This is a genomic window from Ruegeria sp. AA6, assembly GCF_056542865.1.
On record NZ_JBQGAN010000001.1, the window covers coordinates 341,331 to 397,993 of the forward strand.

A 56,663-nucleotide genomic window follows, 5' to 3' on the forward strand; every position below is an offset into this window, starting at 1 on the left:
GCGGGTATTGCGGCGCGCCGAACGGGCACGCGTAGAAGCAATAGCCACAGCCAATGCACAGGTCCTTGGAGTGCAGGACGACCCCTTCTTCGTTCTGATAGAAGCAGTCAACCGGGCACACCGCCATGCAGGGCGCATCCGAGCAATGCATACAGGCTACCGAAATCGAGCGTTCGCCCGGGTCACCGTCATTGATCGTCACCACCCTGCGGCGGTTCACGCCCCACGGCACCTCGTGTTCGTTCTTACACGCGGTGACGCAGGCATTGCACTCGATGCAGCGTTCGGCGTCGCAGAGAAATTTTGCTCTTGCTGCCATTTTTCTCTTCTCCTCCTTACGCTGACCAGATTTTGCAGAGAGTCGCTTTGGTCTCTTGCATCTGGGTCACTGAATCGTAGCCATAAGTCTGGGCGGTATTGGTACTTTCACCCAGCACATAGGGATCGGCGCCTTTGGGGTACTTTTCCCTCAGGTCCTCGCCCTGGAAATGGCCACCAAAGTGGAACGGCATGAAGGCCACGCCGGCACCGACCCTGTTGGTCAGCATCGCCATCACCTTGACCTTGCCGCCTTCGGGGCCTTCGACCCAGACCTGCGATTCGTCGCGAATACCAAGGTTATTGGCATCGCGCGGATTGATCTCGACGAACATGTCCTGCTGAAGCTCGGCCAGCCACGGGTTCGAACGTGTCTCATCGCCGCCGCCTTCATATTCGACCAGACGACCTGACGTGAGGATTATTGGATAATCCTTTGAAAAGTCGTTCTTTTGGATCGAGGCATAAAGGGTGGGAAGGCGGTAAGCCTGACGGTCCTCGTAGGTTGGATAGTCCTCCACCAGATCGCGCCGATTCGTATAAAGTGGCTCGCGATGCAGTGGGATCGGATCCGGGAAGGTCCAGACGACCGCGCGGGCTTTGGCGTTCCCGAAGGGCGCACAGCCATGCTCGATCGCGACCCGCTGGATACCACCCGAGAGGTCGGTCTTCCAGTTGGTCTCTGGTCCCGCAACGGCGTCGATGGCTGCGCGTTCCTCAGCCGTTAGGTCACCGTCCCAACCAAGGTCCATCAGCATCTGCATCGTGAATTCGGGATAACCATCCTGAATTTCCGAACCAACGCTATAGACCCCTTCGGCCAGCAGGTTGTCGCCATCCCGTTCCACGCCAAAACGTGCGCGGAAGGTCAGGCCACCTTCGGCCACCGGTTTGGACATGTCATAGAGGTTCGGTGTCCCCGTATGACCCATCTCAGCCGTGCCCCAGCAGGGCCATGGCAGGCCGTAATACTCGCCGTCGTTCGGTCCACCAATGGCTTGCAGCGTGGTTCTGTCGAACGTGTGCTGGTTGGCCATATGGCTTTTCAGACGTTCCGGCGACTGACCGGTATAGCCGATGGTCCAGAGGCCCGAGTTGAACTCACGCGTGATGCTTTCAACATTCGGGGTTTCGGGGTCCTCCATCTCGATATTGCGGAACAGACGATCCGCCCAGCCGAACTTGTTGGCGAACTTGGCCATGATGACCTCGTCCGGCAGGCTTTCGAACAGCGGATCAACCACCTTGTCGCGCCACTGAAGCGAGCGGTTCGAGGCCGTGACCGAGCCACGGGTTTCGAACTGCGTACAGGCGGGCAACAAGTAGACGCCATCGGTGCGGTCATGCAGAACGGCGGAAACAGTGGGATACGGGTCGATCACGACCAGCATGTCCAGCTTCTCCATCGCCGTCTTCATTTCCGTCATCCGGGTCTGCGAGTTGGGCGCGTGGCCCCACAGAACCATGGCGCGGACGTTGTTGTCCTGATCCATGTTGGCCGGGTCTTCCAGAACACCGTCGATCCAACGAGAGACCGGGATGCCGCGCTCATTCATCAGCGGCTTGTCCTTGCCTTCCTTGTCCTTGATCGTGGCGAACTGACCTTTCAGCCAATCCAGATCCTCACCCCAGACACGGCTCCAATGGCCCCATGCCCCTGCGGACAGGCCGTAATAGCCGGGCAGGGTGTGGGACAGAACACCAAGGTCCGTCGCGCCCTGCACGTTGTCATGGCCACGGAAGATGTTGGTGCCACCACCCGAGGTGCCCATATTGCCCAGAGCAAGCTGAAGCACGCAGTAGGCGCGGGTGTTGTTGTTGCCGTTGGTGTGCTGCGTCCCACCCATACACCAGATCACGGTGCCGGGGCGGTTGTTGACCATGGTCCGGGCAACACGTTTCAGTTGCGAGCCGGGAACACCGGTTACACGTTCGGTCTCTTCCGGGTTCCAATTGGCAACTTCGGTGCGGATTTGATCCATACCCCAGACACGGGTGCGGATGAACTCTTTGTCCTCCCAACCGTTGTCGAAGATGTGCCACAGGATGCCCCAGATCAGGGCGACGTCTGTGCCGGGACGGAACCGCACATACTCATCCGCATGCGCTGCGGTGCGCGTAAAGCGCGGGTCGCAGACAATCAGCGGGGCGTTGTTCTGCTCTTTCGCGCGCAGGACATGCAACAACGAGACGGGATGCGCCTCGGCCGGGTTGCCGCCGATGATGAAGATGGCGCGAGAGTTGTGGATGTCGTTGTACGAATTGGTCATGGCGCCGTAGCCCCATGTATTCGCAACACCCGCAACTGTGGTCGAGTGGCAGATACGCGCCTGATGGTCAACGTTGTTCGTGCCCCAGTAGGCGGCGAACTTGCGGAACAGATAGGCCTGTTCGTTGTTGTGCTTGGCCGAGCCCAGCCAATAGACGCTGTCCGGCCCGGATTCCTCGCGGATGCTCATCATGCCGTCGCCGATCTCGTTGATCGCCTCTTCCCAGCTGATGCGCTTCCACTCGCCGCCTTCCTTTTTCATTGGATACTTGAGACGGCGTTCGCCATGGGCGTGCTCGCGGACCGAAGCCCCCTTGGCGCAGTGTGCACCCAGATTGAACGGGCTGTCCCAACCGGGTTCCTGCCCGATCCAGACGCCGTTCTGCACTTCGGCAACAACCGTACAGCCGACCGAACAGTGGGTGCATACGGACTTGATGTTCTCAACGGCGGTGTTCGCCGCTGTCTGGGCGCTGGCCGGCGTCACGGTTCCACCCGTGGCGCTGATCGCGGCAAGGCCGCCGATCGTCAGGCCCGAGCCACGCAGGAATGCGCGGCGATCGACGGTTTTCTCGCCGATCTGGGACAGGATACTTGTCCGCTGGGGGCGTCTCGCAACCCCGTTGGTCTTTTTCCTTAACATTGGTTTCCTCCCTTGCTCGCCGTGTAAGCCACGGCTGGCTTGGTACTGCTGATGCCGACATCAGGGCCAATCGCAACCGTCCGTCGGGTGGTGACATCGTCCGGCTGGTGAACCGGGCGCAGTCGTCGTGTTGGAAACGCGCAGTAAAGCTGCTTAGAAGCGCGCGCTGTCCAGATACGCGCGGGTGTGCGCCGTATCCTGCATGCGGGTTTCATCCGTCGGCAGCTCGGCTGCTTCGGCTTTTCCGCTGAGGGTGGCTGCGGCAACAGCAGCAGGTGCTGCGGTTCCGGCCAGCTTGAGGAAGTCGCGGCGCGTGGCGCCTTCTTCCTTGGTCTTGCTCATGGGCTTCTCCTCTCCCATTTGCGATCTAGCGCCAATTCGGGCGCTGGCGAGTTGCGGGTTATACCGCCGTCATTCGGAAGGCTTCGCGTTCGATCTCCATAAACACCCGACCGGCAGTCCCGACCGAGGCATAGAGAACCGACGCTTCGGCGGCTTCCAAATCCGAATAGAAATGTGTGGCCCAGGGGCCGATATGTTTGTTCCAGAACGCCTTTTGGTTTTCCAATGAGGCAGGCGCGCCAAAGCGGCCTACGATCATGCCCGCCATCATCTCCATCAATGAGGCGATGTTGTCTTCGGGTTCGAACACGTTCTGCGCTCGGGTAATACCGCGCGCGGCCATGTCGTTTCGTAACTGGGCCAGAGGTTTCTCGTTCAGGAACCCGGTGAGGTAGAAGCTGGCATAGGGCAGCAGTTCGCCCCGACCCAGCCCGATGAACAGCGCGTTGAATTCGCGTTCGGCAGCGGCAGGTTTTGTAACTTTCGCCACACGCGCCATGGCCTGGATGGCCTGACCCAAATCTGTCTCGTCTCCGGTCAGCCCGGAAACCTGATCCAAAAGCATCTGATCCGGCGGGGCGGCCAGAAGCAGCCCAAGGAAGTTGTAGAAATCCGCGCGCAGGCGATCCTCGGCCGAGACATCCAGATGTTGCGCGTTGCTTGCGGTCATAGGGTTATCCTTCGAACTCAAATTTCATGCGGCGTGGGGCAGGGGGCAGCTCTGCTTGCTCTGGTTCGTCAATTTCGGCGACCAGCACGGGTTCCGGTGTGGGCACTTCCATCACGTCCGGTTCAAACTGCGGTTCTTCCGCGTCCGTCTCACTTTCATCCTCTTCCACTTCAGCGGTCAAAGCTTCGACATGGGCCAACATGCCTTTGCCCACCTGATAGGCGGTCTGGATGTTTTCAATCACGCATGCGGCGTCGGTATAGTCCTCGCCGTAATCGACCAGACCATCCACATTGGCGAGTACCGGGTTCAGCCGCCACAGCCGCCGTAAAGCGCGGCGGCGCAGACGGTCGGGCACAGCCTTGGCCATAAAGCCCGAGACCTCATCCCCGGCTTGTAACTGATCGGGGTCAGGCAGGTTGAACTCGGCCAATAATTCGGCGTCGCTCTTTTCTTCCTGCTCCGCGTGCTGTTCCGCGATGGCCTGTTCCTCGGCCGCGACAACCTCGGCTTCGGCCTCGGCCTGTACGGCGGCTTTGCGGCGGGACCAGAAATCGCGGGCTTGGGTCATTGCACGATCCTCCGCGGGGCGCGGTAGACGTCTGATGCCTGACGGATACGGGCATCGCCTTTGCCGTCCTCGACCAAGTCCGTTCGTTTCTTGTCACGGCGGCGTTTGACGAAGACTTCGTCGCGGTGATGTTTCAGCGCGAAATCCCGCACCCATGCGATCAGCCCTTCGGTCATCGGGATTTTCTCGACGATCTCTTCTCCGGTATCCGCGTAGTCCTGTCCCTCGAACGGGGACGCCGTGACCAGCACCGCATCCATTGGACGCTCACCATCCAGCGCATCGCGCAGAACAAGGTAGATCGAGGGCTGACCGTCGGACAGGTTGACCATGTAGGCCTCGGTCTCGTCCACCCAAAGGGTTAAGGGGAGGGTGGCTGCGTGGTATTCCACAGCTTGACCCTCGCGGCGCAACTCGTGCCAATCGGCAGGTCCGGCACCCGGCAACACGGCAACCGCGCGCCAGTTCCATTTCGCCCAGCGAGTAACACCGGGTGTTTTGCGCACGACGACGCCGATTGGCATTTCAATCTGGCTTGCGGCCTCGGCCACTTAGTCCTCCCCGGAAGGCTCTCCCCTGCCTTCCCCAAGGTCCACTATGGTACACAAACCGGCCTTGTGCCAAGCCTCAATTGTCTGACGATTGCGCGATCATCAATTGTTTGCGCTTTATATCCCGCTCAAACAGCTGGTTATGCCGACAGTTTCATGACCGGGGATTGCCACTTTGCTCAGACACCCTAAGCTGAAACCAATAAGGGGATGACGTCCGGGAGGGGAGGCCATGGGCACAAAAATACTGTTATGCGACTGTGCGGGGACGCAGGACTTGGATGCAGAGAATATAGCGTCCGCTTGCGGGGTCGAATGTTCCAAAGTTCACACGGCGCTGTGCACGACCCAACTGGAGAACGCAGCAGCATTGATGCAAGATGGGGATACGGTGATTGCCTGCGGGCAGGAACAAGAGGTCTTCCAGGCTCTTGCGGAAGAACTGAATATCGACGCCCCCGGGTTTGTGGACCTGCGAGATCGTGCCGGGTGGTCTGAACAAGGTGGTGACGCCACGCCCAAGATGGCCGCCTTGGCCGCCGAGTCGCTGCTGCCGCAACCGATCACGCCCAGTGTGGACGTCATTAGTGAAGGCACCTGTTTCGTGATTGGGCCGGGTGCGGTTGCTTTTGATCTGGCTGAGCGGTTGTCCTCTGTATTGGCGGTGACCGTGTTAGTAACGGATGATGCACGGCCGATGTCGCGGGCGTTTGACGTGATACGCGGACAACTTCGGTCGTTGAACGGTGCATTGGGCAAATTCTCTCTGCAATTGAACGGCCTGCAGCAGCTTGAACCGGGTGGTCGCGGGGCATTCAAATGGTCTCAGGCCCGCGACGGCGCGCGTTCAACCTGTGACATAGTCATCGATCTGACCGGAAGCACCTCGTTCGTCCAGGCGCCCGCCAAGCGCGAAGGGTATTTGCGAGCCGATCCCAAGGATGCCGTCGCCGTGGAACGACTGGCGTTTGAGGCGGTTCAACTGGTGGGTACGTTCGAAAAGCCGCTTTATGTGAGAATGGAAGAAACGCTTTGCGCTCATTCTCGTGCCGAACAGGTCGCCTGCACCAATTGTCTGGATATATGTCCGACCGGCGCGATTACTTCAGCGGGCGAGCACGTTGCCATCGATCCGATGATTTGTGCCGGATGCGGAGAATGCGCAGCGGTCTGTCCGTCGACCGCAATCACTTATGAGGATCCGCCGGTCTCGGCCCTGTTGTCACGGATGCACATTCTTGCACGCACTTACCGGCGTGCAGGGGGCGAAGCGCCCCGGCTATTGGTGCATGACGCTCACGGGACCGAGATGATCCGGTTGGCGGCTCGGTTCGGGCGTGGCCTGCCTGCGAATGTCATTCCGCTGGAGTTGAATGTAATCTCGGGCTTTGGTCATGCCGAGATGTTGGCGGCACTGGCCCACGGATTTGCGCGGGTGGATGTGTTGCTGGCCCCGACGACTGAACGCGATGCGTTGGACCGGGAACAGGAACTGGCCCAAGCAATCGCTGGGTCGGATTCGATGGGGTTGATTGATGATGCCGACCCCGACGTGGTGGCCGATTTGCTTTATGCACAGGACGTTCCGACGCCTTTGACTGATCCGGTGCTGCCGCTGGGCAACCGCAGACAAATCGCGCGGCTATCGGCGCAGGCGCTAAATCCGCAGGCCGAGACCCCTCTGCCACTACCTGAGAATGCGCCCTATGGGGCTGTCGCGGTAAACACGGACGCATGTACGCTGTGCCTTAGCTGTGTGTCGCTGTGCCCGTCCGGTGCTTTGATCGACAATCCCGACAAACCGCAATTGAACTTTCAGCAGGACGCCTGCCTGCAATGTGGGCTTTGCAAGGGCATTTGCCCAGAAGACGCGATTACATTGGTTCCGCAGCTGGATCTGAGCGATGCAGCCTTGTCGCAGCAGGTATTGAACGAGGAGGAACCCTTTGCCTGTGTCGAATGCGGTGCTTTGTTTGGCGTGAAATCCACGGTCGAACGGATCATGGAGAAACTCTCGGGCACGCATCCGATGTTTGCCACCTCGGACAAGGCGCGGATGATCCAGATGTGTGATAATTGCCGTGTAAATGCGCAATTCCAGCAGCAGGACAATCCGTTCCAGTCTAATCCAAAGCCAAGGGTGGTTACGACTGACGATTACTTTTCAAAACGCAAGGATCACTGAAGCTGCAGCGGCGCGCCCAGATCGGCTGCCTTGAGTACCGAGACAAAGGCCAGAATCGCCTCTAGCTCGTCCAGCGTCATCTCAACGGGGTGAATAGGAGAGGGGCGCTCTGGTGCGAAAGGCGGCGTCAGGCCGTCGATTTGGGTGAAAGCGGGATGGGGGTTCAACGCAAAGAACGCTTCGAACCGTTCTGACCAGTCAGGCATCGCGCGCAGCACTGCGAATGAGGGTGTCGAGCCAAGCCCGTTCATCCGGTTCTTGGGGCCGATTACATGGCAACGGCCGCAATGGGTCATCGACAGTTCCTCGCCCCACGCGGCATCGCCGTCGATCACCGCATCTTCATTTGCGATGGTTACTTCGAACGTGGCAGAGAAAGGAACGCCTTGTGTCGGCGTAAAACTCTCAACAGTGTTCTGGCCTATGTCTGACAGCAACCAGTCGCGGAACCTTTCGTGGCGCGTGTCGTTGCCGATCCGCAGGTGATAGACCAAACCGTCGCGGGCAAAGACAGGATCACCCGGCGGCGATGTTTCCAGCACCAAAACACCCGCATCATCTGCAATAACCCGTATCCCGGTCTTGAGAGAGAAGCGTGGAAGAATATGTTGCAACAGACCAGAGTCTTTAACCTCGTCGGGGGCGGCAAGCCCTATGGCCTCTTGTGACCAAGAGGGGGTGGCGGAGAGCGTCAGGCTCAGGCACAAGAGGACAAAGCGCATGGCTCAGCCTAACGGGCACGCCCCAAATGCGTCAAATGAACTGAATGAGACGGAGACACTTGCAATGAAGATCAACCTCATGGTGGGGCAAATCAACGGGGTGAAGGCATGAGTGTCCGTGACGCGGTTCTAGCGAACCTGAAAAAGATCACCGACCCGGTTTCTGGCCAGGATATCGTCAGCGCGGGTGTCGTTCGGGCGCTGAACGTCGAAGGCGATACTGTGCGTTTCGTGTTGGAGATTGACCCCAAGCAGGCCGAGCGGATGGAGCCCGTCCGCGCGGCCGCTGAACAGGCCGCACAGATGGTGGACGGCGTGGCGACTGTATCGGCCATGATGACCGCACACTCGGACAAGGCACCGCCTGATCTGAAGCCCAAGCCGAAGCCCTCGCAAACCGGACCGCAGGCCGTTCCGGGTGTTGACCGGATCATTGCAGTTGCTTCGGGCAAGGGCGGTGTGGGCAAGTCCACCGTGTCTGCGAACCTTGCCTGCGCGTTGGCGGCTGAAGGGCGCCGTGTCGGTCTGTTGGACGCGGATGTTTACGGCCCATCTCAGCCTCGGATGCTGGGTGTCTCGGGCCGCCCGGCCAGCCCTGATGGCAAGACCATCCTGCCGCTGCGCAATCACGGCGTGACTATGATGTCGATGGGATTGATGACCAACGAAGGGCAGGCGGTTGTCTGGCGTGGTCCAATGTTGATGGGCGCGCTACAGCAGATGATGAACCAGGTACAATGGGGTGCGCTAGACGTGCTGATCGTCGACCTGCCGCCCGGCACCGGTGATGTGCAACTGACGCTGAGTCAGAAGTTCAAGGTGGATGGTGCCATTGTTGTTTCGACCCCGCAGGACGTGGCCCTGATCGACGCCCGCAAGGGGATCGACATGTTCAACCAACTCAAGACGCCGATCGTCGGGATGATCGAAAATATGTCGACCCATATCTGTTCGAACTGCGGGCATGAGGAGCACGTGTTCGGCCATGGCGGTGTCGCGTCCGAGGCCGAAGCTTTGGGCGTTCCACTGCTGGGGGAAATCCCGCTGCACCTTGATATTCGCGTTGCGGCGGATGGTGGTGCCCCGATCGTTGTCAGCAAACCCGATAGCCCGCAGGCCGAAGCGTTCCGCTCTATCGCCCGCGACATGATTGCCAAGGGCAAAGCATGAGCCAGCCGGTCTTCCCCCCCTTGCTGGCGGGTCATCCGGTGCAGGGTGGGGAAGACCCGTTCGAGCGTGCTCAGGCCATGGCGGCGCTGGGCTGCGATGCCGGGACCGTTGTTTACAACATTCAGTCCGACCGGCTGCGGGTGGCGATTGTCTTTGCGCCCGAAGTACCTTTGCAGGACGCAATGGCGATGTTGCCGCTGTGCGCAGTAGGGTTCCAGAACGCACTGGGCGCGCTGGCCCCGCCCGAGGTCGCAGTGCATCTGGGGTGGGACGGACTGATCTGCGTAAACGGCGCGAAATGCGGGATGTTCCATGTTGCGGCCTCGACCAGCGAACCCGAAGTAGAGCCGGACTGGCTGGTCGTTGGCTGGGAACTTGCGCTGCTACAAACCGCAGACAACCCCGGAAAAACGCCGGATATAACTGCGCTATATAACGAAGGCTGTGCCGATGTCTCGGCAGAGCGGCTTGTTGAAAGCTGGTCGCGGCATATGCTGACTTGGCTGAACCGCTGGCAAGAGGACGGCAACGCTCCCCTGCACGGCGAATGGATGGGCCTGTTGCGCGGCGTAGGAGAGCCGTGCGAGACAGGGGTATTTCTGGGCACGGATGAGCGGTTCGGTATGCTGATCCGAGATGGCAGCGAAACACGACTGCGCCCGCTGACGGAACTGTTGGAGAAGGTGTGATGAAACTGGCTCGTGCGATACATTTCGACGAAAGCGATATGAACGTGTTTCACTCTCCGGCACGAACGGGGGAGTGGTGTATTTCGGGCGGGTTCGAATTCTCAAACTGGGGGCAGGCCGATCTGGAAGGCAAAGCGCGCCAAGCGTTTTTAAACGGTTGGCTAGGGATAGAAACCTTTGGGCGCGTAACCTTTGTGGCGGTCACGCAGATCGAGCAGGCGGAACTGGACCAAATCGCACAGAATCTGGCTGAACATTTCGTCCAATTCTACGGAGCGCCTTCAGTTGAGGTCGCCTTGAGTGTCGCGCAAACGGAAATCTCCCACATGGCTGAACTGTGCGAGGAACACGCGCCAAATACTCTGCTTACAGTGGTGCGTGAATTGTCCCAGACTGGCGTGCACGAAGCATTTCGCATCATCGCACCTCAAGAGACCCAGCTTGAGGCGTTGGCCGTTCACGGCTCGATAGACGATTAAAGCAGGTCAGCGAAGCCACCAAATTGCCCGCGCTTGAAGATCAGGCCTTTACCGGTGCGGTACATCACCTGTTCGACTTCGCCGACAAGGATCAGGTGATCTCCGGCCTCGTGTTTGGCGTGAAGCTGACAGTCAAACCGGGCCAGACAATTGGACAGCTGAGGGCGACCTTTATGGTCCGGTTCCCAGTTTGCATGCGAAAAATCCAACCCGTCGCGGGCGAATTTCAATGCTTGTTCCTGCTGTTCTTCTGCCATCACATGGATCGAGTAGTGCTGGCACGCGTTGAACGAGTTGAAGCGGTGCGAATCTTTAGCCAGGCACCACAGCACCAAAGGCGGGTCCAACGATACTGACGAAAACGAGTTCACTGTGATGGCGCGCGGGCCGTTTTCAGTGTTCGTTGTGATGACGGTCACGCCGGTGCCATAACACCCCAACGCCTCGCGAAATGCGACGCTTTGATCTGGGGTCGGGGTAAAGGTTTTCTTTGTCATCGTCCGCTCAAGCCATGGCCTGCATCAGGTGCCACGACCTGCGGGAATTGTCCATGAAAAGCTGAGTCTTGCATGAACAAATTGACGCTTAGTTCAGATCTTCCAGAAGACGACCGTGCTGACGGGTCGCTTCGATAACGGCACCAAAGGTTGTCATGCCACGGGCCTGCAGCATCGGCAGCATTTTAACCAGCGCCTGGGCCGTGGCAACTGCGTCTCCCAATGCGGTGTGGCGCAGCTCATGCGGAATGGTGATCTCTAGCCGGTCGCACAACGCGTCCAACGTGTGTTTGTCGCTGGCACCGAATAGGACAGCCGACAGCAGAACCGTGTCCAGAATGGGATGATCCCAATCCACTTCCATGCGCTTGGCGTGGCGTCGCAGAAAGGCCATGTCGAAGGGCGCGTTATGGGCAACGATGACCGCATCGCGCGCAAATTGATGGAACCTACGCCCGGCTTCGGTAATGTCCGGTGCGCCCTGAACCATGCGATCGCTGATCTTGTGCACCTTGGTCGAGGCTGGCGGAATCGGTATCCCGGGATCGACCAGAATATCCAATCGCTCGCCATTTACGATGCGTCCGTTCACCACCCGAACCGCACCGATCTGGACGATCTCATCCTTGTGCGGCAGCAAGCCGGTGGTTTCAGTGTCGAACACGACAAAGCATAGGTCCTGCAACGCGAGGGTTTCAAATTGCCCTCCGACCGCGCTGGTCAACAGATCGAAATCATAGACCAAGGGCCGAGCGGCCTCGGGTGAAATATTCGCCGCACTTTCATCGAATATAAGCAAATATCCCGGCGCATCGCCCAGAGGTTTCATTCGGGCGGTATATGTTTGCGCACCGTCGATGCTGGTCAGGGTGCAGTCGACTTCGAACCCGGATTTCGACAATTTATCATAAGCTTGTTGCAGTGCATTGGGCTGCAGGTATTCGAAAAGAGAGGCGTTCAGGCGGGGATGCGCGATCTGAGCGAGAACCCCAGCCGCTTGCCCGTCATAAAGTACGATCTTGTGTGTTGGGCTGGCTAAAACCATCGCCACCGGGATTTCGGTCAGCAGAGCAGTCAGCCTTTGTTTTTCCGCCGCCAGATGGGCGGTTTCGGCGGCCACGGCCTCGGCAACGTCCAGAGTTTTGCCTGATAGCTGATCTGCTAGCCCAGCAGCAGCAGGGGCCAGATCGCCAAGGTAACGCGCGGCTTGCATGTCAACATCTGTGCTGACGCCCGCATGGGCGCGGGCACGCAGTTGGGCTGACAACCGTTCAATAGGCTTGGCGACATTGTCGTCAAACATCAACCAGATCGCGATGATCAGGGCGATAAACCCAAATCCCATGATGATTTCAGCCAGGATGAAAGCATTTACTAGGCTAGGATCGGCGACTCGCAGATAACTGATCCAGAGCGCCACTGAACTGACGGCCAGCGCCCCAACAGCGAGCAGACAGAAGAACAGAAATATTCGTACGCGCAGGCTTAGCCGGGTCAGCATGTTACACTCCGCAGGTGGCCTCGACGATTGGATCTTGGGCGCTGACGCTTAGCCAGTCGGCGTTCAGGAGGCGGCCATCGTCTCCGAATTCGGCTCCGTCGGCCAGACTAGCGCGGCTATTTGCGGCGCAGTCGACGGCGATCGGCAATTTCGATACCGGGGACCAGCGGCCAAAGAAATACATGTCCGCCAACCGTTGTTCCGGCACTTGCTCGTTGGTTCGGACCGAGGCGGTATCAACTGCCGCAAATCGGTTGACGAAGGGGACAGCGTAGGTCCACGGGCGGTAGAAGGCTTTGCTTTCAACCTCTTGCACGATTTCCATACCCTCGGGCAGCGTGTCGACGGTGCGGTCATACCAGGAATACTCGCTGGCGATCGTCATGCCGATCATGCCCAGACCGGCGGCTACCGGCGCTGCCCAGCGGGGCAGGCGGCCGCCCGTCAGTTTGTTCAGCACCATCACCACGCCAGCGAATGCAAAGCCTGCAAATATTGTGCCGATCAGTTCCAGAAACATGTGTCTCTCCGCGTATCAGGCGATTGCGCCCGTTCAATTTAATGCCTAACCCAGCATACCTTTGCCATGGCCCACCGCCGACTGCATTGTTTTTACAACGACAAAAGCATCACGCAGGTGGCTTCGCTCAAAATCCGACAAGGTGGACGGTGGCAGGTAGTTGTCGGGCTTTTCTTCGGATTTGACCAGCCTTACCTGATGCTCTAGCCGCGTTTCTGCAATCAAATCATAGGCGTCCAGCAAATCGCGAGCACCCGATGCACTAAGCACATTTGCAGCTTCGGCTGCTTTCAGACGCGCGCGGGTGTTGGCCTCGGTCAATTTCCCTTGCAGGCTGTAAACGCGGGCTAGGTCAACCACGGGAACAACGCCGTTATGCTTTAGATCCAGCGTGTTGCGATGCTCACCCGAACGGATGGTGGCAAAGCCGCGCAGCAGGCCCAGAGGCGGAGTGTGTTTCAGAGAGTTCGAAATCATGTGCGCCACGAAGATCGAGTTCGCATTCGCCGCCGCCAGCGTGTCGGCCTGCAGATCAGCGAACAGCTCGAAAGCCCCACCGATTGGGCGAAGGTCAAACATGACCGAGGCCAGCATCTGCGCTTCGGGGTTGGGTTTGGCAATCCATCCGTTGAAGTAGTCGCGCCAGATACGCACCGGCTGACACCAGCGAGGATTTGTCGCCATCATGTCACCGGGACAATAGAAATATCCGCAGGTGTCCAGCCCGTCCGACACAAACTTAGCCAGATCCGCGAAATAGGCCATGTCGTCTTCGGTCGCGCTGTCGTCCAGCATCAGGCAGTTGTCCTGATCCGACACCCCCGTCTGTTCCTGCCGTCCTTGCGAACCGCAGGCCAGCCACAGATAGGGTACAGGCGGTGGCCCCAGTTTCTTTTCAGCCAGTGCCAACAGACGTCGAGTAGCAGTGTCGGCGATGTCGGTGATCAGGCGGGTGACAATCTCGTGCCGGTTCCCACCAGCAACCAGTTGCACCAAAAGCTGCGGAATTTCCGCCGTGACCAATGCCATCTCAGCGGCTGAATTGGCATTGGCGATGCGGCGTACCAGTTCGGCCGAATTGACCGCCTGGTAATGGGTCAAGTCGGTCTGAGTGACGATTCCAACCAGCTTGCCGCCCTCGGAAATCGGGATGTGACCGATCCCACGCTCCATCATCACGTGAAGGACGTCCGAACCGATATCGGTGGGTGAAAGCGTCACCGGATCAGGTGTCATAATGGCCGAAACCGGCGTGTCCTCGGGCATTCCATCCGCTACGTATTTACCGGAAATGTCCCTCAATGTGGCGATGCCCAGAAAATTGTCACCCTCGCTGATGCAGAGCGACGAGATATGGCGGTCTCGCATCATTTGTGCCGCTTCGCGTACCGGCATCGAAGGTGGGCAGACCGCCGGGTTGCGGGCCATGAGCGTGTCAATCGAACTGGTCGCAAGACTTTGCGGGCCAGTGCGCTCACCCCGTGTGCGATTGAAGAATTTGGCGACGACGTCGTGGTCGTCGATCAACTCGCGCACAACGTTCGGGGGCAGCACCATCAGAACGGACGGCGTATGTGCGTGTGCGTGCGTTGCGGCTTTGCCGTCTTTCAGCAGGCCACGTTCACCAAAGGAATTGCGCAGGCCAAGATGCGAAACGACGGCGCCATTTTCGTCCGTGATCTCAACCTGTCCTTCGTAGATCACGAAAACGCCGGGCAGGGTGTTGCCCAGTTCGTATACAGGAAACCCTTCGTCGACCTCCCATACTTCGATCTGCTTGGCCAGATCATCCAGCGTTTCCGCGGGCAGGGCGTCATAGGGGTGTACGGATTTCAGAAACCGGGTGATCTGGTCATGGGACAGGGGCATCAGACACTCCTTGGATTCTGGTTGAAAAATCCCGCCCGGTGGTGTGCCGGGCGGGAACAGTAGATCGAAAAACGCGGCACATGGAAGTTAACCATATGCCGCATCATGCTCATTTATTCTGAGCTGCGCCCGCGCCACGGGGAATGCGAACGCTTTCGACCAGTTCCACGATCTCCTTCGGAGTCTCTTTGGTCATACCTGCGACAACGAATGCGACTGCAAAGTTGATCATCGCACCGATGGCACCGAATGAGGTCGACTTGATCGGACCCAGCAGTGGGTCAGCATCGGTGAACGAGTTGGTGCCCGGAATGAACAGCCAGCCTTTGTGCAGGAAGATGTAGACCAGGGTCACAACCAATCCAGCCAGCATACCGCAGACTGCGCCGGTGTTGTTGATGCGGGTCGAGAAGATCCCCATCATCAGCGCCGGGAAGATCGAGGCAGCCGCGAGACCGAAGGCCAAGGCCACGGTTTGCGCCGCAAAGCCCGGTGGGTTCAGACCCAGATAGGTTGCTACAACGATGGCTACGGCCATTGCGATCCGCGCCGCCAACAGTTCTCCTTTTTCAGAGATCGACGGGTTGATCGCGCCTTTGACAAGGTCGTGGGACACCGCCGACGAAATCGCCAGCAACAGGCCAGCAGCGGTCGACAGAGCTGCCGCAAGACCGCCGGCAGCGACCAGACCGATCACCCAACCCGGCAGGTTGGCAATCTCGGGGTTGGCCAGAACCAGGATGTCGCGGTTGAACTTGGTCAGCTCGTTACCAACCCAGCCTTTTTCTTCAGCGATCGCCTGCATGTCTGCATTGGCATCGTTGTAGTACTGGATTTTGCCGTCGCCGTTCTTGTCTTCCCAGTCCAGCAGGCCGGTTTTCTGCCACGTTTTCATCCAGTCGTAACGCGGATCGGTGTCGATCTCTTCGACCGAAACAGCGCCGCCGTCGATGCCACCGTTGGGCCACATCATGTCGGTGATGTTCAGGCGAGCCATTGCGCCAACCGCAGGGGCGGTCAGGTACAGCAGCGCGATGAAGACCAGCGTCCAGCCAGCTGACCAGCGGGCGTCAGACACTTTCGGCACGGTGAAGAAGCGCATGATCACGTGCGGCAGACCGGCAGTACCGATCATCAGCGACAGCGTGAACAGAACCATGTTCAACGTGTTCGAGTGGTGCGCCGTATACTCGGCAAAGCCCAGCTCGGTCACGATCGCATCCAGCTTGGTCAGCAGAGGTTCACCACTGGCGGTATCGCTGAACAGACCCAGCGCCGGAACGGGCGTACCGGTCAGCTGCAGCGAGATGAAGATCGCGGGAATGGTGTAGGCGGTGATCAGCACGCAGTACTGAGCGACCTGCGTGTAGGTCACGCCTTTCATCCCGCCGAACACCGCATAGGCAAACACCACACATGCGCCGATCAGCAGACCGGATGTGTTCGACACCTCAAGGAAGCGGCCAAAGGCCACGCCAACGCCGGTCATCTGACCGATCACGTAGGTCACCGACGCAACGATCAGACAGATCACCGCGACGACGCGTGCCGTCTGGCTGTAGAAGCGGTCGCCGATGAACTCCGAGACGGTGTACTTGCCGAACTTACGCAGGTAAGGCGCAAGCAGCAGAGCCAGCAGCACGTAGCCACCGGTCCAACCCATCAGGAAGGTCGAGTTGTCATAGCCGGTAAAGGCAATCAGGCCCGCCATCGAGATGAACGAGGCCGCAGACATCCAGTCTGCCGCTGTCGCCATACCGTTGGTGACCGGGTGAACGCCGCGACCGGCGGCGTAGAATTCCGACGTGGAACCCGCACGGGCCCAGATCGCGATGCCGATGTATAGCGCAAAGGACGCGCCAACAAACAGCAGGTTGATGGTAAACTGGTCCATTGGGTTTACTCCTCATCCACGCCGTGTTCGGCGTCCAGCTTGTTCATGCGCCAGGCGTAGTTGAAGATCAGCACCAGAAAGACCAGTATTGAGCCTTGCTGAGCGAACCAAAAGCCCAGGTCGGTGCCGCCCACGGCGATACCCGACAGCAACGGACGCAGCAGAATGCCGAATCCAAACGACACCAGCGCCCATATCGCGAGGCTGATGTAGATGAGACGCAGGTTGGCCTGCCAATAGCCCTTGTCGGCCTCGGCAGTCTGCGCGGAGTTTGTAGATTGATCCGCCATGCGGGTTCCTCCTTCGCTTCCTCGTTGGGCGGCCCTTTGCCCAACTCCTCCAGTGCGTCGGGCCGCTTTTCGATTGTGCCGAACGCCCCGTGACGTCAGGCAAAACTTCTCTGGTCCGCCGAGGCGGGTCCATCAAAGAATTCTGTTTTCGGATCAAAGCCCTTTAGGCGGGCTTATCTCCTCCCCTTACTTCATCACACCGCTCACAACCCCTTGCAGGTCGCGGGCGATGTCGTCGATCTGGCCCATGGCATTAACGCCTTTCAGCACGCCCTGGGCCTGGTAATAGTCAATCAGCGGCGCGGTTTGCGCGTGATAAGCGGTCAACCGCGAAGCCACGGTTTCCGCATTGTCATCAGCACGGCGCTTGAATTCGGTGTGGCCGCACTTGTCGCATTCGCCTTCTTTCACCGGCTTTTTGAACGTGTCGTGGTAGCCTTCTCCGCAACCGGCGCAGGTGTAGCGGCCCGAAATACGGATCACCATTTCCGCATCCTCAACCTCAAGGCTGATCGCGGCATTGATCTTTTGCCCGGACGAGGTCAGCAGGCCATCCAGCGCCTCGGCCTGAACCGTGGTGCGGGGAAATCCGTCGAGGATAACGCCCTTGGTGCAATCTGGTTGAGCCATGCGGTCACGCAGGATGGCAATGACAATCTCGTCGCTGACAAGATCACCGGCTTCCATCACGGCCTTGGCGGCTTTCCCAGCCTCGGTGCCGGCAGCAACGGCTTCGCGCAGCAGATCACCGGTACTAAGCTGAACCAGCCCGAACGTGTCCTCAAGCATCCGCGCTTGCGTACCCTTCCCGGCACCCGGAGGGCCGAGAAGGATCAGAACAGCGGGAGATATGGTCGTGGCAGCGTCCATCACATCCTCACTTGTTCGCACGATTTTCGATCAGGTCCTCGACCACCGACGGATCAGCCAGTGTCGAGGTGTCACCCAGCGAGCCGAAGTCATTCTCGGCAATCTTGCGCAGGATACGGCGCATGATCTTGCCTGAACGGGTTTTGGGGAGGCCGGGGGCCCACTGGATTACATCAGGTGAGGCAATCGGGCCGATCTCGGTTCGCACCCAAGTGCGCAGCTCTTTCAGCAGATCATCCGAAGGCTCACGGTCGTTCATCAGAGTGACGTAGCAATAGATGCCTTGTCCTTTGATTTCATGGGGATAGCCAACCACGGCGGCCTCGGCCACTGCGGCATGCGCCACCAGAGCACTTTCGACCTCAGCCGTACCCATGCGGTGACCCGAGACGTTGATCACGTCGTCCACGCGTCCGGTGATCCAGTAATCGCCGTCCTCGTCGCGGCGACAGCCATCACCGGTAAAGTAGTAACCCTTGTAGTCCGAGAAATAAGTCTTCTCGAATCGCTCGTGATCACCCCAGACGGTGCGCATCTGTCCGGGCCAGCTATCTTTGATGCACAGAACACCCTCGACACCGTTGCCTTCAATTTCGACCCCGGACTGAGGGTCCAGCACCACGGGCTGAATGCCAAAGAAAGGTTTCATCGCCGAGCCGGGCTTCATTGCATGTGCGCCGGGCAGGGGGGTCATCAGGTGACCACCGGTTTCGGTCTGCCACCATGTATCCACGATTGGGCATTTGCCCTTGCCGACAACCTCATTGTACCAATTCCAGGCTTCTGGGTTGATCGGCTCACCCACGGTGCCCAATGTCCGCAGATCGCTGAGGTCGCATTTCTCGACGAACTCATTGCCTTGGCCCATTAGGGCACGGATAGCCGTCGGAGCGGTATAGAACTGGTTCACCTTATGCTTTTCGCAAACCTGCCAGAACCGCGAGGCATCAGGATACGTCGGCACCCCTTCGAACATCAGCGTGGTCGCGCCATTGGCCAGCGGGCCATAGACGATATAGCTGTGTCCGGTGACCCAGCCCACATCAGCGGTACACCAGTACACATCGCCCTCATGGTAATCGAAGGTAATCTCATGCGTCATCGCCGCATAGACCAGATAGCCACCGGTCGTATGAACAACACCTTTCGGCTGACCGGTTGAGCCGGAGGTATACAGAATGAACAGTGGGTCCTCGGCGCTCATCTCAGCGGGGGCGCAATAGTCATCCGCCTCCAGCGCCATTTCGTTGTAGTCGAAATCACGACCGTCAACCCATGTGGTTTGACCGCCGGTCCGTTTGACCACCAGACATTTCACCGTGTCCTTGCAGTGCAGCAGGGCTGCGTCTGCGTTCGATTTCAGCGGAGTTTTGCGTCCACCACGCGGAGCTTCGTCAGCGGTGATGACAACTTTGGCGTCGCACCCGTTGACCCTTGCGGCCAGCGCATCCGGTGAGAAGCCCGCGAACACAATTGAATGAATCGCACCAATCCGCGCACAGGCCAGCATGGCGTAAGCGGCTTCGGGGATCATCGGCAGGTAGATGACAACGCGATCACCTTTGCGCACGCCCAGCGACTCAAGAATGTTTGCCATACGACAGGTGCGGCGGTGCAACTCGGCATATGTGATATGCTGTGCTTCGTCGTTTGGATCATCCGGCTCCCAGATGATGGCGGTCTGGTCGCCACGTGTATTCAAATGACGATCCAGGCAGTTGGCTGACACGTTCAAGGTGCCATCCGCATACCAATTGATGCCCACCGACCCGAAGTCATAGCTGACATCCTTGACCTGAGTGTAAGGCTTGATCCAATCGACCCGCTTGCCTTGTTCATCCCAGAACGCGACGGGGTTTTCGATCGAGGCTTTGTACATTTCGTTGTACTTGTCAGCATCAACATGTGCTCGGGCAACGGTTTCGGCGGACGGCGGATATACGTTGGCATCTGCCTGGGCAGCGGTTGTCATACTGAGGCTCCTCCCTCTGGACTTCATTTCACCGGGCCGAATCTTGCCCGCGGAACGGGCGATGTCGACCCGTTTCCTCCCCGATGGAAATATTAAGCAGAACTGAAAACAATGGAATAAATTACCGATATCTTTGGATTTGTTTGTAAAGAAATTTTATTTTCTGTCGGCTACTAGTAAACAAATTTATAAGAAGTCATAAAAAAATAAAAAAAACAACATAATAGGTGTAACGAAATGAGGGGCTGTTTCTTGGGTGGATCATTGCGGATTCATGTGTCTCGGATTCAACATTTGATTGTTAGCGCTGTCGATCAGCGGGTGGCCAGATCTCTGTGGGGTTGGCACATTATGATGTTGGCGCTAGCTTTGAACCCAAGCGCTTATTCAAGAAGCGCAGCAAAGGGAGAAATCACTATGAAAAAGATGTTGAGCGGCGCTGCTGTCGCCGCCTTGACTGTTGCCTTCGTGTCCGAGGCCGCAGCAACTGAATGGAACGCCTCGGTCTGGGGTAAACGCCGCGCGTTTACCGAACATGTTGAGAAATTGTCAGAGCTGGTCAGCGAAAAGACCAATGGCGAGTTTACGATCAATGTCAGTTATGGCGGTCTGTCAAAACCGCGCGAGAATCTGGACGGGATCGAGATCGGTGCCTTCGAGATGGCACAGTTTTGCGCAGGCTACCACCGCGACAAGAACCGCGCGATCACCGTGTTGGAATTGCCGTTCCTTGGAGTGAATAACCTGGAAGAAGAAGTCGCCGTCAGCCATGCGGTCTACGATCATCCTGCGGTGAAGGATGAGATGGCGCAGTGGAACGCCCGGATCATCATGACCTCGCCCATGCCGCAGTATAATATTGTCGGTACCGGTGAGCCGCGGGATGAACTGGCAGAATTCGACGGAATGCGCGTCCGCGCCACCGGTGGTCTGGGGCAGGCCTTCGAAGCTGTCGGCGGTGTGCCGACTTCGGTTCCTGCAACCGAGGCATTCAACGCGATGGAGTCCGGCGTTGTGGACACCGTTGCTTTTGCTCAGCACGCGCACTTGTCTTTCGGCACGATCAATGAGGCCGACTGGTGGACAGCCAACCTCAACCCCGGCACGGTCAACTGCCCGGTGGTTGTGAATATCGAAGCTTATGAGGCCTTGTCGCCTGAGCACCGTGAGGCGCTGGACAGTTCGGTCGACGAAGCGATCGCCCACTACCTGACCAACTACGGCGGGTTGCTGGAACAGTGGGACAGCGTTCTGACAGAAAAAGGCGTTCAAAAGGTTGAGATCGACGACGCTGTAATCGAAGAGTTCCGCACCAAGGCGGCTGATCCGATCCGCGAGCAGTGGATTGCTGACATGTCAGCGCAGGGCCTTCCGGCACAGGATCTTTATGATCTGGTGCAGGCAACGTTGAAGCAGCAACGCGGCGGCAACTGATCGTCTGAACCGGGTGCCTTTTCAGGCACCCGGACACCCATCCAAAAATACAGGGGACCACCGGAATGGCAGGACAGGCCACGGTGCTTGAAGACGGCAGCCGCCTGAGTCGGCTGGATCGTCACCTATTGAAGTTAGAGCAGTTTCTAGCCCTGATCAGTGGGCTGGCCGTCTTTGGCCTGATGGTGTTGGCTGTTGTCTCGGTCAGCGGACGCAACGCGATAAACGCGCCTTTGCCGGGATACGTGGACTGGATCGAGCAAGCCATGCCCTTGATCGCCTTCCTTGGCATTTCCTACGTTCAGCGCAGCGGCGGGCATATCCGAATGGACATCGTGATTGCGCGCCTGCATGGGCGGGCGCTTTGGTTGTTCGAACTGATCTCGGTGATCTTGATCCTTGTGCTGATGTTGGCGCTGGTTTGGGGCAGTTGGTCCCATTTCGACCGATCTTTCGACTTTGGTGCGCCGCTATGGAGCCGCGACAGTTCCATCGACATTGGTATTCCGCTCTGGCCTGCCAAGCTGTTGGCGCCTGTGGCGTTTTCTGTGCTGTGTGTACGGCTGGTGCTGCAGATTTGGGGCTATGGTCGCGCCTTTGTGTTGGGGCTTGAACACCCCGTGGCTGTGCCTCTGATTCAGGACGCGGCGGCTCAGGCCGCTGCCGAGGCTGACCAATTTGAAGGGCAGGACTAGCGCATGGACACGATAGACATTGGCCTGTGGGTCACGGGTGGCCTGCTGGTCTTGGTGGTCACAGGCATGCGTGTCGCCTTCGCTGCAGGGCTCGCCGGGCTCGTGGGCTTGGTCTGGATTTTCTGGGCCAAATTTGGATACGACCCGGACCGCTTTGGCAAAGCGCTGACAGTCGCTGTCAAAACCGCAGGGCAGGTGCCACATTCCAAAGTCGCCGCCCACACTCTCAGCCTTATCCCGACCTTCATCCTGATCGGTTATCTTGCCTATTACGCCGGCCTCACCCGCGCTTTGTTCGAGGCGGCGAAACGCTGGGTTGCCTGGGTTCCAGGCGGTCTGGCTGTATCGACCGTGTTCGCAACCGCCGGGTTCGCCGCCGTATCCGGGGCATCGGTTGCTACCTCTGCCGTCTTCGCCCGCATCGCCATCCCTGAGATGCTCAAGGTTGGTTACAACAAGCAATTCGCCGCCGGAGTGGTCGCAGCTGGCGGCACCTTGGCCTCACTGATCCCGCCTTCAGCCATCCTCGTGATTTACGCCATCATCGTCGAGCAGGATGTCGGCAAGCTGTTGCTGGCTGGCTTTATTCCGGGCGCGTTCTCTGCCGTGGTTTACGGGCTGCTGATCGTAGGGATTGCCGTTTTCTTCAAATCCGTTGGCCCTCCGGTTACTGGTTTCACTTGGAAACAAAAGTTCGCCGCTTTGCCGGGGGCAATCCCGATTGTCGCCGTGATCCTGATCATCATCTGCTTTGTCTACAACCCGTTCGGTGAGAAGGCGTGGGGCACTCCGACCGAGGGCGGCGCCATCGGAGCCTTCATCGTCTTCTGCTTTGCCCTATTCCACGGCATGCGCTGGACCGAGCTGAAATCAGCCTTGCTGGAAACTGCCAAACTGACAGCGATGATCTTTTCGATAATCTGGGGCGTGCTGATCTATGTGCGCTTTCTGGGCTTCGCAGACCTGCCAGGCGCGTTTTCCGACTGGATTACCGCGCTGGAAATGTCGCCGATGTTGATCCTGATCTGTATCCTGCTGGCCTATGCGGTACTGGGCATGTTCATGGACGCTATCGGCATGCTGCTGCTGACCTTGCCGGTCGTATACCCGGCGGTCATGGCCCTGAATGGCGGCGAAACGGTAAGCGCTGCGGAAAGCGCCTTTGGCATGTCCGGTCCGATGTGCGCGATATGGTTCGGAATTTTGGTCGTCAAGATGGCCGAGTTCTGCCTGATTACGCCCCCTATCGGCCTGAACTGCTTTGTCGTGGCTGGCGTGCGCCCTGATCTGAGCGTTCAGGATGTATTCAAAGGAGTAACACCCTTCTTCATCGCGGACGCCGTCACCATCGCACTGCTCGTAGCGTTCCCGGCCATCGTACTCTATTTACCGTCGCTCGCTGGGTGAACGGGGGCAATTTGCGAGGCTCTGCCTCGCGCTCCGAGGTATTTGGGGCCAGATGAAGAAGCGGATCCGTGCTTCATCTGGCTGAAAATACCTTGGGGGAGGCGCCGAAGGCGGCGGGGGCAAAGCCCCCTGTCCGAAAGTCACCCAGCGCGCATCAGCATGCCGAACAGGTCCCGCGGATCGTCTGGGTCGGCCAGCATGTCGAGGGGCTCAAAGAACTCAGTGCCTTCAATGGCTGATTTGACGTATCGCAGGGCCGAGAAATCCTCGATCGCAAAGCCTACGCTGTCGAACAATGTGATCTGCCGGTCATCGCGGCGACCCTCGGCTTGGCCTGTCATGACCTGCCACATCTCGGTTACAGGGTGGTCGGCATCGAGCGCCTGAATTTCGCCTTCGATCCGAGTTTGCTCGGGGTATTCAACAAAAATGTCCGAGCGCAGCAGGATGTCGCGGTGCAGTTCTGTCTTGCCCGGGCAGTCGCCGCCAATGGCGTTGATGTGAACACCTGGTCCGACCATGTTGTCGGTCAGGATCGTGGCATACTTTTTATCAGCTGTGCAGGTCGTGATGATATGCGCGCCTTCGATGGCTTCTTCGGGCGTTTTGCAGGGCACAACTGTCAAGCCTTTGCCTTGAAGGTTCGAGGCGCATTTTTGTGTCGCGTTGCTGTCAGTGTCATAGAGGCGCACGGTGGTTATTCCGCACATTGCCTTGAAGGCAAGGCACTGGAATTCCGACTGAGCCCCGTTGCCGATCATGGCCATCACCGAAGATGACTTGGGCGCGAGGTAGCTGCCCACCAGCGCAGATGTGGCGGCGGTTCGCAGAGCCGTAAGCATCGTCATTTCGGTCAGCAGGGTCGGATAGCCGGTGTAGACATCAGCCAGCAAGCCGAAGGCGGTTACAGTCTGCAGCCCCTCAGACGTGTTCTTGGGGTGGCCGTTGACGTATTTGAAGCCATAAGCCTCTCCGTCCGAGGTCGGCATCAGTTCGATCACACCGTGCGGAGAATGGGCTGGAATGCGTGGCGTTTTGTCGAAGCTTTCCCACCGTTTGAAGTCGGACTCGATCTGGGCCGCTATCTGAGTGATCATCCGCTCGACCCCGATGTGATGCACCAGACGCATCATGTTATCGACGGATACGAATGGCACAAGTGCCTTATCGGAAGGTTGCATCGGGGTCTCCTATCGGCGGGACAGGTGGATGCCTGCAATCATGCAGCGCACGGATCCACCGGCGGTTTCAATTGTGGGAACCGAAAGCGGCAGCAGCGTTGCGCTGGCGTCGATTGTTGCGATTTGTTCAGGGGTCAGCGCGGCAAGCGCACGGCTGGAAAGCGCCAGCACCAGACCATCGCGACCGCTGAGTTCGATGGCATTGCCCGCGAATTCCGCGATCTGATCATGTGTCAGGTCGACGACTGTACGACCCGACTCTTCGAGCCGAGCTTTGACTGTGGCGCGCCGTTCTGGGTCAGTGATCATATCCAGACAGATCAGCGCGTATTCGGTTCCGATCCCCATTAGGACGTTGGTATGATACACGTCGCGGCCTTCGGCGTCCTGGGCCTCGAACACGATGGGTTCATAGTTGAAATGTGTGCAGAACCGCTCCAACAGAACAGGGTCGGCGCGGTTGGATTTGACCGTGTAGGCGACGCGCCCCACGTGATCCAGAACCATTGCGCCGGTGCCTTCCAGCGCCAGCTTGTCCTGTTCCAGCCCGGAATAATCGATCACGTCCTGAACGCGGTATTCCTGTTTGAGCATCTCGATAACATCCGCTCGGCGTTCACGCCTGCGGGACGGGACGAACATGGGGTAGATCGCCACATGCCCACCGGGATGGGTGGAAAACCAATTGTTCGGGAACACGCTGTCCGGCGTGTCGTGTTCGCCGGTGTCGTCAAAAACATGAACTTTTACACCTGCGTCACGCAGTTGCGCGACTGCCCTGTCGTGTTCATCGCGCGCGTCGATGGATGTGGCCGTTGCCGAGCGATTGGCCAGTGTTTGAAACGCGTTGTCGTCGCGCGTCTCGGGGTTCGAGGTAAACGCGTGAGGCCGGATCATCACGACGGCTGAGGGGGCTTGCAAGGATTGCATCAGAAACTCCGGGTTGGGCGGTCAAAGATACGGCGGCCTAGAAGCGAGGCGGCCAGATCGACCATCAACTTTGCGGTGCGACCGCGTTCGTCGAGAAACGGGTTCAACTCGACCAAATCCAACGAGCAAACGAGACCGCTTTCATGCAAAAGCTCCATCACAAGATGTGCCTCGCGTTCGGTCGCTCCACCGGGAACGGTCGTGCCGACGGCTGGGGCGATGGAAGGATCGAGGAAATCGACATCTAATGAGACGTGCAGGATTCCGTTTGCGGCCCGCACACGGTCGAGAAACGCGATAAGAGGGGCCTTGATCCCGTGCTCGTCGATGCTGCGCATGTCGGCGAGCATGGCTTGGTCCTGCTCTAGCCGCGCACGCTCGGCCGGGTCGACCGAGCGCAGACCGATCATACCGACGCGATCCGTTGGAACGGGTGCAGGCACCGGCGGAAACGCTTCAAAGCCGGGTTGGCCGGTGAAATAAGCAACAGGCGTTCCGTGCAAGTTCCCGCTGTCGGTGCTGTCGGGCGTGTGAAAGTCGCTGTGGGCATCCAGCCACAGCACGAACAGGGGGCGTCCGACCTGTTGGGCATGTGCAGCCATGCCCGCAACCGTCCCCATCGACAGCGCATGATCACCGCCCATGAAAATCGGTAGCCCTTTAGGGGCGGTTTCCTGTGCGGACCGGTTAAGCGCGGCAGTCCAGCCAACGCATTCCGGTAGAGCGTACAGGTGTTCGTGCGGGGGTGTATCCGTCTCGTCCGGGCGAATGTCGCCCAGGTCGCTGACGCGGCACCCAAGATCCGTCAAGGCACGATCCAGACCTGCGACCCGATAGGCGTCAGGCCCCATTCGGCACCCCTGCCGGCGCTTACCGGCATCCATCGGAACGCCGACCAATATAACGTGTTTGTTGTCCATATGTTTGTTTAGATCTTCGTGATGGCTTGCGGAAAGAGATCAAAATGCTCAAAAAGGAACCTTAGTCTGCAAACTGAGAAAAACGAATGGACGAATTGGATAACAGGCTGTTGAATGCCCTACATCGGGACGCACGGGCATCGCTGTCCGAGCTGGCCGAAACGCTGGGGGTGACTCGCACCACCGTGCGCAGTCGATTGCAGCGATTGAAGCAATCGGGCGAGATTGTGGGGTTCACCGTCCTCACGCGTCAGGATGTGGCAGAAATCCCTGTGCGCGGCCTGATGATGCTGGAGATTGAAGGCCGGAGGACCGAGCGCATCGTGGCCAGAATCGCGGCCCTTAGTCAGGTGCGCGCGGTGCACACGACCAACGGCAGTTGGGACCTGATCGCTGAAATCGGCACTGAAACCCTTGTCGAACTCGACAAAGTTCTCATCGAGGTCGGACGGATTGAGGGGATAACGCGTTATGAAACCAATCTGCTGCTGTCAACGCGCAAGGGCCGTGTCTGACGCCTCGTAGTGCTTTGAGGTTCAAGGAAATTGTGCCAAGGTTGCCCAGCGTCGCCCATCCGCGCGCGGGATCGTTGCAGTGCCTCAGAGCAGGGGGGAAACATGACCACGCAGGAGACTGACAAAGAACTCTGGGCCGTGCGTCTTGCCGAACGGGTGACTGGGTTTCTTGAAAAGCCCGCTGTTCGGATTGCTATTCCGATTCTGGTGACGCTGATCGCACTGGTCGTTCTGCACGAGCTGTCCCAGCACGTGAAATGGGCAGACGTTCAGACAGATGTGGCGAACGTGTCTTGGAAGCTGATGTTTTTCGCCTTCTGCTGGACGTGTTTCAGCTTTCTGTCACTGTCCATGTATGATGTGTTTGCCGTTCAAAGCGTGGCCAAGGGCGAGGTGCCTTTGACTGTCGCCGGGATGGCAGGGGCCAGCGGTTATGCAGTGTCGAACTGCCTTGGCTTTTCCTACATTACTGGAACCGCGATCCGCTATCGCATCTATGCCTCGCTGGGGCTGGATCTGAGCCGGGTTGCGGGTGTCATCGCGACGTCCTGGATCGCATTCTGGTCAGGTTTGGTGTTATTGCTTGGCATTTTGTTCACCCTGCACCCGGATGGGATATCAAAGCTTCTACCGATCAATGACACCACCGAAACCATCATCGGGCTTTGCTTACTTGCCGGTTTGGTAACCCTGTTTTTCTGGCTCGCGAAAGGCGGGCGCAAGTTGGCCTATGGCGGTTTTGGTTTCAATTTGCCCGGCGGTAAGCTGGCGGGTTTGTTGACGCTGGCCGCGATCGGGGATCTGTTCGGCGCGTCAATGGTTCTTTATACGTTGATGCCCGCTGACCTTGGGGTCGGGTATCCGTATTTCTTCACGATTTATATCGGTGCGATTGCGGTCGGTATTCTTAGTCACGCTCCGGGCGGTATCGGCGCGTTCGAGGCGACGTTGATCGCCGGGCTGGGCGCCTCGGGTCGGTCAGATGTGATCGCGGCCTTGTTGCTGTATCGGTTGGTCTACACGTTTCTGCCATTTGTCATTGCCAGCCTGTCGATCGCGGTCGCATCCGCGCTGACACACCGCCACCATATCAGCGGCGCAGCCACGTGGGTTTATCGCGCCATTCGTCCAATTGTTCCGATGGTGGCAGCAGGCGTAACCGCGGTTGCCGGCATCATCCTGTTGGTTTCAGGGGCTTTGCCGTCCAGCAGCCAGAACCTTGGTGTGTTGAGGGATTTTCTACCTTTGTCCTTTGTCGAAGCGTCACACTTGGCCGGCAGTGCGATTGGCGTTTTGCTTATTCTGGTGTCACGCGGGTTGTTTCGAAAACTGTACCGCGCTTGGATCGTGGCGATGTTGCTGATGGTGGCAGGGTTTGTTGCTTCGCTGACCAAGGGGTTGGATACCCACGAAGCGATCGGCATGCTGGCCTCGATCGCTGTGCTGGCCACTTTTCGGGGGGCGTTCTACCGGGTCAGCGGCGCATCAATCTTTCGTCTGAACATCCCGTGGTTGGTGAGCGTCATCGCTTTGCTGGCTGTGATCTTCTGGATCGGGCTGTTTGCCTATTCACATGTCGAATACCAAAACGCGCTTTGGTGGGACTTTGCCTGGAACGGCGACGCATCCCGGTTCCTGCGGTCCAGCCTTGTGGTCGCGGTCATTCTGGGCATCGTGGCTGTTAATTCTCTGTTCGGCAGGGAAATCCCCCAGTTGGTGCGCACTGAAATCCCACCGGTTGTGGAGCGCTTGGCTTTGGAAAGCGAAGACACCGAAGCTCAGATTTCGCTGACTGGGGACAAGCAATTCCTGATCGCGCCGGATGAAACCGCATTTCTGGCCTATGCCGACACCGGCAACGCGTTGATCAGCAAGGGCGAACCGGTGGGTGATGAGAAAGCCGGCCAGCAACTGATCTGGCAACTGCGCGAAATGGCGGATCGCGAGGGCAAACTCTGTGCCTTCTATAGTGTCTCGACCAAATATCTGCCGACCTTTCTGGATTTGGGCCTTTCCATCCTGAAAATCGGTGAGGTCGCTCGGGTTCCGCTGAAAGACTTCTCACTGGATGGCAAGTCCCGCAAGCGGTTCCGTCAAGCCAAGAACCGGGCCGAACGGGAGGGTTATGTCTTTGAGATCATTCCCAAAGAAGACTTGGCCCCGGTCTTGCCTGAGTTGCGCAAAGTGTCAGACGACTGGTTGCAGAATAAAGCGGGCGAGGAAAAGGGCTTTGCTTTGGGCGGGTTCGATGATGACTACCTGTCTTACTTTGATCATGCTGTTCTGCGGAAAGGTGATACAGGTCAGATCATGGCTTTTGCTAACCTGTTTCAAGGTGGGCACAAATCCGAATTGTCGCTGGACCTGATGCGCTATGAACCTGACAGCCCCAGCTTTGTCATGGATGCGCTGTTTGCCGAAATGATGTCTTGGGGGGCAGAGCAGGGGTTTCACTGGTTCTCGCTGGGCGCCGCGCCGTTTTCGGGGATCGAGAACCGGCAGTTGGCCTCGTTCTGGAACCGCGTCGGCGGGTTTGTCTATGAACATGGCGAGCAGTTCTATCATTTCGAGGGGCTGCGGTCGTTCAAACAAAAGTTTGACCCGGAATGGAGCCCTAACTATCTGGCCAGCCCCGGCGGGTTGGCAGCGCCTCGGATTCTGTACGAGGTGAATGTGCTGGTGTCCGGCGGTTTGCGCGGGCTGACGAAATAGAGATTAGTTCAGGCTGGCGCGGGTGGGGGTCTCTTGCAGCAGGTCGCCCCAATCGGTGCGATATGCCATCTCTGCCAACACTGTTTCGGGCAGGAACTCCTGGTTCTGGCGGATCTGCCAGCCACCACCCAGCCCCTTGTAGACAGCGACCAGATTGCTGGACACCTGTTGACGCGCCTCAATCAGATTGGCCTGAGAGCTTAACAGGGCGGTCTGCGTATTCAGGATACGGGAATAGTCAGCAATGCCGTCGCGATATTGATCCACCGCGATCTCAGCCGCTTTGCGCGATGCGGCGACGCTGTTTTCGTAGAACCCAACCTGCTTGCGTGACTGCGAGTAGGCGACCATCGCGCTTTCAACCTCGGAATAAGCCGTCAGGACGGTGTTCTGGTAGTTGGCGATCAGCGCCTGATAGGCCGCGTCTTGCGCGCGTACATTGTTTTTGATCCGGCCGTAGTTCAGCACGTTCCAAACCACACCCGCGTTGGCCAAGCCGGTTGAGCTTGCCGAGCTGAACAAGTCGCGACCGCCCGAGGCCTGCAATCCAATGGAGCCCGACAGAATGAACTGTGGATATAGATCCGCCATCGCGATCCCCACCTGCGCTGATTGCGTGGCTGCCGCCAGTTCAGCCGCGCGGACATCCGGGCGACGGCGCAGCAGTTCTGCCGGAACACCAACGGCCACGTTGGAGCGGGCCGATGGGATTCGCCCGGAATTGCCCAGCAGGCTGGTCATCCGCGAGGGCGTGGCGCCCAGCAAAACGGCCAGCGCATTCTTGGTCTGCTGAAGATCACTTTCAATCTCGGGCACCAGAGCTTTGGTGTTGTTGAGTAGGGCGGTGGATTCCTGCACGTCCAACTCGGTCGTCACGCCGTTGTTAAAGCGTAGCTCGGTCAGGTCGGCGGATTCCTGTTGTAGCGTGATATTCTCACGCGCGACGGCCAGAGATTCCTGTAAGGCGCGGATGTTGACGTAGAGCGCCGCAACATCTCCGGTCAGTGTCACCAACGCGTCGTCGTAATTGGCGACCTGTAGCGCAAGATTGGACCGCGCCGCCTGAACGCCGCGCCGTTGCTGCCCCCAGACATCCAGTTCCCATTGCGCATCAAACCCGACTTGTGACGTCGAAAACTCGGTATCCAGAGGGATGATCCGGTTGATATCGGAAATCGGCCCCAGATTTTCGCTGATCTGACGCCTTTGGATCGAACCGCCAATGGCCTGCGACTGCGGGTACAATTCTCCGAAGGCAATCCCCAATTGGGCGCGGGCCTGTAAAACGCGCGCGCCTGCCACTTGCAGATCAAGGTTCTGAGCATAGGCTTCGGCGATCAGTTTGTTCAACGTGGGGTCGTTGAATGTCTCCCACCACCTCACCACCGGCGCGCTGCGCGAGGTCAGGCCGCTAGGTCCGGCGCTGGGGCTGTTGACCTCGATCCATTCGTTTACGACCGGAGAGTTCGGGCGCACGAAGTCCGGGCCGACCGGTGCGCACCCCACCAGCAGAGCTGCGCAAAGAGCGGTGCCGATCAGTCTGCGGTGAAGTCTGGGCCGGGTCATGTCGTGCGTCCTCAGATATCCAGGGGTCGGATGAAGTTGGCGAAAGAGTAGAGGCGAATGTTGATGCGCCGCAAAAACTCAAAGCTTTTGCCCTGACCGGTATAGATCGCCACGGCTGCATGGCCGCCAGCGGGGAAAGTGTGCCCATCGGGGACATCGACCGAAATTTGCACCGCAATGCGCCCGGGAAGCTTTGGCAATTCAAAGCCGGGCAGACGGCCCGAGGGCAGGTACTGGCCTTGACGGGTGGCCCACCAGATCGCCTCGACCTTGCCGGTCAGAATCTCTCCGGGATAGAGGTCCAACGCCACCTCAACTTCTTGTCCGGGCTCGACAAATTTCAGGTTCTGCTGGCGATAGGTGGCTAGGATATAAGGGTTTTCCTTAGTTACGAAACTGGCAATTGCCCCCAGCCGAATTTCACCCACAACCAACCCCGGTCGGGCTTGCTGCGACACGATCATGCCGTCTTCGGGTGCGTAAATTGTCGTGTTATCAAGGAAGTACTGGGCTTTCTCAAGCTGCGCCTGCGCCTGTAAGATGCCAGTGTTCACCCCTTCGATTTGCGAATCCAACGCCAGTTGCGCCTTTTCCAAATTGGCTTCGGCCTCTTTGATCTGGGCCTGATCTTCGGTGACCTGTTCGTTCCAGCGGTCAAGTTCGTCCTGACGCGCGCCACCTGCGGGTACGAGGTTCTCGTATCGCGATTGTTGCGTCAGTGCATAGGCCAGTTGCGCATTTGCGCGTTCGACGTTTTCGGCAGCGACGATGACATCCTGTTCAAGGATTTTGGCGTTCTGTTGGGCTTCGACCAGTTGCGCGGTGGCCTCTTCGACTTCAAGCGCGAATACGGTGTCGTCAAAGCGGTAGAGGGGATCGCCCTTTTTGACCTCGGTATTGGGTTCGACCAGAACTTCGGTCAAAAGGGTCGGCTGGGTCAACCGGGGCACAATCTGGATGGTCGAGCGAACCACGTGGCTGTCGATGGAAAACGGTTGGAAAAAGCGCAGCGCAACAAGGAAAATCAACAGAAGGTGCGCACCAACCCAAAAGGACACAATGCCCCATGCGATGTTGAACTTCAGCCACTGCATTTTAAAGAAAATGAACCAGACGAAAATGATGTAGAACAGCGTAATGCCGAGGGCGACAAACATATTTCGTGACTTCCTTTGGCTTTAGCTTTTCTGTGTCTCGTCGGGATCAAGCGGGTCGCGGTATTCGTCAGTCAGCGTGCCGCCCAACCGTTTGATTTCCTTGCGAACGGCGTCGCGTTCATCATCCGGCATGCGGCGGATATCCACGGTGGCGCTGTCGTGGAACGCCCAAATAAAGGCGTGGACCCAAGGAACGATTGCCAGAAATCCCATCCATCCCATGATTTTGACGGATTCAGCGTGCGGATGGTTGCGCTTGATCGCGATCCTGCCTGGAAGCCCCATGAGAAAGATGAAAAGGCCCATCACCGCCGCCAAGAGCAGAACCAATGCCACGAATGTCAGGTAGTCGTAGTAGCCCAGCGGCTGCCCCAGTAGTCCCATGCTCGTGCCTCCTTTTTGGGGAAGGTTGCTCCATCCTCAGTTGTTGCTGCCCCGTTCGTCAATCAATTTATGGTCGTTCGTCGTTTTAGTGAATTTTCGCCGACACACATAGCTGGCCTGGGATTCTGCCACTTGCTGGCTGTATATGGCAGCCTGACTTGAGGCCCCATGCCGTTGTGGCAGTACGCAGCGCGTTCCAACGCACTGTCATTAGCCTGAACTCCCCAATCAAGTGACTATTTCAATAGTGTCAGTGTGTCAGGCGAGCGCGGGTGTGGCAAGAACCTGCATTCAGGATTCTCGTTTAGTACGAATTACTTGACGTCAGGCGCACAAAATTAACCGAGTATCCCACTCGATGCATTTACGAGCCAATTGGTCAGGCAGGTCGCGATCCGTGTAAAACACATCTACTTCGGACAGCGAGGCGATCCGCGCTGGTGCAGTTCGCTGGAATTTGAACTGGTCCGCGACAAGAAATGTTTGGCGAGATTGCGTAATGATGGTCTGGCTCACGCGCACTTCCTCAAAATCGAAATCTAAAAGATCGCCTTCGATGTCCAGCGCCGAACACCCGATTATGGCATAGTCAAACTTGAACTGTTCGATGGTCGAGATTGTGAGGTTTCCAACGAGCCCGCCGTCCGACCGGCGCAACACACCACCTGCCACGACGATCTGACAATTGGGGTTTTCGACCAGAATATTGGCGACGTTCATGTTGTTCGTCACCACCATCAGGTCCTTGTGGCTCAGCAACTGCCGGGCAACGGCCTCGGTCGAGGTGCCGATGTTCAGGAATACCGACGCCCCGTCAGGAATGTCTTGTGCACAGCGTTGCGCAATGCGCGCCTTGATGTCCGCGTTTAGGGCGCGGCGATCTTCGTAGCCAATGTTTGACACGCCCGAGCGCAAGACGGCACCGCCATGCACGCGATCCAGCTTGCCCATATCGGCCAGCTCAGAAAGGTCACGGCGAATTGTTTGAACAGTCACATCAAATCGCGCGGCCAAATCTTCCACCATCACGCGGCCGTCCTGTTTGGCGATGTTCAGAATGTCGGACTGACGAAAGGATAGGGACACGGTTCGCTCCAATTTGTGTATGTTCGGTTTTGTTCTATTTTCGGAAAATTGCAACATGTCTGCGTAGGTTTAAGGTGGTTTCGCCTAAATGAATGTCCAAACGAACATAAGCGAAAATTAACGTTGACGATACGAGGGTTCCTGAGATTAATAAGCGCGCGTTTTCCACCTAGGGGAATCATCCGGATATGGAACAGACAAACGAACAGGTCTCGGACCTTTTTATTATTGGCGGCGGTATCAATGGATGCGGCATCGCACGGGATGCCGCAGGGCGCGGCCTGTCTGTGACATTGGCCGAGATGAACGACCTGGCGTCGGCAACTTCGTCGGCCTCGACCAAACTGTTCCACGGAGGGTTACGCTATCTCGAATTTTTCGAGTTTCGTCTTGTCCGAGAAGCTCTGGTAGAACGCGAAACACTATTGAGGGCAATGCCCCACATCAGTTGGCCGATGCGCTTTGTCTTGCCCTATCACGCGGATATGAGGTTCGACTCGGAAACGCCAACTTCACGTCTGCTAAGCACTGTCATGCCTTGGATGAAAGGTCGGCGTCCAGCCTGGCTGATCCGGTTGGGGCTGTTCATGTACGACCACCTAGGCGGGCGTAAAATCCTGCCTGGCACATCTTCGGTGGACCTGAAAACGGCACCTGAAGGGCAGCCGCTGCAGGACAAGTTCGAGACTGCCTACGAATACTCTGACTGCTGGATCGAGGATTCGCGCTTGGTTGTCCTGAATGCACGCGACGCCGAGGCGCGCGGGGCAGAAATTTTGGTACGCACCGAGGTCGTGTCGGCTGAACGCGTTGACGACCTGTGGGCCGTGACGGTTCAGGACCGCAGCACTGGCGAAACGCGCGTCATCAAGGCCAGAATGTTGGTCAACGCTGGCGGCCCATGGGTCGGGGACATCATCCAAACGAAAATTCGCGTGAACTCGCGCGAGGGCGTCCGGCTGGTGCGCGGCAGCCATATCGTGACGCGCAGGCTGTTTGACCACGACAAATGCTATTTCTTTCAGGGTGAGGACGGTCGGATTATCTTTGCGATACCGTATGAGCGTGACTTTACTCTGATTGGCACCACGGATCAGGATCACCCGAACCCGTCTGAAACGCCGGTTTGTACCGAAGCAGAGCAGGACTATCTGTGCGCCTTTGCGACCAATTATTTCAAATCGCCGGTGACACGAGAAGACATCGTCTGGACATACTCTGGCGTTCGTCCGCTGTACGACGACGGCGCCAGCAGCGCGACTGCCGCAACGCGGGATTACACGTTGAAGGTGGACGCACAGGGTGGAGCGCCGGTATTGAACGTCTTTGGCGGAAAGATCACAACGTACCGCAGGCTTGCAGAAAGCGCGCTGGAAAAGGTGGCCGAGCATTTCCCGGATCTGCCCGGTCCGTGGACAGCAGGCGTTGCCTTGCCCGGTGGTGACTTCTCGGTTGACGGATTTCAGGATCTGGTCGCAGGGGTGGAGGCTGACTATACCTTCCTTGATCGCGCTTGGGCCGAACGCCTTGTCCGTGCCTATGGCACCGAAGCGCGCGCCATTCTGGACAAAGCTTCATCAGCCGAAGAACTGGGCGAGGACTTTGGCGCCACTCTGACCGCACGGGAACTAGAGTGGTTGATGGACAAGGAATATGCACGCACGGCCCAGGATGCCGTGTGGCGACGGAACAAACTGGGCCTGCGATTGAGCGACGACCAGATTGCGCGAATACAGGACTGGATGGAAGAGCGCAGTGCGCAAGCTGCCGCCTAAGAAAAAGCCCCGCCGATCTGGCGGGGCTTTTCGTTTGAGTTAAGCGGCTTCCTCGGACGGGCCGGGATCGTTCTTGGTGCCCTTGATCCACTCGCGAAGGCCCTGCATCAGGGCATAGAGAACCGGCACAAGAATGACGCCAACCAATGTGGCCGCAAGCATCCCGCCAAATACCGCAACACCAATGGCCTTTTGGCTGGCCGCACCCGCGCCATTTGCTGCAAGCAACGGCACGACGCCCAGCAGGAAGGATAGGGCCGTCATCATCACTGCACGGAACCGTTGGAAGGCGGCCTCGGCAGCGGCCTCTTTAATCGACAGTCCCTTTGCCCGCTGCTCCATCGCAAATTCGACGATCAGAATGCCGTTCTTCGAGGCAAGCCCCACAAGCATGATCATCCCGATCTGTGTATAGAGGTTGATGTCACTGCCTACGATGGCCACGGCGGCGACCGCCCCGAACAGGGCAACAATCACCGATAACAGGATCGAAACCGGCAACGTCCAGCTTTCATATTGTCCGACAAGGAACAGATAGCCGAACAGGATGGCCAGCCCGAGGATCACAATCACCAAACTGCCCGAGGCCAACTGCTGCTGTGCCGTCCCTGTCCATTCGAACGCGTAGCCGGGGGGCAGGGCGGTGGCCGATTCCTCGGTCATGACGGTAATCGCATCGCCGCTGGAAAGCCCCGGAGCAGGCACAGCAGTAACGGTGGCCGACCGGAACAGGTTGTGCCGCTTCAGCAGAACCGGACCCAGTACATTCTCAACATCAATGAGTGTACCCAGTGGCACCATCTCACCCGCTTGGGAACGGACGTATAGGTTCGAGATATCCTCGACATTGTCGCGATAGCTGCCGTCAGCCTGGATCATCACGCGATACACCCGCCCGAAAAGGTTGAAGTCGTTCACGTAGTAAGAACCCAGCTGCGCCTGCATGGTCTGGAACACTTCGGCCACAGACACGTTCAGTGTTTTGGCCTTTTCACGGTCCAGATCAACGAACAGCTGCGGGACATTCGCACGGAAGGTCGTATAGGCCTGTCCGATTTCGGGCCGCTGGTTGGCCGCGTAGACAAACGAACCCACGGCCGAGGCCAGATCCTGCGGAGTGCCTCCACCAGTTTGCTGAACCTCCATCTCGACACCCGCCGACATACCCAAGCCCTGAATGGGCGGAGGGTTAAAGGCCACAATCGAGGCCGCGGACTCGCCGTTGGCGATGGCCAGAACCTTGGCCAGAATGGCATCGGCGCTCAGGTCATCGTCCTGCCGCTCATCCCAATTCTCGAGGTTCACAAAGATTGCCGCGCCGTTGGTGGTTGTGCCGTTCAGCAACGAGAACCCGTTGACCAACACGGTGCTGGCAACCCCCGGAATTTCGCGGATCTGGTCATCAACACGGGCCGAGACGGTTTCGGTCCGCTCCAATGTGGCCGCGTCGGGCAGTTGGATGTCGACGAACAGATAGCCGTTATCCTCAAGCGGGATAAAGCCGCTGGAGGTGTTCGACATGATCGTTCCCGTTCCCATGGCGAGGCCCACGATGACAGCAAGCGCTACCACAGGAAGGATCAGCAGTTTTCGCACGATGGCGACATATCCGCTGCGCACGGTTCCGATGAAATTCTCGAACACGGCCAGTAACCCCTTGGGCGGGCCGGATCTGGCTTTCAGAACCAGACCACAAAGGGCCGGAGACAGCGTCAGCGCGTTGATTGACGAGATGACAACAGCGGTCGAGATTGTAACGGCGAACTGCGAATACAGCCGCCCCGAGATACCGGGCATAAAGGTCACCGGCACGAACACGGCCAGCAGAACCAGCGTGGTCGCGATAACTGGGCCAGTGATCTGGCCCATCGCCTTGCGGGTCGCCTCGGCCGGGGGCAGCCCCTCATCCGCGATGATCCGCTCCACGTTCTCGACGACAACAATCGCGTCGTCCACCACGATACCAATGGCCAGAACCAAAGCGAACAGCGAGATCGTGTTCAGCGACATGCCAAACAGCAACAGGAAGGCAAATGTCCCGATCAATGAGACCGGGATCGCCACCGCCGGAATGATCGTTGCTCGCCAACTGCCAAGGAAGACGAACACGACCGAGATCACAAGAATGAAGGTCAGGATCAGGGTCGTAACCACGTCATTCAGGGACTGTTCCACAAAGTCGGTGGTATTGAATGGCACCTGATATTCCACATCCGTCGGGAAGGACCGGGACAGGCGCTCAAGCTCGGCTTGCACGCGCTCGGAAACGGCCAGAGCGTTGGCGCCCGGGGCCTGGTAGATGCCGATCACCGTGGCTGGCACGGCCTGGAAATAGCCCGAGGCCGAATAGAACTGCGCGCCCAGTTCAACACGGGCAATATCTTTGACGCGCACGATCGAACCCGCGTCACCGGTTCGGATCACAATGTCGCCGAACTCTGCCGCCGAAGTCAGGCGACCTTTGGTCTTGATCGTGTATTGAAAGGTCTGGCCCTCGGGCACCGGGGGTGAGCCGATGGAACCAGCAGAGACCTCGATATTCTGTTCGCGGACGGCATTGATCACGTCGCCAGGAGTAATCGACAGGGCGGCCATTTGATCCGGGTCCATCCAGATCCGCATGGCGTATTCCAGATTGGTCAGAACGTCCGCTTTGCCCACACCCTGAACACGCGCCAGGGCGTCTTTTAGGTTGATCGAGGCATAGTTCGACAGAAACACACTGTCATAGGTGCCGTTGGGCGAGGTCAGGGTGACCAGCAGCAGCATGTTCGTCGACGCCTTCTGCGTGACCACGCCCGAGGATGTCACCTCGGTTGGCAACGAGGACATAGCCTGCGCCACTCGGTTTTGTACGTTGACCGAAGCGATGTCGGGGTCGGTGCCGACCTCGAAGGTAATATTCAACGAGTACGAGCCGTTATCCGACGAAGTGGACGTCATGTAGATCATGTCGTCTACACCGTTCACCTGCGCCTCGATGGGCGCGGCGACGGTGTTTTCCACGGTTTCGGCGTTCGCCCCCGTGTAGGTGGTCGTCACGCTGACCACGGGTGGCGTGATATCGGGAAACTGGGCCACTGGCAGAACCAGGTAACCGATCCCGCCCATGATGGTCAGGACAAGCGAAATAACAAGCGCCAGCTTTGGCCGGCTGATGAACAGGGCTGAGAACATCGGTTATTCTCCCGGCTGCTCAGACGCCACGACGGCGTCAACAGCGACGCCAGGGCGGACCCTTTGCAGGCCCTCGACAATGACGCTTTCCCCTTCGCGAAGGCCGTCTTTGACGATCACTGCTGTGCCTTCATTGTCACCGGTGGTGATATAGCGTTGTTCAACCATCTGCTGGTCATTGACGACCAAAACAAACTCACCGCGCTGATCGCGTTGCAGCGCAGCCTGTGGGATCAGAACCTCAAGCGTGGGTTGCAGCGCCTCGATCTGCACGCTCAGAAAAGCGCCGTCGACGATTAACCGATTTTCATTTGGAAACTCGGCTCGCATCCGAATGGCGCCGGTCAATGGGTCGATCCGATTGTCGACAAACACGATTTTCCCGGTTTCATCCAGTTCCGATCCGTTCGGCAGAGTGATGTGCACGTTCGGGCTTTTGTCGCTTTCGGCAAGGGATGAAGGGTTCTCGCCAATTGATTCAAGAACAGTGGTGAACTGCTTTTCGTTTACGGAAAAGTTCACATAGATCGGGGCCTCGCTGACGATATTGACCAGCGGAGGGTTGGTCGGTCCGACGACGTCGCCGACGCTTATCGCCACCCGACCAATGCGGCCGTCGAAGGGCGCGTGAATTTTGGTGTAGCTCAGATCAAGCTCAGCTTGTTGGATGGCGGCATTTGCGGCTTTGACCTCTGCTTCAGCCACCAATTCATTGGCCCGCGCGATATCGCGTTCGGATTCCGGTGTGGCGTCACGCCTGTATAATTCCTCTTTCCGAGCCAGATCGACCTTAGCCAGTTCCAGGTTGGCCTCGGCCCTGTCCAAATCGGCGTTACGGGATTGCAACGTCGCTTCGTAAAGGTCAGGTTCAATGGTGAACAGAATGTCACCCTGTTTGACCAAGGCACCGTCTTCTACGTTTTGGCTTTCCAGAAAGCCGCTGACACGCGCAACGATGTCGGCCTTGTCCAGCGCCTCTGCGCGCCCAATAAACACGGCCTCTTCGGTGATTTCTTCAGTGTAGGCCGCCGCGATCGACACTTTCGGCGGCGGGGCTTCACTTTGATCCTGCGCCGCAGCTGCATGCGCCATGCTTAGGCAGACCACACCGGCAAGGGCTCGGGTCGGTCCGCCGAGGCGAAATAGTGAGTTCTTCAATGCAAGGGACATGGCGGGCGCCTCGTAAGTATTAAGGAATGCGCGTCAGAGCAGGTTGGTCGCCCCGACGAGTCGACTGAATTTCCGGTCAGGATGGACGTTTTGAGAGTTTATCTCAAGCTTCTTGAATACGAATGCTCGCCACTTGGCACGGAATTTTTCCCGTCTCTGGGCTGACTTAGGCCGAAACGCTTATTGACGTGATTTGAGAAAAGAAAACGGGGGTCGCATGACCCCCGTTTGCTGAATTCGTTTTCTTAACGGATCAGTCGCGCAGACCTGCGAACCGCGTCTGCCAGTCTTCGCGTTGTTCGTCGGTGATTTTGGCGAACAGCACATCTGGGACGGTAAATTCGTGCCCTGCGGGCAGGGCGTTCAGCGCAGCCGCAACATCGTCGGGCCAACCGGTGTCCAGCGTGCTCATCGCACTCAGCATCTTAGCCGAGGTTTCCGGGATGAAAGGCGCGCTCAGAACGGCGTAGAACCGGATCAGGTTCAGACCCAGGCGCACTTGAGCAGCGGCCTGTTCCGGGTCTTCCTTAAAGGTCGACCAAGGTGCTGCGGCTTGCAGGTATTCGTTGCCCGCGACCCAGATTGCCCGCAATTCCTGCGCCGATTTGCGAACCTCCATCGCTTCCATATGCCCTTCATAGGCGCGGACGCGTTTGGTGAGCTCTTCGATCAGGGCTTGTTCGCGTTCACCATAACTGCCGCCTTCTGGAACAGCCTCGCCGAATTTCGAACGGCAGAACTTGGTGATCCGGCTGACGAAGTTACCCAGAACGTCTGCAAGGTCTTTGTTCACCGACTGCTGGAAGTTCTCCCACGTAAACTCACTGTCACTGCTTTCGGGTGCATGGCTCAGCAACCACCAGCGCCAGTAATCGGCGGGCAGGATGTCCAAAGCCTGATCCATGAACACGCCACGGCCCTGAGAGGTCGAGAACTGGCCGCCGTCGTAGTTCAGGTAGTTAAACGATTTCAGGTGGTCGACCATCTTCCAAGGTTCGCCCGAGCCCAGAATGGTGGCTGGGAAGGACAAAGTATGGAAGGGCACGTTGTCCTTGCCCATGAATTGAACATAGCGCACGTCATCCGCACCCTTGTCGGTGCGCCACCAGCGCTCCCAATCCGCGTCCGACTTACCGTTTGCATCCGCCCATTCTTTGGCGCACGCGATGTATTCAATTGGAGCGTCGAACCAGACATAGAAGACTTTGCCTTCCATCCCCGGCCAGTCCTGATCGCCTTTCTTGACCGGGACGCCCCAGTCCAGATCACGAGTGATGCCGCGATCTTGCAGCCCGTCACCATCGTGCAGCCATTTCTTGGCAATCGACGTGGTCAGGATCGGCCAATCGGTCTTGCTGTCGATCCACGCATCCAGTTGATCCTTCATCGCCGACTGACGCAGATACAGGTGCTTGGTCTTGCGCACTTCCAAATCAGTCGAGCCGCTGATCGCGCTGCGCGGTTCGATCAGATCGGTTGGGTCCAATTGCTTGGTGCAGTTTTCGCACTGGTCGCCGCGCGCCCGTTCATAACCGCAGTTGGGGCAGGTGCCTTCGATATAGCGGTCGGGCAGAAAACGACCATCGGCGTTGGAATAAACCTGCTTTTCAGTCACTTCACGGATCAGCCCGGCCTCATCCAGCTTACCCGCGAAATGTTGGGTCAGTTTCTTGTTCTGCTCGCTGGAAGATCGGCCAAAGTGGTCAAAGCTCAGGCCAAAGCGATTGGCGATACCGGCCTGGACGTCATACATCTCGGCGCAATATTCGGCCACAGGCTTGCCTGCCTTGGCAGCAGCCAGTTCAGCAGGTGTGCCGTGCTCATCCGTAGCACACAGGAACATGACCTCGTTCCCCCGGCCACGCTGGTAACGTGCGTACAGATCTGCAGGCAATTGCGAGCCGATCAGGTTGCCGAGGTGCTTGATCCCGTTGATGTAGGGGATCGCCGAGGTAATGAGAATCCGAGCCATTTTGCGTGTCCACGTAACTATCTGCGCGCCCGCATACCTTATGTAACCCGCCAGCAAAAGGCCGGGTTTTACACCGATGCCACGAAAAGCAACAATCCTGCCGAAAATCGGAGCGTCATGGGATTGGTGATTGTGTCCTTACGCTCGCTGGCAATACCCATAGGTTGAAAATCAGAATCACAACCTCTTGTAATTTCGTTATGAATGCCCACATTGAGTGTATACAAAAGTATACAATAAACAGGGACACCTAATTGATGTTCAACTTTCTGCTCGAGGGTGCGTTTGTGCCCTTTACGATCGCGCTTGCGCTGCTGTTTGGCCTGTTGGCACTAGAGCTGATTGCTCTGGTCCTGGGCGGCAGTCTTCTGGCGGGTGAGGGCGAGGTTGATCTGGATGCGGTCGATGCCCCTGATCTGGACGTCGCGGATTTCGACCTTGATATCGACGCAGACATCGATCTGGGCGAGTTCGAATTGGCCGATGTCGAAGTAGATGCGCCAGGGACTGCCCTGGCAGGACCACTGGCTTGGCTTGGGATTGGCAAGGTGCCGTTCATGATCTGGCTTGTGGTTCTGCTGGCTGGATTTGGCCTCAGCGGTATGGGCCTGCAACTGGCGCTGCGCGACCTGCTGGGCTTTGACCTGCCAAGCTGGATGGCTGCTATTCCTGCGGGCGCATTCGGTCTTTGGTTCGCACGCGGGTTCGGCTCGGTCTTTGCACGGATTTTGCCCAAGACCGAGACCGAGGCGATGTCCGAACGGATGCTGGCGCGGCGACGCGGTGTGGTGACACAGGGAACGGCCTCTCGAGGGCGCCCGGCCGAGGTACGCGTGATGGACCGTTTTGGCAACGCTCACTATCTGCGCGCCGAACCGCTGCAGGACAAAGATGCGCTGAAACAAGGCACCGAGGTTCTGGTGCTGCGAGACAGACGGCGCGACCGGTTCGTTCTGGTCGGCTTGTCAGACTAATCAAATTTCAAACCCCAACACGGAGGATTTCTGATGGAATTTACATTCCTGCTAATTTGCGTCGTGGTGATTTTGGCCGCACTAATGTTCATGGGGATTGTCATAGGACGCCTCTATCAACGTGCGACCCGTGAGGTCAGCCTCGTAAAAACCGGGGCCGGTGGTAAAAAAGTCATCATGGATGGTGGCGCTATCATCGTGCCGCTGCTGCACGAGGTCAGCCCGGTCAACATGAAGACCCTGCGCCTTGAGGTTCAGCGCAGTGGCGAAGCCGCCTTGATCACCAAAGACCGGATGCGTGTCGATGTGGGCGTCGAGTTCTATGTCTCGGTCATGGCGACCGAAGAGGGTATCTCGCGCGCTGCACAAACGCTGGGTGATCGCACGTTTGACGTCGAGCAACTGCGTGAGATGATCGAAGGTAAGCTGATCGACGGTCTGCGTGCCGTGGCTGCTCAGATGACCATGGACGGTTTGCATGAAAACCGCGCCGACTTTGTGCAAGAGGTGCAGAATGCGGTGTCCGAGGATTTGCTGAAGAACGGTCTGTCACTGGAATCGGTCTCGCTGACTGCTTTGGACCAGACACCGTTTGAAGCTCTGGACGAGAATAACGCCTTTAACGCCGTGGGTATGCGAAAGCTGGCAGAAGTCATCGCGGCCTCAAAGAAAGAGCGCGCGCAAATTGATGCGGATGCCGAGGTTGAGGTGCGCCGTGCTGCGATGGAAGCCGAGCGTCAGAAGCTGTTGATCGAGCAGGACGAGGCGCAGGCCCGTATCGAACAGACGCAAAAGGTGGAAACCCTGCGCGTAGCGCAAGAGGCCGAAATCGCCGCGCGGACCGAAGACTCGGTGCGTGAAACCGAACGCGCTCGGATTGCACGTGAAGAAGCCATTCGTGCGGCTGAGATTGAGCGTGAGCGCAAAATCCGCGATGCCGAGATCGCTAAGGAGCGTGAGATCGAAGTGGCCGAGCAGGAACGCCAGATCATCATCGCGCAGAAATCCGAAGAGGAAAGCCGCGCGCGTGCATCGGCTGATCTGGCCCGTGCCGAGGCGACCAAGGCGACCGAAGCCGTTGCAACCGCTCGTGAAGTGGCCGAGGCCGAACGTCAGAAGCAGATCGTTCTGATCGAAGCCACCCGTGAGGCGGAACGTCAGGCAACCGCGATCCGTCTGGCTGCGCAGGCCGAGAAAGAGGCCGCCGCCGACCGTGCCGAAGCGCGCCGCGAGGAAGCGCAGGCCGAAGCGGACGCGCTGAACATTCGCGCCGAGGCCAAGAAGAACGACATGTTGGCCGAAGCGGAAGGTAAGCGCGCGATTGTTGAGGCCGACAACGCCTTGTCGCCGGAACAGATCCGCATGAAGGTCGACCTGACCCGGATCGAGGCGATGCCGTCGATCATCGCGGAAATGGTCAAGCCGGCCGAGAAGATCGACTCGATCAAGATCCATCAGGTTGGTGGTATCGGTGCAGGCGGTGCTGGCGGAGCGGGCAACAGCGACAAGCCGGTGGTCAATCAAGCACTGGACTCGATCATGGGAATGGCTGTGCAGATGCCTGCGCTTAAAAAGCTGGGTGAAGAACTTGGCTTGTCGATGGAGCAGGGCGTCGGTGGCGTCGTGAACGGCGCGTTGGAGCAGACGGTCGAACCGGCCAAGGTGGCCGAGGTCGTGGAAGACGAAACACCTCCGACACAACAATAAGAGAAGGGGCCGGGATATCCCGGCCCTTTATTCTTCGCGCGATTTTTTCAGCAAACGCCCAATGGTGAACGATGTGCGCGGCGCGTAGACGTAGTTTGTCCGTTCTTCCGGTGTCGGGCGGGACCGCATCCGAGCCACACCAAACACGATCAGACCCAAATGCCCGGTGGCCACGAATGCAAACAGCGCGCCCGGACCGAACTGCTGGATTAGTGTGGACGAGATGTAGGGCGAGGCGATAGCCCCCAAGGCAAACCAGAACATCAAGGCCGCCGCCAACTCGACCCGTTCCTCTGTGGTGGCAAAGTCGTTCGCGTGGGCTGAAGACACCGAGAAGATCGGAAAAGTCGTCAGTCCAAAGAACACAGCCGCAATCATGACGCCGATTGTGCCCGTTCCGCTTGCTGCCATCGTGATGCCGCAACTCAGAACAGCAGCGGCGGACAGCCAGATCAGCACCCAGCGCCGGTCGAATTTGTCGGCAAGCCAACCCACAGGATATTGCGCAAGCGCACCGCCCAAAACGAAAGAGGCCAGAAAGAATGCGATTTGGTCGACTTCCAGGCCCACTTCTTGCCCATAGACCGGGCCGACCATTCGAAAAGACGCGGAACTCAGCGCGGCCACAACCACTCCGGCCACAGCCAGAGGGGAACTGCGCCATGCCAGCTTCGGGCGCAATCGAGGGGCATCAGGCGTTTTGGGTTGGCTGGCTTTCGTCAACGTCAAAGGCAGCAGTGCTGCGCAACACAGAATGGCCAGCAGATTGTAGGACACATAAGATGCTGGTGGCAAAATCGCGATGATCAACTGCGCGCCCAAGGACGCACCCATGTCTGCGACACGGTATGTGCCCATCGCCCGCCCACGCGTTTCATTGGTGACTTTGGCATTTAGCCAAGCTTCGATCACGGTGTAGCACCCGGCGACACACGTGCCCGATGCGATCCTGAGAACAGCCCAAATATACGGGTTTTCAGTCAGCGTATGACCAATAAGCCCCATCGCGCCCAAAGCGGTGCAGACGGCGAAGGCGCGCGAATGACCGACGCTGCCCATAAGCCGCGGAGCCCACCAGCAACCGATAAAGAAGCCAATGAAGTGCGCCGACCCCAGCAAACCGATCTGTTCGGTCGTGAAGTCCAGCGTCAGGCCCGAGATGGCATCCAGTGGTCCAACGCCGCCCGTGGAAAGCTGCAGCAGAATGACTGAAAGAAATAGGGCGGCAAATGAAATGATCGTGCGCATGATGGGGCCAGCTTGCCTTAATGGCGCGGGGATGCGCGCACCTAATCGACTCTGAGCCGTCGTTTTTTGTCTATTTGACGCGTTTGATTTCCGCCTGGATGTCCAGCCCGACAGTATCCTGCACCAGATCGGCATACCCAGATGCACCGTAGTCATGGCGGTTCAGGGCTCCGGTCAGGCGGATCGAAAGCATGTCCAGATTGTCGGCTGCGCTGCCGGATGGGCGAAGGAGGTCGGCCTGAAGGGTGATGGGGCGTGTTACACCGCGCAGGGTCAAGTCTCCGGTTATTTTCGCACCGCGTGAGATGCGTCCGCCATCGCCGAGTTCCACTTTGGTCGACACAAAGTGAATTGTTGGAAAGCTCTCGATATCCAAAACCCCTGCGCCCAACATCGCGTTTCGGGCAAACGGCAGTCTGGTTCGGGCTTCGGCAGCGTTCAGAGTGACGGCCACATGGCTTTTGGTCAGGTCGCTTAGATTGATTTGGATATTTGCAGCCTCGATCGGCATTGTACCGGATTGGGAGAGACCCGACAGGTCAAAGGTAAAGTCAACGGATGTGCCTTTGGGTACCAGTTCGTAAGGGGCTGTTGCAGCATGCGCCGGTCGTGTCAGGGGCAGGGCTGCCAATCCGGCCAGCAGGGCGCGACGGGTTAGTCGATTCATGCAGAGGCCTCCTGTTTACGGGGGCGCGATCGGCAGACGAAACCAGAAGAGTTGGTTGCCGTGGATCGGGTGGCTCATACTGAAAGGCTAGGGCGGAGGCATGATTTTTGCCAGTCACAAGATATCTTAACTCTGTGAAGTGTCACACCAATGCATCTTCGGCTTCGATCCGCATTAGGTTCAACCCGGCACGCGGTCTGGTCTGGGTTGCCCGCCAGCTGACCGGGGGCAAGGCGCGGGCGCGGCGGCGGGTCAGGGTCCAGCGGCGGGCCTCTCCCTGATGATCTGCAGCCATGTGCCAGCGGGTTTCGACCCCTTGAGCACCGCCATCTCCGGGCGTCAGCAACAGCCCAAGCGGAGCCCGCCCCATCGCGCCGCCCTGTTCGGCAGCCAAATGCATGCGTCGCACCGGCGTCAGCCCCGGCGCGCCGGGCAGATCGCCAATGATCAATGGGATGGCCCCACTGCGCAGCGCCTCTTCCATACACCACAACAGATCCTCGGCGCGGGTGGGGCGGACGAAAATGAACCGGGCCGGGTCGGCAAAGGGCATCATGCCATCGGGGTTCAGTTGGCCGGCCTCCCACGCGGGGGAAATCCACAGCACCGGCCCCTGCGCTTGACCGGCCAGCCACATGGCAAAACTGCGCCGGGCGGGGCCGCAGGCTTCGTGCACGCGGCCCAGTTGCAGGGTGACCCCATTATCAAGAGTGATCCCCGGCACGGTGCGCGCGGGTTTGCGGCCAAGAAGGTGTGTGGACATGCTGTAAGATTAGCATGTTCTTATTTTGTTCTCAATGCGGAAATGCAGTCCCTTGCCTTAACGCGACAGGATCAGGCGGCCTTCGGTGAACTGAATATTCGAGAACCGATGCAGGTAATCCATGCCCAGCAGCGATTGCCGCAAATCGCCCTCGTTAACCCAAGCCGCCACACCGTGGTCAGTGATCGGCCCAAGCTCAAGACTGTCCAGCCGGACGGGAGCGGTACGGACTTCTCCGTTCGCGGTGGCCGCGCGGCCGAAGTAATTCAATTGGTCGGGGTCGATGCCAATGCGCTCGGCGTCCTGCTCGCTGAGTACGATTTGGCTGGCACCCGTGTCCACAAGGAAGGTGATCGGCTCTCCGTTCACTAGGACGGGCAGGTAATAGTGACCGTCGTAAGAGCGCGGCACCTCGACCGTTTCGCCAGTAACGGTCATCTGCGGGGTCGGGCCTACGGTCGAGCGGATGTCTTCCCACAACCCGACAACCGCGATGGCGCCGACAAAAATGAACACCCAAGCCATCGCCTGCTGCACGGTTTTGTTCAGGGATTGGCGGTTTTGTGAGACGAACCAAAAAATCACCGCCGCGCCAAGCACGACCAGATATACCAAACGTCCAATATCGTCGCCGACCATACCGCTACCCTTACCAGTTCGTTACACAGGTATATGGGGATTTACGACGCAAAACCAAAGGCCTTGAGGCCGTCCAATATGAATTGAACCGACAATGCTGCCAGCAACATTCCCAGCAGACGCGTCAGCACGTTCAGCCCGGTCTTGCCCAGAATGCGCGCGATCAGGCCGCCGGACAGGAAGAAGGTCAGAACTACGGCCATCACCGCCAGCATCACCAAAATGGCCTCGGCTATGCCCAGGATACCAGGGTGCTGACCGGCCAACAGGATGATCGTCGCAATCGAACCTGGCCCCGCAACCAGAGGAATGGCCAGAGGAAACACGGAAGGATCGTGGTGCTCCTCTTCCTCGGCCCGATCCTCGCGTCGTTTGGTGCGGCGCTCGAACAACATATCCAGCGCGGTCAGGAACAAAAGTGCGCCACCGGCGACGCGGAATGCCTCCATCGAAATGCCGACAAAGCCCAGAACGGCCTCACCAAAGGCCGCAAAGGCAACCAGAATGCCCGAGGCCACGGCACAGGTTCGATAGGCCGTCATGCGGCGGGTGCGGGCGTCCATGTCCTGCGTCATCGCCACAAAGATCGGCGTGGTGCCGAACGGGTCGATCACCACGAACAGGGTCGTGAAGGCGGTGATGAAAAAGGCCAGATCCATCATGTCGCGGCACTTTCCTGAAGTTGCACCAAAAGCTCGGCGGCCTGTTCGGCCAAGTCGGCAGGCACATAGACATGATCGTGATGATAACCCGCGACCATGTTTGCAGGTATGTTGGCATCTGTTAGGGCGCTCGAGACGGCAGCGGTCAGGCCGACACCCTCCAGCGACGAATGCACGCGCAGAGTAATGCAGCGCATGGTAACTGCATCTGAGGGGGCCGAAGCGATAGGTACAATAAGAGACAGCCCTTCAGCCTCGACACAGCTGGCACGCGTGCCTTCGGGCCAAGGTTTGCCTTGCGGCCAGACGACAAACGCAAATTCGCCAGCCTGTATCTCGAGGCGCATCCCCGCGATCATCGCTTGGGTTTCGACGACAGGATTGCTCATGCGGTTTCCGCCTGTTCAAGGCGTTCCGCGGCGGCCACCCAGAGAGCTTCGGCTTTTTGCATCGCTTCAACGACCTCGGAAAATTTGCGGTTCCAAGCTTCAAGATCGTTAATCTTGTCATCTTCGTATAGCGCTGGATCGGCCAGTTTGGCTGAAAGCTTTTCGTGCATGTCAGTCAGCTTTTCGATCCGGTCCTCGCATTTGCGCAAATCCGCACGCAGGGCCAGCATAGTGTCACGCGACGGACGTTTGGGTTTCTCGGCCTTCGGTTTCTCTTTGACCGGTTTATCGCGGGCCAACAGCAGATTGCGATAGGCTTCGAGGTCTCCGTCAAACGGTTTGACCGTCCCGTCCGAGACAAGCCACAGCCGATCCGCCACCAGCGAAAGCAGGTGCATGTCGTGGCTGACCAGAACCACTGCACCGGAATAAGCGGTTAAAGCTTCGACCAGAGCCTCGCGGCTTTCGATGTCCAGGTGGTTGGTTGGCTCGTCGAGGATCAGCATATGCGGCGCGTCGATGGTGGCAATCAGCAGCGACAGGCGCGCTTTTTGACCGCCCGAAAGCCGCCCGACCAGCGTTTCTGCTTGATCCGCGTTCAGACCGAACCCCGCCAGACGGGAACGCCATTTGCCTGGCGCTTCATCAGGGCGCAAGCGGCGCAGGTGGTCCAACGGCGTTTCGTCCACATGCAACTCATCCACCTGATGTTGCGCGAAATAGCCGATGCGCAGCTTGTTGCTGCGGGTCATCTTACCCGCCATCAGCGGTAGTCGGTCGGACAAAAGCTTGGACAGGGTCGATTTACCCTGACCGTTCTTACCCAGCAACGCAATCCGGTCATCCTGATCAATGCGCAGGTTCAGACGGCGCAGTACTTCAGTCTCGCCATAGCCGGTGACACCTCCTTCAAGGTGTATGATCGGAGGCGACAGTTCTTCGGGCTCGGGAAAGCTGAACGCACGCAACGCGGCCTCTTGCGGGGTCGAGACAAGTTGGATGCGTTCAATCATTTTCAGGCGGGACTGGGCTTGAACAGCCTTCGAGGCTTTTGCGCGGAAGCGATCGACAAAGCTTTGCAGATGGGCGATGCGCGCCTTTGCCTTGGCGTTTTCGGATTCCGCCTGCGCCAGTCGCTCGGCCCGGCGTTCGGCGAACTTGTCATATGGAACCGAGTAATAGGTCAGCTTGCGGTCTTCCAGATGCAGAATCGATCCCACCGCGCGGTTCAGCAGCCCCCGGTCGTGAGAGATGATGATGACGGTGTGCGGATACTTCGCTAGGTAGCTTTCCAGCCACAACGCGCCTTCGAGGTCCAGATAGTTGGTCGGTTCGTCCAGCAGCAGCAGATCGGGTTGCGAAAACAAACCTGCCGCCAGAGCTACACGCATTCGCCAGCCGCCCGAGAAATCCGAACACGATCGCAACTGGTCTTCATCATCGAACCCAAGCCCCTTGAGGATCGAGGCCGCGCGGGCCTCGGCCGACCAAGCGTCGATGTCAGCGAGTCGCGTCTGGATATCGGCGATACGGGCGGGGTCCTCGGCGCTGTCGGCTTCGGCCATCAAGGCGCTGCGTTCTGTGTCTGCGGCCAGAACGGTGTTGATCAGCGATACGTCGGAGGAGGGCACCTCCTGCGCCACGCCGCCAATCCGCGCGCGTTTCGGCAGGACGATATTGCCCGATTCCAACGCCAGCTCACCCCGGATCAAACGGAACAGAGTGGTCTTGCCGGTGCCATTCCGCCCGACCAGACCAACCTTGTGGCCATCGGGAATAGTAGCGCTTGCGCCGTCAAACAGAGGGCGGCCTTCGACCGCATAGTTTATGTCTTCGATCCGTAACATGTGCCGCTCATAACAGAGCATCTCAGACGCCGCCAGCGGCTTGGCATGTTCATTAAGTCGCCAATGTGATAGCGCTGGTCCGGTTGGAATTTGACGGTTTGAACATGCGCGCGGCCACTTCGCCTCCTTCTCTGGTCACTTTGGTGTTTGCGACGGCGTTGTCGGTGCTGACGCTGAACATGTTCCTGCCTTCGCTGGCGCGGATGGCGGACGATTTTCAGGTCGACTATGCGATGGTGAACTTGTCCGTGGCCGGATATCTGGCCGTGTCTGCCGTGCTGCAGCTGATCATGGGGCCTTTGTCCGACCGGTTCGGTCGCAGACCCATCCTGCTGATCTGTATGTCTATCTTTGTTGCGGCCTCCATCGGGTGCGTTTTGGCCGAGTCGATCTGGGCCTTTCTGGGATTTCGTCTACTGCAGGCTGCGGTGGTGGCGGGGCCGGTTCTGTCCAGTGCGGCGATCAGGGATATGTACCCTCCGAATGAGGCTGCCAGTAAACTGGGTTATGTGACGATGGCCATGGCGCTGGCACCAATGCTGGGGCCAATGCTGGGCGGTGCGCTCGACAGCCTGTTCGGCTGGCGCGCGGGTTTCGTTTTGTATTCCGTGCTTGGCGCAGGGCTGCTGCTTTTGCTCTGGGCCGATATGGGTGAGACCAACACAAACCGGTCTTCGACCTTTGCGGCGCAGCTGCGCGAATACCCCCATCTGTTTCGTGCCCGACGGTTTTGGGGGTACGCCCTGTGTGCGGCCTTTTCCATCGGAGGTTTCTTTAGCTTCATCACCGGCGCGCCCTTGGTCGCAGCGGCGTGGTTTGATTTGAGCCCCGCGCTACTGGGACTTGGTATCGGCATCATCACCGGCGGTTTCATGGTCGGCAACTTCATCACCGGACGGATCGCGGCGCACACAAAGCTGACGACGCTGATCCTGATCGGACGCGTTATCGCATCCACTGGACCTCTCTTTGGGTTGCTGATGTTTCTGGCCGATCTGGGTTCTGTTTGGGTGTTTTTTGGTTCGGCCATCTTTGTCGGTTTCGGCAATGGCCTGACCAACGCAAATGCAACAGCGGGGCTGATGTCTGTTCGTCCCAGGCTGGCAGGTAGTGCAGCGGGCCTGTCTGGTGCGATGATTGTGGCTTTGGGCGCTGTTTTGACCACTCTGACCGGCCTTTGGGTCAGTCCTGAAAATGGTCCCTTTCTTGTCCTGACCATGATGTGGGCGTGTAGCTTCACCGGGCTGTTATGCGTGCTTTATGTTCGCTGGGTGGATCGGCAGGACCCGTTGCCGGAAACGATCTGAGCGCAAGCGCATCATAACGCTTTTCATAGGGCAAATACCGTGATACCCGGCGCGCGATGGATTTCGGCGCATACCCCGCGCCACATTGTAAGGAGAGGCCAACATGGCACTGGAACGTACATTCTCGATCATCAAACCCGATGCAACCCGCCGCAACCTGACTGGCAAAATCAACGCCAAGTTCGAAGACGCCGGCCTGCGCATCGTCGCGCAAAAGCGCATCCACATGACCAAGGAACAAGCCGGCAAGTTCTACGAAGTGCACGCCGAGCGTCCGTTCTATGACGAACTGTGCGAATTCATGTCGTCGGCTCCGGTCGTTGTTCAGGTTCTGGAAGGCGAAGGCGCCATTGCAAAGAACCGTGAAGTCATGGGCGCAACCAACCCTGCAGACGCTGCCGCCGGTACAATCCGCGCCGAGTTCGCTGAATCGGTTGGTGAAAACTCGGTCCACGGTTCGGACGCACCGGAAACCGCAGCTGTTGAGATCGCCTACTTCTTCTCAGGCATCGAACTGGTCGGCTAAACCGTTGTCAGTTTAGATTTTTGAGGTCGCTCCCGGAAACGGGGGCGACTTTTTTTGTTCCGGCTTGAGATCGCCCGCAGATACGCGCACGCCGATTGCGTCCAGATCCGATACCATTTTGCTCTCGGGCGCTGCGCTGACACGTGCTTTGATCGCGTCGAACCGTTGACGTAAGGCCTTTTTCTCCTCGCCCTTACAGTCGTTCCAGGGGCGCCCCTGCAACCCCATCACCAGCACATAATAACCGATAAAATGGGGACGGGTTCCGGCCTGTACAACACGGGCATAGGCCTCATCCGGGCCGATCTCGCGCAGTTGTTGGGCAGATCGAATGCCAGCACGTGCGCAGGCTTGCTCGAACGCTGGTCCTAGATTGCGGATCGAAGAGATGGGATCTGACATGGCCAACCCTTAACCTTGTGTTTACTTGGTGTCGACCTGACGTTGGGTCAGTTGGAGATTTGCCTTGCCACAATACAAGGTATGCAATTTCATGAAGGCATGCTGTCACGAGGTTGCCGATGTTCAAGAGCAAGGAAGCCGGTGGAAAATCCGGCAATACGAAAAAGAGCTCGTCGCTGAGGTTGGACAGCAAAGCACTGAAAGCCCTCAATTCCTGCGTGATCGAAAGAGAGACCGGCGCGCAGAAGATCATCGAAGCTCTGGTGGGCGTCTATTCAAACGCACCGAAAAAGGGGCGGCCGTGATGGGGCAAACAAGTGGTTTCTTCATTGTTCCGAGCAAGTTCGACCCGGGCGTTTTCTGTGGTGCGGTCAAAAGTTTGACGCTGGTCTTTGATGCACCAAAAGCCCCGCGGACCTTCGATCTGCTGGATTGCCATGATCAATCGCTGCGGGCGGAAGGCCGGATTTTGATCGCATCAAGCGGCACCTTGCGTTTGCTACAGGCCGACGGGGAGGTGGCAGTCCAAAGGTCTAAGGGTAAAGGGGGCTTTATCCAAGGTATGCCGGACGGACCGGTTCGATCGGCGCTGGCTGGATTTCCCAAATTGCGCGCCCTGATGAGCGTTGGGTCTGGTACGATTGAAACCGCTACCTTTTCCGTGCTGGATGATTTGCAAAAGACACAAGTGCGAGGAAACGTGCTGTCTTTGACCACCGATGAAGGGCAGGTGGCTCTTGTGTCGGTTCACCCTATGCGCGGTTACGACCGCGCCTTTCAGTCCGTTTGTTCGCTAGTGAAGAGCATGGCGGAAGGGAACGGGGGCGTTGAACCGGTTTTTCATCGTCTGTTTTCTGAAGCAGTCCCCTACAACGCCAAACCCGAAGTCAAATTGGGTATGCAGGAGCCCTCGATCGAAGTGGCGGTTGACATCATTCGCACTTTTCTGGCCGTCGCGCGCCAGAATGAGGCGGGGGTAATCGCCGATATCGACACGGAGTTTCTGCACGACTACCGCGTTTCACTTCGGCGCGTTCGGTCGGTGCTGAGCCTGTTCAAAGGTGTTTTTTCTCCTGAACAGACGGGCGCTCTCAAACGCGAATTCTCGGACCTGATGGCTCCTACAGGTCGGGTAAGAGATCTGGACGTGTATCTTCTGGAAAAAGACATTTATTTTAATTTGATACCCGCCAATCTTCATTCGGGTGTTGAGAGCATGTTCGCGCAATTTACCAAGGAACGTGCCCGCGCATCGGCAGGGCTGTCGCGACGGTTCCGAAGTGCTGCCTACAACAAGCAAATGAATGATTTGTTGGCTTTGTTCTCGGATGCGAAGAGGTTGGAACCCGGCCCAAATGCTAGTCGCGGCGCTTATGGCTATGCCTGTGCCTTAATCTGGAAGCGCTATCGCAAGGTTTGCAAGCTGGCGCGGGGTATCACACCGGACACTCCGGACGAAGTCGTCCATGACCTGCGGATCGACTGTAAGAAATTGCGGTATCTGATGGAGTTCTTTTCACCTCTGTTCGACAAGAGCGATTTCAAAACGCTCATCAAGCCGTTGAAAAGGCTTCAGGATAATCTGGGACTGTTCAATGACTATTCAGTCCAGCAAGAGACGTTGTTTGCATTCGTTGCAACCCATAGCGACACGCAGGGTCAGGCAAATGCCCAGCTCGCCATGTCTGTTGGGGGGCTGATCGCAGTGCTTGACCAGCGCCAAAAGGCCGAACGCGACCGAGTCATCGCCAATTTTCAACACTTTGACAGCCCGGACATTCAACACCTGTTCCGAACCCTGTTTCACCACAAGGAGGATTAAGGAGTGAAGATCATTGCCTGCTATAGCAACAAGGGTGGGGTGGGTAAAACCGCGACCTCGGTGAACCTGGCTTATGCCTATGCGCAGGCGGGAAACACGGTGCTGCTGTGCGATCTTGATCCGCAGGGGGCATCGGGGTTTTACTTTCGGGTGAAGCCATCCAAAAAACTGACGGACGCGCGGTTCTTCGAGGACGTCGAGCGGTTTACCAAGTCCATCCGCGCCAGTGATTTTGAAGGGCTGGATGTCTTGCCAGCAAACCTGACCTTCCGCGACTTTGACGTGTTCCTGTCGCGGATGCGGAACAAGCGATCACGGTTGAAAAAGGCTCTGGTGACGGCTGGCAGCGACTATGACGTTATCATTCTGGACTGTCCTCCGAACTTTTCGACCTTGTCCGAGAATATCTTCAAAGCAGCCGATGAAATCCTCGTACCCGTTATCCCGACAACCTTGTCCGAGCGGACGTTGGAGCAGTTGGTGAGTTTCTTCGAAAAACAGAAACTGCCGAAGAAAAAGCTGAAAGCGTTCTTCTCGATGGTGCAGCGGCGCAAAACCTTGCATCTGGAGACGATGGAGAAGATGCGGAAAGCATACAAAAAACGGTTCTTGCAGACAGAAATCCCGTTCGCTGCGGATATCGAACGCATGGGGCAGTACCGCGCCCCTGTTAGCATCTATGCGGGCCGAAGTGCAGCAAGTGCCGCCTATGAGGCATTGTTCGACGAATTGGAAAATGAAGTGGTTTCAACCAAATGAGCACCGAAATTGAACGTAAGTTTCTGGTCGCGGAGCTACCGGACCTGAATGGCGCTGACAAGGCCGTGGTGCGTCAGGGCTATCTGACGGCACCGGACGATTCGACTGAATTGCGCTTGCGTCAGAAGAACGACAAGTTCTTCCTGACCCTCAAAGGCAGCGGAGCGATGGTGCGGGTCGAGCGTGAGGCCGAGATCACGCCAGAGCAATTCGAAACCTTCTGGCCGGAAACGGAAGGGCGGCGTGTTGAAAAGGAACGTTATACCGGGCAATTGCCGGATGGGCGTGTTTTTGAGTTGGACGTGTTTTCGGGTGATCTGGCGCCGCTGCGCTTGGTCGAGGTGGAGTTCCAGAGCGAAGCGGAGGCGCGGGCCTATACTCCGCCTGATTGGTTCGGAACTGATGTGACCGCCGATAAGCGATATAAAAATAAGACGATGGCGATCAACGGTGTGCCTGGCTAGGGCTTCCGAGCCAGTTTGATCACCGCTTCGAGGCCCGGATCGCAATTACGGGCCTCAAACGCGCCCCCGTGCATATGCGAGATCGCGGCCACAAGAGCCAAACCCAACCCGGCATTGCGTTCGGTACGGGCTGGGTCGAGCGTTACAAACGGCATTTTCAGTCGTGACAGATCCTCTTTCGGCACGCCCGGACCCTGATCTCGAACACTGAGGCTGGTATAGGGGCCGTCTTCGGACAAGCTGATCGTGACGGCCGTATCCTGTGGTGCGTAGCGCATCGCGTTTTCCAGCAAGTTCGAAAGCGCCTGAGACAGCAGCGGACGGTGCCCCGGAATGGGTGAAGCCGCGCCTTGAACCTCAAGCCGAATTCCCTGATCAACGGCG

52 protein-coding genes (2 of these 52 cut by a window edge) are annotated in these 56,663 nt (G+C 58.1%); 18 read left to right on the top strand and 34 right to left on the bottom strand.

Features of this window, described 5'->3' with window-relative positions; genetic code table 11:
- The 6 genes from fdh3B to ACR0LN_RS01585 all read right to left on the bottom strand — a co-directional run.
- Positions 1-319: the 5' portion of a formate dehydrogenase FDH3 subunit beta gene (gene fdh3B / locus ACR0LN_RS01560; RefSeq protein ID WP_039530246.1), read on the bottom strand. The gene continues 278 nt to the left of window position 1, outside the view; 319 of the gene's 597 nt are visible here — the first part of the coding sequence; its start codon is at positions 317-319; its stop codon lies off the left edge, out of view.
- Between the two features lie 16 nt (positions 320-335).
- Positions 336-3,230 (bottom strand): formate dehydrogenase subunit alpha, encoded by a 2,895-nt coding sequence (locus ACR0LN_RS01565; protein ID WP_480427284.1) that lies wholly within the window; start codon positions 3,228-3,230, stop codon positions 336-338.
- A 153-nt stretch (positions 3,231-3,383) separates the two neighbouring features.
- Positions 3,384-3,572 carry a ubiquinol-cytochrome c reductase iron-sulfur subunit N-terminal domain-containing protein gene (locus tag ACR0LN_RS01570; RefSeq protein WP_170487117.1) on the bottom strand — a complete coding sequence of 63 codons (189 nt, stop codon included), beginning with the start codon at positions 3,570-3,572 and terminating at the stop codon, positions 3,384-3,386.
- Between the two features lie 58 nt (positions 3,573-3,630).
- Entirely contained in the window at positions 3,631-4,242 is a 612-nt protein-coding gene (locus ACR0LN_RS01575; RefSeq protein ID WP_480427286.1) for a TorD/DmsD family molecular chaperone, read from the bottom strand.
- A 4-nt stretch (positions 4,243-4,246) separates the two neighbouring features.
- Positions 4,247-4,813 (bottom strand): DUF3306 domain-containing protein, encoded by a 567-nt coding sequence (locus ACR0LN_RS01580; RefSeq protein ID WP_480427289.1) that lies wholly within the window; start codon positions 4,811-4,813, stop codon positions 4,247-4,249.
- Complete coding sequence (locus tag ACR0LN_RS01585; protein WP_480427291.1) at positions 4,810-5,364, bottom strand: DUF3305 domain-containing protein; 555 nt, start codon at positions 5,362-5,364, stop codon at positions 4,810-4,812. Before ACR0LN_RS01585 ends, ACR0LN_RS01580 begins: the two co-directional genes overlap by 4 nt.
- Before the next feature lie 232 nt (positions 5,365-5,596).
- Here ACR0LN_RS01585 and ACR0LN_RS01590 point away from each other — a divergent pair, with 232 nt between their 5' ends.
- On the top strand, positions 5,597-7,549 hold the full coding sequence (locus ACR0LN_RS01590) for a 4Fe-4S binding protein (RefSeq protein ID WP_480427292.1): 1,953 nt from the start codon (positions 5,597-5,599) through the stop codon (positions 7,547-7,549).
- Here ACR0LN_RS01590 and ACR0LN_RS01595 read toward each other — a convergent pair.
- Positions 7,543-8,271, bottom strand: coding sequence for a hypothetical protein (locus tag ACR0LN_RS01595; RefSeq protein WP_480427294.1), 729 nt, complete (start codon positions 8,269-8,271; stop codon positions 7,543-7,545). The two genes, ACR0LN_RS01590 and ACR0LN_RS01595, sit on opposite strands and share 7 nt — an antisense overlap.
- A 108-nt stretch (positions 8,272-8,379) precedes the next feature.
- Between ACR0LN_RS01595 and ACR0LN_RS01600 the strand changes: the two genes are divergently transcribed.
- From ACR0LN_RS01600 to ACR0LN_RS01610, 3 genes are read left to right on the top strand one after another with little or no spacing between them, the layout of a single operon-like run.
- Entirely contained in the window at positions 8,380-9,441 is a 1,062-nt protein-coding gene (locus ACR0LN_RS01600) for an Mrp/NBP35 family ATP-binding protein (RefSeq protein ID WP_480427295.1), read from the top strand.
- The gene (locus ACR0LN_RS01605) at positions 9,438-10,130 is read left to right on the top strand and encodes a biotin/lipoate--protein ligase family protein (protein WP_480427297.1); all 693 of its coding nucleotides are present in this window, start codon (positions 9,438-9,440) and stop codon (positions 10,128-10,130) included. The genes ACR0LN_RS01600 and ACR0LN_RS01605 overlap by 4 nt, the downstream gene beginning before the upstream one ends.
- Entirely contained in the window at positions 10,130-10,609 is a 480-nt protein-coding gene (locus tag ACR0LN_RS01610) for a DUF6505 family protein (protein ID WP_480427300.1), read from the top strand. Before ACR0LN_RS01605 ends, ACR0LN_RS01610 begins: the two co-directional genes overlap by 1 nt.
- Here the strand turns inward: ACR0LN_RS01610 and ACR0LN_RS01615 are convergent.
- From ACR0LN_RS01615 to acs, 8 genes are all read right to left on the bottom strand, one after another.
- Positions 10,606-11,106, bottom strand: a complete 501-nt coding sequence (locus tag ACR0LN_RS01615; RefSeq protein ID WP_480427302.1) for a flavin reductase family protein — start codon at positions 11,104-11,106, stop codon at positions 10,606-10,608. The two genes, ACR0LN_RS01610 and ACR0LN_RS01615, sit on opposite strands and share 4 nt — an antisense overlap.
- Positions 11,107-11,194: 88 nt before the next feature.
- Positions 11,195-12,607, bottom strand: a complete 1,413-nt coding sequence (locus ACR0LN_RS01620; RefSeq protein WP_480427304.1) for a 3'-5' exonuclease — start codon at positions 12,605-12,607, stop codon at positions 11,195-11,197.
- 1 nt (position 12,608) lies between these two features.
- Complete coding sequence (locus ACR0LN_RS01625) at positions 12,609-13,127, bottom strand: hypothetical protein (RefSeq protein ID WP_480427306.1); 519 nt, start codon at positions 13,125-13,127, stop codon at positions 12,609-12,611.
- Between the two features lie 45 nt (positions 13,128-13,172).
- Positions 13,173-14,996 carry a DUF294 nucleotidyltransferase-like domain-containing protein gene (locus ACR0LN_RS01630; protein WP_480427307.1) on the bottom strand — a complete coding sequence of 608 codons (1,824 nt, stop codon included), beginning with the start codon at positions 14,994-14,996 and terminating at the stop codon, positions 13,173-13,175.
- A 109-nt stretch (positions 14,997-15,105) separates the two neighbouring features.
- Complete coding sequence (locus ACR0LN_RS01635; protein WP_480427310.1) at positions 15,106-16,890, bottom strand: sodium:solute symporter family protein; 1,785 nt, start codon at positions 16,888-16,890, stop codon at positions 15,106-15,108.
- A 5-nt stretch (positions 16,891-16,895) separates the two neighbouring features.
- Positions 16,896-17,180, bottom strand: a complete 285-nt coding sequence (locus ACR0LN_RS01640) for a DUF4212 domain-containing protein (RefSeq protein ID WP_170381418.1) — start codon at positions 17,178-17,180, stop codon at positions 16,896-16,898.
- Positions 17,181-17,366: 186 nt separating this feature from the next.
- Positions 17,367-18,050, bottom strand: coding sequence for an adenylate kinase (locus ACR0LN_RS01645; RefSeq protein WP_480427313.1), 684 nt, complete (start codon positions 18,048-18,050; stop codon positions 17,367-17,369).
- A 7-nt stretch (positions 18,051-18,057) separates the two neighbouring features.
- Complete coding sequence (gene acs, locus ACR0LN_RS01650) at positions 18,058-20,022, bottom strand: acetate--CoA ligase (RefSeq protein WP_480427315.1); 1,965 nt, start codon at positions 20,020-20,022, stop codon at positions 18,058-18,060.
- Between the two features lie 417 nt (positions 20,023-20,439).
- Between acs and dctP the strand changes: the two genes are divergently transcribed.
- The 3 genes from dctP (at position 20,440) to ACR0LN_RS01665 (ending at position 23,558) form a co-directional block, all read left to right on the top strand.
- The gene (dctP, locus tag ACR0LN_RS01655; RefSeq protein WP_480427316.1) at positions 20,440-21,456 is read left to right on the top strand and encodes a TRAP transporter substrate-binding protein DctP; all 1,017 of its coding nucleotides are present in this window, start codon (positions 20,440-20,442) and stop codon (positions 21,454-21,456) included.
- A 65-nt stretch (positions 21,457-21,521) separates the two neighbouring features.
- A complete protein-coding gene (locus ACR0LN_RS01660; protein ID WP_480427317.1) occupies positions 21,522-22,151 on the top strand; it encodes a TRAP transporter small permease subunit in 630 nt (209 codons plus the stop codon).
- A gap of 3 nt (positions 22,152-22,154) precedes the next feature.
- Entirely contained in the window at positions 22,155-23,558 is a 1,404-nt protein-coding gene (locus ACR0LN_RS01665) for a TRAP transporter large permease (RefSeq protein WP_480427318.1), read from the top strand.
- Between the two features lie 140 nt (positions 23,559-23,698).
- Here ACR0LN_RS01665 and ACR0LN_RS01670 read toward each other — a convergent pair whose 3' ends face one another.
- The 3 genes from ACR0LN_RS01670 to rocF are packed head-to-tail and all read right to left on the bottom strand — an operon-like array spanning position 23,699 to position 26,589.
- Positions 23,699-24,739: an ornithine cyclodeaminase gene (locus tag ACR0LN_RS01670; RefSeq protein WP_480427319.1), complete on the bottom strand. Its 1,041-nt coding sequence runs from the start codon at positions 24,737-24,739 to the stop codon at positions 23,699-23,701.
- 9 nt (positions 24,740-24,748) lie between these two features.
- Entirely contained in the window at positions 24,749-25,669 is a 921-nt protein-coding gene (ctlX, locus tag ACR0LN_RS01675; protein WP_480427321.1) for a citrulline utilization hydrolase CtlX, read from the bottom strand.
- On the bottom strand, positions 25,669-26,589 hold the full coding sequence (gene rocF / locus ACR0LN_RS01680; protein ID WP_480427323.1) for an arginase: 921 nt from the start codon (positions 26,587-26,589) through the stop codon (positions 25,669-25,671). The genes ctlX and rocF overlap by 1 nt, the downstream gene beginning before the upstream one ends.
- An 86-nt stretch (positions 26,590-26,675) precedes the next feature.
- On the opposite strand from rocF, the gene ACR0LN_RS01685 reads away from it, so the two are divergent.
- Together ACR0LN_RS01685 and mprF are read left to right on the top strand one after the other, a co-directional pair.
- Complete coding sequence (locus ACR0LN_RS01685) at positions 26,676-27,104, top strand: Lrp/AsnC family transcriptional regulator (protein ID WP_480427325.1); 429 nt, start codon at positions 26,676-26,678, stop codon at positions 27,102-27,104.
- Between the two features lie 102 nt (positions 27,105-27,206).
- On the top strand, positions 27,207-29,816 hold the full coding sequence (mprF, locus tag ACR0LN_RS01690) for a bifunctional lysylphosphatidylglycerol flippase/synthetase MprF (RefSeq protein WP_480427327.1): 2,610 nt from the start codon (positions 27,207-27,209) through the stop codon (positions 29,814-29,816).
- 3 nt (positions 29,817-29,819) lie between these two features.
- Here the strand turns inward: mprF and ACR0LN_RS01695 are convergent, their stop codons facing one another.
- From ACR0LN_RS01695 to ACR0LN_RS01710, 4 genes are all read right to left on the bottom strand, one after another.
- Positions 29,820-31,382: an efflux transporter outer membrane subunit gene (locus ACR0LN_RS01695; protein ID WP_480427329.1), complete on the bottom strand. Its 1,563-nt coding sequence runs from the start codon at positions 31,380-31,382 to the stop codon at positions 29,820-29,822.
- 11 nt (positions 31,383-31,393) lie between these two features.
- The gene (locus ACR0LN_RS01700) at positions 31,394-32,539 is read right to left on the bottom strand and encodes an HlyD family secretion protein (RefSeq protein WP_480427332.1); all 1,146 of its coding nucleotides are present in this window, start codon (positions 32,537-32,539) and stop codon (positions 31,394-31,396) included.
- Positions 32,540-32,560: 21 nt separating this feature from the next.
- Positions 32,561-32,923, bottom strand: a complete 363-nt coding sequence (locus ACR0LN_RS01705; protein ID WP_480427335.1) for a DUF3302 domain-containing protein — start codon at positions 32,921-32,923, stop codon at positions 32,561-32,563.
- 324 nt (positions 32,924-33,247) lie between these two features.
- Complete coding sequence (locus tag ACR0LN_RS01710) at positions 33,248-34,009, bottom strand: DeoR/GlpR family DNA-binding transcription regulator (RefSeq protein WP_480427338.1); 762 nt, start codon at positions 34,007-34,009, stop codon at positions 33,248-33,250.
- A 188-nt stretch (positions 34,010-34,197) separates the two neighbouring features.
- On the opposite strand from ACR0LN_RS01710, the gene glpD reads away from it, so the two are divergent.
- Entirely contained in the window at positions 34,198-35,784 is a 1,587-nt protein-coding gene (gene glpD / locus ACR0LN_RS01715) for a glycerol-3-phosphate dehydrogenase (RefSeq protein ID WP_480427340.1), read from the top strand.
- Positions 35,785-35,823: 39 nt separating this feature from the next.
- Here glpD and ACR0LN_RS01720 read toward each other — a convergent pair whose 3' ends face one another.
- From ACR0LN_RS01720 to metG, 3 genes are all read right to left on the bottom strand, one after another.
- The gene (locus ACR0LN_RS01720; RefSeq protein ID WP_480427342.1) at positions 35,824-38,961 is read right to left on the bottom strand and encodes an efflux RND transporter permease subunit; all 3,138 of its coding nucleotides are present in this window, start codon (positions 38,959-38,961) and stop codon (positions 35,824-35,826) included.
- 3 nt (positions 38,962-38,964) lie between these two features.
- The gene (locus ACR0LN_RS01725) at positions 38,965-40,131 is read right to left on the bottom strand and encodes an efflux RND transporter periplasmic adaptor subunit (protein WP_480427344.1); all 1,167 of its coding nucleotides are present in this window, start codon (positions 40,129-40,131) and stop codon (positions 38,965-38,967) included.
- 253 nt (positions 40,132-40,384) lie between these two features.
- A complete protein-coding gene (metG, locus tag ACR0LN_RS01730) occupies positions 40,385-42,103 on the bottom strand; it encodes a methionine--tRNA ligase (RefSeq protein WP_480427347.1) in 1,719 nt (572 codons plus the stop codon).
- 257 nt (positions 42,104-42,360) lie between these two features.
- On the opposite strand from metG, the gene ACR0LN_RS01735 reads away from it, so the two are divergent.
- Together ACR0LN_RS01735 and ACR0LN_RS01740 are read left to right on the top strand one after the other, a co-directional pair.
- Complete coding sequence (locus ACR0LN_RS01735) at positions 42,361-43,077, top strand: OB-fold-containig protein (RefSeq protein ID WP_480427349.1); 717 nt, start codon at positions 42,361-42,363, stop codon at positions 43,075-43,077.
- A 33-nt stretch (positions 43,078-43,110) separates the two neighbouring features.
- Positions 43,111-44,784, top strand: coding sequence for a flotillin family protein (locus ACR0LN_RS01740; protein WP_480427352.1), 1,674 nt, complete (start codon positions 43,111-43,113; stop codon positions 44,782-44,784).
- A gap of 27 nt (positions 44,785-44,811) precedes the next feature.
- On the opposite strand, the gene ACR0LN_RS01745 is transcribed toward ACR0LN_RS01740, so the two are convergent.
- From ACR0LN_RS01745 to ACR0LN_RS01775, 7 genes are all read right to left on the bottom strand, one after another.
- Complete coding sequence (locus tag ACR0LN_RS01745) at positions 44,812-46,032, bottom strand: MFS transporter (RefSeq protein ID WP_480427355.1); 1,221 nt, start codon at positions 46,030-46,032, stop codon at positions 44,812-44,814.
- A gap of 70 nt (positions 46,033-46,102) precedes the next feature.
- The gene (locus ACR0LN_RS01750) at positions 46,103-46,699 is read right to left on the bottom strand and encodes a YceI family protein (RefSeq protein WP_480427358.1); all 597 of its coding nucleotides are present in this window, start codon (positions 46,697-46,699) and stop codon (positions 46,103-46,105) included.
- A gap of 142 nt (positions 46,700-46,841) precedes the next feature.
- Positions 46,842-47,462, bottom strand: coding sequence for an ImuA family protein (locus ACR0LN_RS01755; RefSeq protein WP_480427359.1), 621 nt, complete (start codon positions 47,460-47,462; stop codon positions 46,842-46,844).
- A gap of 57 nt (positions 47,463-47,519) precedes the next feature.
- Positions 47,520-48,101 (bottom strand): retropepsin-like aspartic protease family protein, encoded by a 582-nt coding sequence (locus ACR0LN_RS01760; RefSeq protein WP_480427360.1) that lies wholly within the window; start codon positions 48,099-48,101, stop codon positions 47,520-47,522.
- Positions 48,102-48,142: 41 nt separating this feature from the next.
- Entirely contained in the window at positions 48,143-48,763 is a 621-nt protein-coding gene (locus ACR0LN_RS01765) for a MarC family protein (RefSeq protein ID WP_480427361.1), read from the bottom strand.
- Complete coding sequence (locus ACR0LN_RS01770) at positions 48,760-49,152, bottom strand: ACT domain-containing protein (RefSeq protein WP_480427363.1); 393 nt, start codon at positions 49,150-49,152, stop codon at positions 48,760-48,762. The genes ACR0LN_RS01765 and ACR0LN_RS01770 overlap by 4 nt, the downstream gene beginning before the upstream one ends.
- On the bottom strand, positions 49,149-50,999 hold the full coding sequence (locus ACR0LN_RS01775; RefSeq protein ID WP_480427365.1) for an ABC-F family ATP-binding cassette domain-containing protein: 1,851 nt from the start codon (positions 50,997-50,999) through the stop codon (positions 49,149-49,151). The genes ACR0LN_RS01770 and ACR0LN_RS01775 overlap by 4 nt, the downstream gene beginning before the upstream one ends.
- 104 nt (positions 51,000-51,103) lie before the next feature.
- On the opposite strand from ACR0LN_RS01775, the gene ACR0LN_RS01780 reads away from it, so the two are divergent.
- Positions 51,104-52,306, top strand: coding sequence for a multidrug effflux MFS transporter (locus ACR0LN_RS01780; RefSeq protein WP_480427682.1), 1,203 nt, complete (start codon positions 51,104-51,106; stop codon positions 52,304-52,306).
- A 103-nt stretch (positions 52,307-52,409) separates the two neighbouring features.
- Positions 52,410-52,832 carry a nucleoside-diphosphate kinase gene (gene ndk, locus ACR0LN_RS01785; protein WP_170352964.1) on the top strand — a complete coding sequence of 141 codons (423 nt, stop codon included), beginning with the start codon at positions 52,410-52,412 and terminating at the stop codon, positions 52,830-52,832.
- A gap of 12 nt (positions 52,833-52,844) precedes the next feature.
- Here the strand turns inward: ndk and ACR0LN_RS01790 are convergent, their stop codons facing one another.
- Positions 52,845-53,234, bottom strand: a complete 390-nt coding sequence (locus ACR0LN_RS01790; protein ID WP_480427366.1) for a TfoX/Sxy family protein — start codon at positions 53,232-53,234, stop codon at positions 52,845-52,847.
- 119 nt (positions 53,235-53,353) lie between these two features.
- Here ACR0LN_RS01790 and ACR0LN_RS01795 point away from each other — a divergent pair, with 119 nt between their 5' ends.
- From ACR0LN_RS01795 to ACR0LN_RS01810, 4 genes are read left to right on the top strand one after another with little or no spacing between them, the layout of a single operon-like run.
- Positions 53,354-53,539 (top strand): hypothetical protein, encoded by a 186-nt coding sequence (locus ACR0LN_RS01795; RefSeq protein WP_480427367.1) that lies wholly within the window; start codon positions 53,354-53,356, stop codon positions 53,537-53,539.
- Complete coding sequence (locus tag ACR0LN_RS01800) at positions 53,539-55,056, top strand: CHAD domain-containing protein (RefSeq protein ID WP_480427370.1); 1,518 nt, start codon at positions 53,539-53,541, stop codon at positions 55,054-55,056. Before ACR0LN_RS01795 ends, ACR0LN_RS01800 begins: the two co-directional genes overlap by 1 nt.
- A 3-nt stretch (positions 55,057-55,059) precedes the next feature.
- Positions 55,060-55,815, top strand: a complete 756-nt coding sequence (locus tag ACR0LN_RS01805) for a ParA family protein (RefSeq protein ID WP_480427372.1) — start codon at positions 55,060-55,062, stop codon at positions 55,813-55,815.
- Positions 55,812-56,279 carry a CYTH domain-containing protein gene (locus tag ACR0LN_RS01810; RefSeq protein WP_480427373.1) on the top strand — a complete coding sequence of 156 codons (468 nt, stop codon included), beginning with the start codon at positions 55,812-55,814 and terminating at the stop codon, positions 56,277-56,279. The genes ACR0LN_RS01805 and ACR0LN_RS01810 overlap by 4 nt, the downstream gene beginning before the upstream one ends.
- Here the strand turns inward: ACR0LN_RS01810 and ACR0LN_RS01815 are convergent.
- Positions 56,276-56,663: the 3' end of a sensor histidine kinase gene (locus ACR0LN_RS01815; RefSeq protein WP_480427374.1), read on the bottom strand. Its footprint extends 983 nt past the window's final position; only the last 388 of its 1,371 coding nucleotides appear in the window; its start codon lies off the right edge, out of view — the gene reads right to left on this strand; the stop codon is at positions 56,276-56,278. The genes ACR0LN_RS01810 and ACR0LN_RS01815 overlap by 4 nt on opposite strands.

Excerpts from the sequence above, each read along its gene's own strand:
- ACR0LN_RS01765 (WP_480427361.1), bottom strand. The coding sequence starts at position 48,763 with ATGATGGATCTGGCCTTTTTCATCACCGCCTTCACGACCCTGTTCGTG.
- ACR0LN_RS01700 (WP_480427332.1), bottom strand. The coding sequence starts at position 32,539 with ATGTTTGTCGCCCTCGGCATTACGCTGTTCTACATCATTTTCGTCTGG.
- ACR0LN_RS01795 (WP_480427367.1), top strand. The coding sequence starts at position 53,354 with ATGTTCAAGAGCAAGGAAGCCGGTGGAAAATCCGGCAATACGAAAAAG.
- ACR0LN_RS01575 (WP_480427286.1), bottom strand. The coding sequence starts at position 4,242 with ATGACCGCAAGCAACGCGCAACATCTGGATGTCTCGGCCGAGGATCGC.
- ACR0LN_RS01645 (WP_480427313.1), bottom strand. The coding sequence starts at position 18,050 with ATGGACGCTGCCACGACCATATCTCCCGCTGTTCTGATCCTTCTCGGC.
- ACR0LN_RS01660 (WP_480427317.1), top strand. The coding sequence starts at position 21,522 with ATGGCAGGACAGGCCACGGTGCTTGAAGACGGCAGCCGCCTGAGTCGG.
- ACR0LN_RS01635 (WP_480427310.1), bottom strand. The coding sequence starts at position 16,890 with ATGGACCAGTTTACCATCAACCTGCTGTTTGTTGGCGCGTCCTTTGCG.
- ACR0LN_RS01615 (WP_480427302.1), bottom strand. The coding sequence starts at position 11,106 with ATGACAAAGAAAACCTTTACCCCGACCCCAGATCAAAGCGTCGCATTT.
- ACR0LN_RS01735 (WP_480427349.1), top strand. The coding sequence starts at position 42,361 with ATGTTCAACTTTCTGCTCGAGGGTGCGTTTGTGCCCTTTACGATCGCG.
- ACR0LN_RS01720 (WP_480427342.1), bottom strand. The coding sequence starts at position 38,961 with ATGTTCTCAGCCCTGTTCATCAGCCGGCCAAAGCTGGCGCTTGTTATT.
- dctP (WP_480427316.1), top strand. The coding sequence starts at position 20,440 with ATGAAAAAGATGTTGAGCGGCGCTGCTGTCGCCGCCTTGACTGTTGCC.
- ACR0LN_RS01625 (WP_480427306.1), bottom strand. The coding sequence starts at position 13,127 with ATGTTTCTGGAACTGATCGGCACAATATTTGCAGGCTTTGCATTCGCT.
- ACR0LN_RS01760 (WP_480427360.1), bottom strand. The coding sequence starts at position 48,101 with ATGGTCGGCGACGATATTGGACGTTTGGTATATCTGGTCGTGCTTGGC.
- ACR0LN_RS01595 (WP_480427294.1), bottom strand. The coding sequence starts at position 8,271 with ATGCGCTTTGTCCTCTTGTGCCTGAGCCTGACGCTCTCCGCCACCCCC.
- glpD (WP_480427340.1), top strand. The coding sequence starts at position 34,198 with ATGGAACAGACAAACGAACAGGTCTCGGACCTTTTTATTATTGGCGGC.
- ACR0LN_RS01665 (WP_480427318.1), top strand. The coding sequence starts at position 22,155 with ATGGACACGATAGACATTGGCCTGTGGGTCACGGGTGGCCTGCTGGTC.
- ACR0LN_RS01725 (WP_480427344.1), bottom strand. The coding sequence starts at position 40,131 with ATGTCCCTTGCATTGAAGAACTCACTATTTCGCCTCGGCGGACCGACC.
- ACR0LN_RS01590 (WP_480427292.1), top strand. The coding sequence starts at position 5,597 with ATGGGCACAAAAATACTGTTATGCGACTGTGCGGGGACGCAGGACTTG.
- ACR0LN_RS01565 (WP_480427284.1), bottom strand. The coding sequence starts at position 3,230 with ATGTTAAGGAAAAAGACCAACGGGGTTGCGAGACGCCCCCAGCGGACA.
- ACR0LN_RS01640 (WP_170381418.1), bottom strand. The coding sequence starts at position 17,180 with ATGGCGGATCAATCTACAAACTCCGCGCAGACTGCCGAGGCCGACAAG.
- ACR0LN_RS01755 (WP_480427359.1), bottom strand. The coding sequence starts at position 47,462 with ATGTCCACACACCTTCTTGGCCGCAAACCCGCGCGCACCGTGCCGGGG.
- ACR0LN_RS01780 (WP_480427682.1), top strand. The coding sequence starts at position 51,104 with ATGCGCGCGGCCACTTCGCCTCCTTCTCTGGTCACTTTGGTGTTTGCG.
- rocF (WP_480427323.1), bottom strand. The coding sequence starts at position 26,589 with ATGGACAACAAACACGTTATATTGGTCGGCGTTCCGATGGATGCCGGT.
- ACR0LN_RS01695 (WP_480427329.1), bottom strand. The coding sequence starts at position 31,382 with ATGACCCGGCCCAGACTTCACCGCAGACTGATCGGCACCGCTCTTTGC.
- ACR0LN_RS01570 (WP_170487117.1), bottom strand. The coding sequence starts at position 3,572 with ATGAGCAAGACCAAGGAAGAAGGCGCCACGCGCCGCGACTTCCTCAAG.
- ACR0LN_RS01670 (WP_480427319.1), bottom strand. The coding sequence starts at position 24,739 with ATGCAACCTTCCGATAAGGCACTTGTGCCATTCGTATCCGTCGATAAC.
- ACR0LN_RS01810 (WP_480427373.1), top strand. The coding sequence starts at position 55,812 with ATGAGCACCGAAATTGAACGTAAGTTTCTGGTCGCGGAGCTACCGGAC.
- ACR0LN_RS01620 (WP_480427304.1), bottom strand. The coding sequence starts at position 12,607 with ATGCTGACCCGGCTAAGCCTGCGCGTACGAATATTTCTGTTCTTCTGT.
- ACR0LN_RS01705 (WP_480427335.1), bottom strand. The coding sequence starts at position 32,923 with ATGGGACTACTGGGGCAGCCGCTGGGCTACTACGACTACCTGACATTC.
- ACR0LN_RS01750 (WP_480427358.1), bottom strand. The coding sequence starts at position 46,699 with ATGAATCGACTAACCCGTCGCGCCCTGCTGGCCGGATTGGCAGCCCTG.
- ctlX (WP_480427321.1), bottom strand. The coding sequence starts at position 25,669 with ATGCAATCCTTGCAAGCCCCCTCAGCCGTCGTGATGATCCGGCCTCAC.
- acs (WP_480427315.1), bottom strand. The coding sequence starts at position 20,022 with ATGACAACCGCTGCCCAGGCAGATGCCAACGTATATCCGCCGTCCGCC.
- ndk (WP_170352964.1), top strand. The coding sequence starts at position 52,410 with ATGGCACTGGAACGTACATTCTCGATCATCAAACCCGATGCAACCCGC.
- ACR0LN_RS01580 (WP_480427289.1), bottom strand. The coding sequence starts at position 4,813 with ATGACCCAAGCCCGCGATTTCTGGTCCCGCCGCAAAGCCGCCGTACAG.
- ACR0LN_RS01775 (WP_480427365.1), bottom strand. The coding sequence starts at position 50,999 with ATGTTACGGATCGAAGACATAAACTATGCGGTCGAAGGCCGCCCTCTG.
- ACR0LN_RS01600 (WP_480427295.1), top strand. The coding sequence starts at position 8,380 with ATGAGTGTCCGTGACGCGGTTCTAGCGAACCTGAAAAAGATCACCGAC.
- ACR0LN_RS01790 (WP_480427366.1), bottom strand. The coding sequence starts at position 53,234 with ATGTCAGATCCCATCTCTTCGATCCGCAATCTAGGACCAGCGTTCGAG.
- ACR0LN_RS01745 (WP_480427355.1), bottom strand. The coding sequence starts at position 46,032 with ATGCGCACGATCATTTCATTTGCCGCCCTATTTCTTTCAGTCATTCTG.
- metG (WP_480427347.1), bottom strand. The coding sequence starts at position 42,103 with ATGGCTCGGATTCTCATTACCTCGGCGATCCCCTACATCAACGGGATC.
- ACR0LN_RS01630 (WP_480427307.1), bottom strand. The coding sequence starts at position 14,996 with ATGCCCCTGTCCCATGACCAGATCACCCGGTTTCTGAAATCCGTACAC.
- ACR0LN_RS01770 (WP_480427363.1), bottom strand. The coding sequence starts at position 49,152 with ATGAGCAATCCTGTCGTCGAAACCCAAGCGATGATCGCGGGGATGCGC.
- ACR0LN_RS01605 (WP_480427297.1), top strand. The coding sequence starts at position 9,438 with ATGAGCCAGCCGGTCTTCCCCCCCTTGCTGGCGGGTCATCCGGTGCAG.
- ACR0LN_RS01610 (WP_480427300.1), top strand. The coding sequence starts at position 10,130 with ATGAAACTGGCTCGTGCGATACATTTCGACGAAAGCGATATGAACGTG.
- ACR0LN_RS01800 (WP_480427370.1), top strand. The coding sequence starts at position 53,539 with ATGGGGCAAACAAGTGGTTTCTTCATTGTTCCGAGCAAGTTCGACCCG.
- ACR0LN_RS01685 (WP_480427325.1), top strand. The coding sequence starts at position 26,676 with ATGGACGAATTGGATAACAGGCTGTTGAATGCCCTACATCGGGACGCA.
- mprF (WP_480427327.1), top strand. The coding sequence starts at position 27,207 with ATGACCACGCAGGAGACTGACAAAGAACTCTGGGCCGTGCGTCTTGCC.
- ACR0LN_RS01740 (WP_480427352.1), top strand. The coding sequence starts at position 43,111 with ATGGAATTTACATTCCTGCTAATTTGCGTCGTGGTGATTTTGGCCGCA.